37 protein-coding genes and 8 pseudogenes are annotated in these 46,521 nt (G+C 68.5%); 15 read left to right on the top strand and 30 right to left on the bottom strand.

The window, feature by feature from the left end; all coding sequences use genetic code 11:
- Positions 1-323: 323 nt before the first annotated feature.
- Positions 324-1,703 (bottom strand): hypothetical protein, encoded by a 1,380-nt coding sequence (locus IG08_RS0147315; RefSeq protein ID WP_030619072.1) that lies wholly within the window; start codon positions 1,701-1,703, stop codon positions 324-326.
- Positions 1,704-1,911: 208 nt separating this feature from the next.
- Here IG08_RS0147315 and IG08_RS0147310 point away from each other — a divergent pair, with 208 nt between their 5' ends.
- Together IG08_RS0147310 and IG08_RS55135 are read left to right on the top strand one after the other, a co-directional pair.
- Complete coding sequence (locus IG08_RS0147310; protein ID WP_030619069.1) at positions 1,912-2,439, top strand: hypothetical protein; 528 nt, start codon at positions 1,912-1,914, stop codon at positions 2,437-2,439.
- A gap of 77 nt (positions 2,440-2,516) precedes the next feature.
- Positions 2,517-3,875 (top strand): annotated as a pseudogene (locus tag IG08_RS55135) (ISKra4 family transposase); the annotation flags it as partial.
- 26 nt (positions 3,876-3,901) lie between these two features.
- Here the strand turns inward: IG08_RS55135 and IG08_RS0147300 are convergent.
- Positions 3,902-6,229 carry a tyrosine-type recombinase/integrase gene (locus IG08_RS0147300; RefSeq protein WP_052425202.1) on the bottom strand — a complete coding sequence of 776 codons (2,328 nt, stop codon included), beginning with the start codon at positions 6,227-6,229 and terminating at the stop codon, positions 3,902-3,904.
- Positions 6,230-6,414: 185 nt separating this feature from the next.
- Entirely contained in the window at positions 6,415-7,644 is a 1,230-nt protein-coding gene (locus IG08_RS0147295) for a tyrosine-type recombinase/integrase (RefSeq protein WP_030619053.1), read from the bottom strand.
- 78 nt (positions 7,645-7,722) lie between these two features.
- Between IG08_RS0147295 and IG08_RS59615 the strand changes: the two are divergent.
- A pseudogene (locus IG08_RS59615) lies at positions 7,723-7,902 on the top strand (ISKra4 family transposase); the annotation flags it as partial.
- On the opposite strand, the pseudogene IG08_RS58195 reads toward IG08_RS59615, so the two are convergent.
- The 7 genes and pseudogenes from IG08_RS58195 to IG08_RS0147260 all read right to left on the bottom strand — a co-directional run.
- Positions 7,892-8,189, bottom strand: a pseudogene (locus tag IG08_RS58195) (transposase family protein); the annotation flags it as partial. The pseudogenes IG08_RS59615 and IG08_RS58195 overlap by 11 nt on opposite strands.
- Positions 8,190-8,249: 60 nt before the next feature.
- Positions 8,250-9,020 carry an IS5/IS1182 family transposase gene (locus IG08_RS0147285; protein ID WP_030619049.1) on the bottom strand — a complete coding sequence of 257 codons (771 nt, stop codon included), beginning with the start codon at positions 9,018-9,020 and terminating at the stop codon, positions 8,250-8,252.
- Positions 9,021-9,122: 102 nt separating this feature from the next.
- Positions 9,123-9,893: an IS5/IS1182 family transposase gene (locus IG08_RS0147280; protein WP_030619048.1), complete on the bottom strand. Its 771-nt coding sequence runs from the start codon at positions 9,891-9,893 to the stop codon at positions 9,123-9,125.
- Positions 9,894-10,406: 513 nt separating this feature from the next.
- Positions 10,407-10,874, bottom strand: coding sequence for a S41 family peptidase (locus IG08_RS61985; protein WP_234343162.1), 468 nt, complete (start codon positions 10,872-10,874; stop codon positions 10,407-10,409).
- Between the two features lie 247 nt (positions 10,875-11,121).
- Positions 11,122-11,310: pseudogene (locus tag IG08_RS61980) on the bottom strand (S41 family peptidase); the annotation flags it as partial.
- A 602-nt stretch (positions 11,311-11,912) separates the two neighbouring features.
- The gene (locus IG08_RS0147265) at positions 11,913-13,031 is read right to left on the bottom strand and encodes a fatty acid desaturase family protein (RefSeq protein WP_030619043.1); all 1,119 of its coding nucleotides are present in this window, start codon (positions 13,029-13,031) and stop codon (positions 11,913-11,915) included.
- 7 nt (positions 13,032-13,038) lie between these two features.
- Positions 13,039-14,100, bottom strand: a complete 1,062-nt coding sequence (locus IG08_RS0147260) for a ferredoxin reductase (protein WP_030619042.1) — start codon at positions 14,098-14,100, stop codon at positions 13,039-13,041.
- An 87-nt stretch (positions 14,101-14,187) separates the two neighbouring features.
- Here IG08_RS0147260 and IG08_RS0147255 point away from each other — a divergent pair, with 87 nt between their 5' ends.
- The 3 genes from IG08_RS0147255 to IG08_RS0147250 all read left to right on the top strand — a co-directional run bounded on the left by IG08_RS0147255 (position 14,188) and on the right by IG08_RS0147250 (position 16,229).
- Positions 14,188-15,327, top strand: a complete 1,140-nt coding sequence (locus IG08_RS0147255; protein ID WP_030619039.1) for a PucR family transcriptional regulator — start codon at positions 14,188-14,190, stop codon at positions 15,325-15,327.
- A gap of 220 nt (positions 15,328-15,547) precedes the next feature.
- On the top strand, positions 15,548-15,700 hold the full coding sequence (locus IG08_RS60420; protein ID WP_158812374.1) for a hypothetical protein: 153 nt from the start codon (positions 15,548-15,550) through the stop codon (positions 15,698-15,700).
- Positions 15,701-15,890: 190 nt separating this feature from the next.
- Entirely contained in the window at positions 15,891-16,229 is a 339-nt protein-coding gene (locus tag IG08_RS0147250; protein ID WP_030619036.1) for a thioredoxin family protein, read from the top strand.
- Between the two features lie 522 nt (positions 16,230-16,751).
- On the opposite strand, the gene istB is transcribed toward IG08_RS0147250, so the two are convergent.
- Together istB and istA are read right to left on the bottom strand one after the other, a co-directional pair.
- Positions 16,752-17,543, bottom strand: a complete 792-nt coding sequence (gene istB, locus IG08_RS0147245; RefSeq protein WP_030619034.1) for an IS21-like element helper ATPase IstB — start codon at positions 17,541-17,543, stop codon at positions 16,752-16,754.
- Positions 17,543-19,048, bottom strand: a complete 1,506-nt coding sequence (gene istA / locus IG08_RS0147240; RefSeq protein WP_030619031.1) for an IS21 family transposase — start codon at positions 19,046-19,048, stop codon at positions 17,543-17,545. The genes istB and istA overlap by 1 nt, the downstream gene beginning before the upstream one ends.
- 168 nt (positions 19,049-19,216) lie before the next feature.
- Between istA and IG08_RS0147235 the strand changes: the two genes are divergently transcribed.
- Positions 19,217-19,606: a hypothetical protein gene (locus IG08_RS0147235; RefSeq protein ID WP_030619029.1), complete on the top strand. Its 390-nt coding sequence runs from the start codon at positions 19,217-19,219 to the stop codon at positions 19,604-19,606.
- A gap of 196 nt (positions 19,607-19,802) precedes the next feature.
- Here the strand turns inward: IG08_RS0147235 and IG08_RS0147230 are convergent, their stop codons facing one another.
- From IG08_RS0147230 to IG08_RS0147220, 3 genes are read right to left on the bottom strand one after another with little or no spacing between them, the layout of a single operon-like run.
- Positions 19,803-21,731, bottom strand: coding sequence for an ABC transporter ATP-binding protein (locus tag IG08_RS0147230; protein WP_052425201.1), 1,929 nt, complete (start codon positions 21,729-21,731; stop codon positions 19,803-19,805).
- The gene (locus IG08_RS0147225; protein WP_030619023.1) at positions 21,728-23,455 is read right to left on the bottom strand and encodes an ABC transporter ATP-binding protein; all 1,728 of its coding nucleotides are present in this window, start codon (positions 23,453-23,455) and stop codon (positions 21,728-21,730) included. Before IG08_RS0147225 ends, IG08_RS0147230 begins: the two co-directional genes overlap by 4 nt.
- 24 nt (positions 23,456-23,479) lie before the next feature.
- Positions 23,480-24,805 (bottom strand): FAD-binding oxidoreductase, encoded by a 1,326-nt coding sequence (locus IG08_RS0147220; protein ID WP_030619021.1) that lies wholly within the window; start codon positions 24,803-24,805, stop codon positions 23,480-23,482.
- Positions 24,806-24,937: 132 nt separating this feature from the next.
- On the opposite strand from IG08_RS0147220, the gene IG08_RS0147215 reads away from it, so the two are divergent.
- Entirely contained in the window at positions 24,938-25,903 is a 966-nt protein-coding gene (locus IG08_RS0147215; protein WP_030619017.1) for a helix-turn-helix transcriptional regulator, read from the top strand.
- A gap of 1,043 nt (positions 25,904-26,946) precedes the next feature.
- On the opposite strand, the gene IG08_RS0147210 is transcribed toward IG08_RS0147215, so the two are convergent.
- Entirely contained in the window at positions 26,947-27,780 is an 834-nt protein-coding gene (locus tag IG08_RS0147210; protein WP_030619013.1) for a PIG-L family deacetylase, read from the bottom strand.
- Positions 27,781-28,415: 635 nt separating this feature from the next.
- Between IG08_RS0147210 and IG08_RS0147205 the strand changes: the two genes are divergently transcribed.
- From IG08_RS0147205 to IG08_RS61970, 6 genes are all read left to right on the top strand, one after another.
- The gene (locus IG08_RS0147205) at positions 28,416-30,659 is read left to right on the top strand and encodes an MMPL family transporter (RefSeq protein WP_030619010.1); all 2,244 of its coding nucleotides are present in this window, start codon (positions 28,416-28,418) and stop codon (positions 30,657-30,659) included.
- Positions 30,660-30,666: 7 nt separating this feature from the next.
- Positions 30,667-31,998: a sensor histidine kinase gene (locus IG08_RS0147200; RefSeq protein WP_030619008.1), complete on the top strand. Its 1,332-nt coding sequence runs from the start codon at positions 30,667-30,669 to the stop codon at positions 31,996-31,998.
- The gene (locus tag IG08_RS0147195) at positions 31,995-32,687 is read left to right on the top strand and encodes a response regulator transcription factor (RefSeq protein WP_030619006.1); all 693 of its coding nucleotides are present in this window, start codon (positions 31,995-31,997) and stop codon (positions 32,685-32,687) included. Before IG08_RS0147200 ends, IG08_RS0147195 begins: the two co-directional genes overlap by 4 nt.
- A gap of 479 nt (positions 32,688-33,166) precedes the next feature.
- On the top strand, positions 33,167-34,078 hold the full coding sequence (locus tag IG08_RS0147190; protein WP_030619004.1) for a 2-dehydropantoate 2-reductase: 912 nt from the start codon (positions 33,167-33,169) through the stop codon (positions 34,076-34,078).
- Complete coding sequence (locus IG08_RS61975) at positions 34,075-34,821, top strand: aminotransferase class I/II-fold pyridoxal phosphate-dependent enzyme (protein WP_234343161.1); 747 nt, start codon at positions 34,075-34,077, stop codon at positions 34,819-34,821. Before IG08_RS0147190 ends, IG08_RS61975 begins: the two co-directional genes overlap by 4 nt.
- Positions 34,818-35,276, top strand: a complete 459-nt coding sequence (locus IG08_RS61970) for an aminotransferase class I/II-fold pyridoxal phosphate-dependent enzyme (RefSeq protein ID WP_234343160.1) — start codon at positions 34,818-34,820, stop codon at positions 35,274-35,276. Before IG08_RS61975 ends, IG08_RS61970 begins: the two co-directional genes overlap by 4 nt.
- 9 nt (positions 35,277-35,285) lie before the next feature.
- Here IG08_RS61970 and IG08_RS0147180 read toward each other — a convergent pair.
- The 10 genes and pseudogenes from IG08_RS0147180 to IG08_RS62650 form a co-directional block, all read right to left on the bottom strand.
- Positions 35,286-35,720, bottom strand: a pseudogene (locus IG08_RS0147180) (LmrA/YxaF family transcription factor); the annotation flags it as partial.
- 5 nt (positions 35,721-35,725) lie between these two features.
- Positions 35,726-36,271 (bottom strand): annotated as a pseudogene (locus IG08_RS61965) (IS200/IS605 family accessory protein TnpB-related protein); the annotation flags it as partial.
- The gene (locus IG08_RS0147175) at positions 36,264-36,821 is read right to left on the bottom strand and encodes an IS607 family transposase (RefSeq protein WP_030619074.1); all 558 of its coding nucleotides are present in this window, start codon (positions 36,819-36,821) and stop codon (positions 36,264-36,266) included. The gene IG08_RS0147175 and the pseudogene IG08_RS61965, both read right to left, overlap by 8 nt.
- Entirely contained in the window at positions 36,719-37,252 is a 534-nt protein-coding gene (locus IG08_RS0147170) for a JmjC domain-containing protein (RefSeq protein ID WP_052425200.1), read from the bottom strand. Before IG08_RS0147170 ends, IG08_RS0147175 begins: the two co-directional genes overlap by 103 nt.
- Before the next feature lie 97 nt (positions 37,253-37,349).
- Positions 37,350-37,595 (bottom strand): annotated as a pseudogene (locus IG08_RS0147165) (SDR family oxidoreductase); the annotation flags it as partial.
- Positions 37,596-37,828: 233 nt separating this feature from the next.
- Positions 37,829-39,430: a serine/threonine-protein kinase gene (locus IG08_RS61960; protein WP_234343159.1), complete on the bottom strand. Its 1,602-nt coding sequence runs from the start codon at positions 39,428-39,430 to the stop codon at positions 37,829-37,831.
- Positions 39,431-39,722: 292 nt separating this feature from the next.
- Entirely contained in the window at positions 39,723-41,303 is a 1,581-nt protein-coding gene (locus tag IG08_RS56185; protein WP_052425199.1) for a serine/threonine-protein kinase, read from the bottom strand.
- A gap of 43 nt (positions 41,304-41,346) precedes the next feature.
- Positions 41,347-41,553: a helix-turn-helix domain-containing protein gene (locus IG08_RS61955; RefSeq protein WP_234343158.1), complete on the bottom strand. Its 207-nt coding sequence runs from the start codon at positions 41,551-41,553 to the stop codon at positions 41,347-41,349.
- A gap of 92 nt (positions 41,554-41,645) precedes the next feature.
- Positions 41,646-41,723 (bottom strand): annotated as a pseudogene (locus IG08_RS63250) (hypothetical protein); the annotation flags it as partial.
- On the bottom strand, positions 41,695-42,522 hold the full coding sequence (locus IG08_RS62650) for a DNA-binding domain-containing protein (RefSeq protein ID WP_052425198.1): 828 nt from the start codon (positions 42,520-42,522) through the stop codon (positions 41,695-41,697). The gene IG08_RS62650 and the pseudogene IG08_RS63250, both read right to left, overlap by 29 nt.
- A 236-nt stretch (positions 42,523-42,758) precedes the next feature.
- Here IG08_RS62650 and IG08_RS60415 point away from each other — a divergent pair, with 236 nt between their 5' ends.
- Complete coding sequence (locus tag IG08_RS60415) at positions 42,759-42,908, top strand: hypothetical protein (protein WP_158812373.1); 150 nt, start codon at positions 42,759-42,761, stop codon at positions 42,906-42,908.
- Here IG08_RS60415 and IG08_RS0147140 read toward each other — a convergent pair.
- From IG08_RS0147140 to IG08_RS0147125, 4 genes are all read right to left on the bottom strand, one after another.
- On the bottom strand, positions 42,889-43,680 hold the full coding sequence (locus IG08_RS0147140) for an ABC transporter permease (protein ID WP_030618985.1): 792 nt from the start codon (positions 43,678-43,680) through the stop codon (positions 42,889-42,891). The two genes, IG08_RS60415 and IG08_RS0147140, sit on opposite strands and share 20 nt — an antisense overlap.
- Positions 43,677-44,678, bottom strand: coding sequence for an ATP-binding cassette domain-containing protein (locus IG08_RS0147135; protein ID WP_420823323.1), 1,002 nt, complete (start codon positions 44,676-44,678; stop codon positions 43,677-43,679). Before IG08_RS0147135 ends, IG08_RS0147140 begins: the two co-directional genes overlap by 4 nt.
- A gap of 80 nt (positions 44,679-44,758) precedes the next feature.
- Positions 44,759-45,601 (bottom strand): DUF4097 family beta strand repeat-containing protein, encoded by an 843-nt coding sequence (locus IG08_RS0147130; protein WP_030618979.1) that lies wholly within the window; start codon positions 45,599-45,601, stop codon positions 44,759-44,761.
- A gap of 82 nt (positions 45,602-45,683) precedes the next feature.
- Entirely contained in the window at positions 45,684-46,202 is a 519-nt protein-coding gene (locus IG08_RS0147125; RefSeq protein ID WP_030618977.1) for a toxin-antitoxin system HicB family antitoxin, read from the bottom strand.
- Positions 46,203-46,521 lie beyond the last annotated feature (319 nt).

Genomic DNA, 46,521 nt, shown 5'->3' with positions numbered 1-46,521 from the left:
CCACCCTGCACACCCGCTTGGGCATCATCCAAGGTCTCGTGCACCTGGGCCGCGAATCATGGTGAGCCGCTGCTGACCCACAACTCTTGACAATTACTCGTGCCTCAGTGCCCGGTTCACGAAGTAGATGACGGACAGCTGTCCGCCGGACGCGATCCGCACGTCCTCGCTGGCGTCCCCTACACGGCCCCTTGCCGAGGGACTACGCGTGAACTCGAGCCACGACCGGAGGACACCATGAGCGCGCTACCGCGCGCTGCCAGCCCATGCAAAGGCTGCGCTGCACCCACGCCACCCAAGCAATCGCCCCCCTACGCGCGGTTCTAACGCTCGCGCGCGGACGGAGGCAATGCCATGTCCATCAGGCGGTCGATAGCGCTTTTGCCAAGATCGCTGTCCAGGTGGAAGGACATGCGCAGCAGATCGCCGACCTGGCCAGGGCGGAGGCTGAGACGCGCGCGTGCCTGAAGGCAGATCTCGCCGAGGATGCTCGCGGTGGCGTCGGGGTGGCGCTGGAAGTACCAGACGAGCATTTTCACCGTGCTGGTGGGAAGGTCCGAGAGGGAGATCTCTCCCTTCGCCTCGTTGGTGCGTTCAACGTCTTCGGCGAGGTGGCCGAGAACGGCATCGATCAGCACCTGGCGAAGAGGGAAGTGGGGAATCAGACCGTAGTCGTTCCCGTACATGAGGCTGGTTGCGGCGGTCCACGCGAGGTCGTCGGCTGCTTGCCGGGCGTCGTTGCCCCTCATGTAGGGCTTGCGGCGCCGGCCGTGGGGTTCAGTGAGATCTTCGAAGAAGCGGCCGCGCAGCTGGTTGTGGTCGGCCACCAGGCCGGCTGGCTGGGTAGTGTCGTACGAGGTGGTCGCCGACAGCAGGGCTTTGGGGCCGTTCTTCTGGTGGTAGTTCTCAGCCCAGTCCCGGGCGACAGGCACTGACCACCGCATCGTTTCGACTGCCCCGTCCTGCGGTTCGGGGAGCTCTTTGGCCCCGCCGTAGCGGAGGTCGGGCATGTCGTCTGAGGGCACTGCCGCGATCTTCGCCAGCCCTGCCAGGTCGACCAGGTCGTCTGTTTCCAGCTCGGGCGCGTGGAGGTCGACGACGCAGGCTTCCAGAGGCCTGGCCCCGGGCTGAGAGGCGCGAAGCTCTGCCCACAGGGCCAAGTGGTCTCGCCAGTTGGCTATCGGTGCTTCGGGCGCGGAGAAGCTGGCAATCTTCGAGATGCTGGCCTGCTGGGAGTCGCAGGGGGCCCTCAGCACGTCGGCTGCTGTGATGGTCACCTGGTTGGCGACAGGCCGGCTGTCGTAGCGCTCGTAAGCCGCATCCCACACCTGCCCGGGGCGGTGCCAGCGATCCCCTTCCCACCAGTATCCGCCGTGGCGAAACAGGATCCCGGACTCGTACATCCACACATGGTGCAGGCTGCCCAGGTCGCCGTCGTGAATCAGCAGGACGGTGCGGCCGTGGACCGGGTGGTGGTACACCGCCCACGCGAAGGCCGGGTTCTTGGGCTCGGTGGTGAACGCCACCCATCCCCCGTCACGTTTCCGGTCGGTCCTGCCCCACAGCCCTTCGCCTTGGTTCCGGCCGGTTCGCTCGATCGCGTCGGGGTTGTCCAGAGGCAGGCGGCCGTCGTTGACGAACGGAAGTCCCGGGATGGGGTGATCGGTGCGGGTGCCGTTGGCCACCGGACGAATGCGGTACACGATGGTCCCCCTCATCGCTGGTCATCTGATCGAGGGAACGCTAGCCCGCACACGAGTGGAATATGCATCCAAAATCAGCCCACGTGACAGTGGGCTTGATCTGCTTTGGGTGCGGGTCCTTTCGAGGGACAGGTGAGCTGGGAAGACGCTGATTGACGTGTGGCGGTGCCGTCGTGCTTCTACCGTGGCGAGGTGGAGGTGGGGCGCCATGGTGTCGTTGCCGGAAGAGCTCCAGGCGCGGGAGGCCGCGGCTCGACAGCGGGTGGAAGAACTCCAGGCCGAGGCTGCGGAGTTGGCCGTCCGGCTGGAGAAGGCCCGGGCGGATCTGTCGCGGTTGGAGATCACGCGGGAGACCGTCATGCAGGTGCTGGCGGAGTTGTCGGCCGCGGAGGAAGCGCCGGAGGTGGAGGCGCGCGATGTGCCGGAACCCGAGGAAACGCCGACGCCTCACGGCATTGGGGTGATGGCGGTCCCGCCGTGGCGGGAGGGCCTGGTCGCTGAGGTGCTGCCGGACGTGTACCGGGACATCGTGGAGATCGTCGCTGACGCTCCAGGTCCCTTGCAGGCCAAGCAGATCGTGCCGCGGATCGGGCTGGAGGCCACCACGGCGAAGATCGAGGGGACCCGGGGGAAGCTGAAGCGTCTGGTGGAGCGGGGCTGGCTGGACGAGGACGCGCCGGGACGGTTCACCCTGGCCCGCCATGACGGGAACGCCGACCGGGTCAACTCCCGGTGACCAAGGGGCTCTTCTCCGTAGATTCGAAGGTGCCAACCAAACGAATCGCAACACGAAGAGCCGAAGAAGAGCCCCAGATGGAACCCTATGACGCCTTATCCGAGCCTGAAGGGTATGCCGCCTCCCGTGATGCCTTCGAACGCCTTGTCTCGACGTTGGCCGGCGCCCCGGCGCACAGCATGGCCCATGACGAGCTGGAGGGGCTGCTCGAACAGCAAGGGCGCGAGTTGCTGCGGCAGTTGATGCAGGATCACCTCGACATGCGGGCGAGGGCGGAAGAAGCCGCGGCCCGCGTCAGCGCGGGACGGCCGGTGGTGCGCGGGCCGGAAGGACAGCCGCGGACCTGGCGGGAGATCAACCATCCCCGCTGGCTGACCTGCATGTTCGGGCCGGTGCGGGTGACCAGGATCGCCTATCGCGGCCGGGGCGTGTCCAACGTGCACCCGGCGGACGAAGAGTTGTCGCTGCCGGCCGGCCGGCACTCCCGCGGCCTGGCCCGGCTCGCGGTCCTGGAAGCCGTGAAAGGCTCGTTCGACCAGGCCCAGGAAGCGATCGAGCGTCGGTGCGGAAGAGTGCTGGGCAAGCGCCGCCTCAAGGAGCTGGTGGTCGCTGCCGCCGTCGACGTCGCCGCCTACTACACGGTGAAGATCCCCACTCCGTGCATGCGCGAGATGCCGCTGGTCCTCCAGGTCGACGGCAAGGGCGTGGTGATGCGTCCCGAAGCCCTGCGCGAGGCCACCCGCCGGGCCGCGGCCAAGACCGCGGCGGCCGGACGGCGCGGGCGGCTGGCTCCGGGGGAGAAACCCAACCGCAAGCGCATGGCGACGGTGGCCTGCGTCTTCGACACCGCGCCCGCCCCGCGCCGGCCGCACGACATCGTGCATCCGCCCGGCGGACGCAGCGAGAGCAGGCCGCCGAGGCCGGGCCCGAAAGCGGAGCGCAAATGGTGCACCGCCTCGGTGATCCGTTCCCCGGAGCAGGTCGTCGCCGACGCCTTCGACCAGGCCGAGGCCCGCGACCCGCAGCATCTGCGGGACTGGATCGTGCTCGTCGACGGCGCCCGCCACCAACTCGACCTGATCCAGGACGAAGCCTCCCGCCGCGACATCCGCCTGCACGTCCTGCTCGACTTCGTGCACGTTGCCGAGTACTGCTGGACGGCCGCGCACGCCTTCCACCCTCCCGGCAGCCGCGAGGCCGAGACCTGGGCCGCGGACAAACTCACCGCGATCCTCGCCGGACACGCCGACCGCGCCGCCACCGAGATGACCGCCCAGGCCGCAGACGAACAGCTTCCCACCACCCGCTGCGAGGCCGTCACCACCTGCCACCGCTACCTCGTCGGCCACCTAGACCAGCTCCACTACGACACCGCCCTCGCGGCCGGCTGGCCGATCGCCACCGGCGCTGTCGAAGGAGCCTGCCGCCACCTGATCGTTATCTGAACCATCGCGAATCCGCTTCAGGCATCGGGATCGGGATGCGGCCCGGTGCTCGGGGTGATGGTGTGCGGGGCGACGTCGTGGAAGCGGGGCATGCCGAGATCTGTGGTCCGGCGTACTGATTCCTCGAGCTGGGCAATCTTGTTGTTGGCGGCGGAGAGGCTGACATTGAGGCCGTCGACCTCGCCGAGCCAGCCGTGCTCGCGGGCTTCGTCGATCCGGGCGAGGAGGTTGTCGCGGATCTCGAGGAGTCGGGGTAGCTGGGCAGGTTCGGTCCGCAGAAGTGGGCAGCGGATGCAGGGATGTTCGTGGATGCAGCCGGTTCCGTAGGCGCGTCCGCAGGTGCCCAAGGAGACTTTCCGGTGCTCGAAGTGGCCCAGGAACTCCTCCCACTCCTCGTCGGTGGGCGAGCGGTATTCGGTGGAGGGCCGCAGGTCACGGCGGCGGGCGAGGTAGGCGCGGTGGCCCGTGATGGCCTCTTCAGGGTAGACGGCCTTGTAGCCCATGGTGGTGTTGATGTTCGCGTGCCCCATGATCAGTTGGCAGATGTGCGGTGGCATCCCGTTCATGATCGCTTCGGTGGCGAAGATCCGGCGGAAGTCGTGGGGCTTGAAGTCCAGCAGCGCGCCCGAGGCATCCGTCAGCCCCATGCCGTTGGCCGCGTCGGTGATCCAGCGGCGTATCGTCCCCGCGCTGATGGGGCGGGCATCGGCGCCGTGGCGGTGCTGGAAGAGGACGGGCATGGCCGGGGTGAACTCGTGCTCGTGGACGTCGTAGGGGACGACGAGGGGGACGGCGCCGGCCGCGTCGCGGACGCGGTGGATGATCGCGGCCAGGACGTCGGCGAGCTCGGGTGAGATCACCAGAAGCCGTTCCAGGTCGTTCTTGGACGGGGCGATGTGCAGCAGCGGTACGAGTTCGCCGGTGGAGGGCAGCCGGTATTGGACCAGGCTGTGGTGGGACAGTTCGGTGAGTTCCTCGATGCGGATCCCGGTGGCGTGCAGGACTTCCACCGCGGCCCAGGTCCAGAACGCGGTGCCGTCCTCGCGGGTGAGGTCGCGTCGTGTGCTGGTGACAGGGTCCTCGGCCCAGATGCGGGAACTTCCGGTGGCGATCCGGGTGCGTCGCAGTGAGGTGGCGCCATGGCTGAACGTCTCGCCTGGCGGTGTCCGGTCCGCCGTCTTCAACAGGGCGGCGGCGTGGACGCGGGCGTTGTCGACGTGGCGTCGTAGGGCGGGTAGGTGGGGCAGGCGCTCGCGGGTGCGCTGGTCCATCCGCGACTTGCGGCGGGCGGCGTCCTTTGTGGCGCCGATGTCGGTGCGGCGGACCGGGCAGGGGACCGCCCAGGCCGCCCATCGTTCGGGTTCCTCGCTGGCCCAGTGGGACAGGTCGAGGTAGAGCGCGCGGACCGTGGTCAGCAGGGTGGCGGCGTCGGCGCGGGCCTCGCTCGTCTCCACCTGGTGGCCGTCGGCGGTGCGGGCGATGACGGTTTTCACGGCGGTGCGGCTCTTCCAGGCGGTGGCAATGTCCGGTGGCAGCCGCAGGGAGTCGATCCCGGGATGGTGGTTTTCCAGGTCCTTCCAGAACAATTTCGCCAGGTGGTAGGCGAGTTGCTTGAGGGAGGCGTAGTCGAGGCGGGGCCGGTGCTCGGCGAGGTAGGCGACCAGCAGGTCGCGCACGGGCCGGCAGGCCAGGGCGTACTGGTCGACGAGTTCCTCGACGCTGAGCTGGTGGCCGAAGCGCCGGTCGAGCATGCGCAGAGTGGTCGGTGCGTCGGGCGGGAAGTGTCCGAGCGCGTGCAGGAGTTGGTAGAAGCCCCACCCCGGATGGCCGGCGCCCTCGGCCTTGCGCCGGTCGCGCAGTTCGATCAGTTCCAGGCAGTCCCCGACCGTGATGTCGGCGAGGGTGCCGCCCTTGGCCGCAAGAATCACGGAGACCTGCTCGATGGCGTGGCGGCGCTGGTCGAAGCTCAGCCCGGTTGTGGTGGCCTGCTCGGCGAGCGTGGCGAAGCCGTGCGGGTCACGCAGGCGAGGAATCTCCCGGCCCAGGGGGAAGCGGATCGGGCTGGTCACGAGCCAGGACATCGGCGGACGCAGGACGTCGGCGTAGAGGAGCTGGCCGAGACCGGAGGTGACCGCCGCCACCAGCCCGTCGTGCCCGATCGTGCCGGTGCGGCCGGCGTCCCGTGCCCAACTCGCCACCGTCAGACGCCAGTCGGAGCGTGGGTCGTCGGCGATCTCGCTGGCATTCCAGCGTTCCTGCCAGGTCTGTCCGGGCTGTTGCTCCAGCCAGTCCAGGAACAGGACCGCCGCGCGGCGGCGGCGCCGCTGGTTGGACGCGGTGCCCACGGTCAGCGGCGGGGCGGCCAGCCGGGTCAGTACCGCCGTGCGGCTCCAGGACGTGGCTGGCCAGGACGTCGGTGCCGGTCGCGGCGGAAAGCGGCGTCGCAGTTCCTGTGAATCCCGGCCCCGGAGCGATCGCTCCTGCGGTGCGGCTGTGTCCGTTGTTCCGGTCGGCGCTGGTGCCCGGCTCGTCACGCGGGTCCCCGGCCGAACAGGACGTCAAGTGACTCGCTCCGGTAGCCGGGGACCGTCGGCACCGGCGGTTCGGCGGCGCGGTCGGCCGTCCTGCGGTGGTGGGCCAGCACCGAGGCGATCACGTCCTCCGGCACCGGCGAGAGATAGAGCTGCGTGGTGGTCAACTGGGCGTGTCCCAGGACCCACTGGACATCGGTCAAAGGCATTCCCGGGTCCCGCGCCATCCGGTAGGCCGCGGTATGCCGCAGGTCATGCAGGCTCCAGTTCGCCCCGATCATGGCGTTGACCCGCTGGAACATCCGATACGCCGCCGGATAGGACAGCGGACGGAACGGACGCCGCAGCGTCCACCACAACGGACCGTCGGCGTCCGGCTCGATGAGCCCCTCCATCTGTACCTGGTAGAGGCGCAACCACACCAACGCGTCCGGAGACGCGGGAAGCGACTGCAGGGCCCGGCTGCCCTTGCGCACCACCGTCGCCAGCTGTCGGCCCACGTCCACTTCCCCGCACCGCACGCCCAGCAACTCCGAGGCTCGGGCCCCCGTGGATACCCACAGCGCCACCAGCGCCCGGTCTCGGTGCGAGGGCAGCCGCGAGAACAGCTCGTCGAACCGGTCGTCCGGGATCCGCCGGGGAACCCGTTGAGAGATCTTCGGGCGGTAGAGGCCGCTGCGGTCGAACCGCACCGGCGCCGTCGGAGCGCGGTGAGCCCCCACTCGTTCCCCGTCTCTTCCTCTGACCAGCGGGAACGGATTGACCAGCGGGCCGGTCCCCATCTCCAGATGGAAGGCGTAGAAGCCGCGGAGGACGGTCTCGCTGTGCGCCCGTGTCCGCGGCGCGTACTGACGGCCGGGACCGCTCTTGCCGGTCACCGGGTTCACGCGTCCCTGCGGGACGGCGCCGTCGCCCTTCTGCTTCTCGGCCACCTGCAGCCACCGGCAGAAGTCTCTAGCCTCCACGCGGGTGGCCTGTCCCCATGGCACCTCGACCGCCCACAGGAATCGGAACCACCGCAGCAACGCCAGCGCGTACAAACGCTGCGTCGTCGCCGGCCGCCCGATCGCCTGCAGGTCCTTCAAGTACTCCGCGACCGGACCGACCGCCGCCCCGGAAGCATCCAGCATCCGGTACGGCTCCCACGGATCGGTGGTCTCCACCACCGCACCGACCGGCGGCACCACCAACCCCGCGAACTCACCAGAACCTTCACGAGCCTCAGCCATGCGCCCAGACGGTAGCCACAAGAACACGGCCTCATGCCGTGAACTGCGAAGACAGACGGGATAGTTCAGTCAACAGTCAGCGACCGCCTCGACATCACCGGCGCCCGCTGGGGACTCGACGGCGCCGAAGCCGTCCTCCAACTCCGCGCACTGATCACGAACGGCGACTTCGACAACTACTGGACCTTCCACACGGCCCGCGAACATCAACGCCTCTACCCCAGCCTCGACCAGCAGAACTACAGCCTCACTGCTTGATCCCGACCGCCACTTCAGAGGATCCGCACCCTTTGGCGATTGACGTCATACGCTTTGGACTGCACCGGCATCTGCGGAAGATGCGCCAAGACTTGAGGCGTGCGACGCCGCGCTCGACCGGTGCTTGCCGCAGCCAGGGCCTGGTTGACGGTCTTCTCGGTGAGGGTGAGTTCCTGCAGGGGCTTGCGCTTGATGCCGGTCCTCACCCAGGGGCCGCCGCCCTGATAGGCGAGATCCGCCAGGATGGGAACGCCCTGGCGCTCGCAGATGCGGATGATCCGGCGTCCTAAAGCGTGTTGCAGAAGGCCGTGATCAGGCAGCCTGAGCTGGCCTGTTGGGGTGCCTGGTCACGCGGCGAGGGCGAGGTTGTGCATGCGGGCGACGGCCTGGACTGCGTGGTGGAGACCGTCGCCGTGCTGCCGGCAGTCGCGGAGGATCTTGTAGTTCTTTAGCCGGCCGATCACATGCTCGACGCGGGCGCGGACCTTGCGGTGGGCGGCATTGTCTTCTTCCTCGCCCTTCAGCAGCGCCCGTCCGGGGCGTTTGCGATGCGGGACGACGAGCCCGGTATTGATGTAGGCGCCGTCACCGAGCACCGTGACACCCTGGCACTGCTCGGCCAGGCCCGAGTCCCGCCACGCCTGCGCATCAGCCGTCGTACCCGGCACCGGGCGGGCCGCGGCCACTACCAGGCGCGTGTCCGCGTCCACGATGACCTGCACGTTCGCCGAGAACCGGTAGTTACGCGAGGACGTGCCCACCGTGCGGTCGCGGACCGGGATGAGCGTGCCATCCACGATCCACAACCGCTCGATGGCATCCTGCGGCGCCCTGACCGGCTCGAGCGCAAGCAGCGGACCAAGGCGCTGGATTACCCGGCACACGGTGGCCGGCGAGACCCCGAACAGTGGCGCCAGCTGCCGCATCGTGAGGTTCGTCCGGTAGTAGACCGCTACCAGCAGCACCCGCTCGGCCAGCGGCAGCCGCCACGGCCGCCCCCAACCGCAGCCGTCACCGCCGCGTTCCCGCACCGCCTTCAGCAGCCGCCCGAACTGCTCGATCCGCAGCCCGGTGAACGCTTCCACCCACACCCGCTCAGCCCTCAACACCCCAGCCATACAACGGAGATGCCCTGATCACGGCCTTCTGCAACACGCTTTAAAGCGTGTTGCACAAGCCCGTGTTCGGGCAGGTCGGAGCCCGTGAGCGGGGTTGTCTACTCATGAGGCGAGGGCGAGGTTGTGCATGTGGGCGACGGCCTGGACTGCGTGATGGAGGCCGTCGCCGCGCTGGCGGCAGTCGCGGAGGATCTTGTAGTTCTTCATGCGGCCGATGACGTGTTCCACGCGAGCACGGACCTTGCGGTGGGCGGCGTTGTCGTCCTCTTCGCCTGGGAGCAGAGCCCGTCCGGGGCGTTTGCGGTGCGGTACCGCCATCCCGCAGTTGAGATAGGCACCGTCGCCCAGTACGGTCACACCCTCGCAGTGCCGGCTCAGCCCGGATGTGCGCCAGGCGTGGGCGTCCGCGGTGGTGCCCGGCACCGGGCGCGCCGCCGCGATCACCAGCCTGGTGTCGGCGTCCACGATGACCTGCACATTCGCAGAGAATCGGTAGTTTCGGCTGGAGGCCGCCACACTCCGGTCCCGGAGCGGGATCAGTGTGCCGTCCACGATCCACAACCGGTCCGCTGCATCGGCCGGGCGGGCGACGGGATCGAGCGCAAGCAGGGGGCCTAGCCGTTGGATGACCCGGCACACTGTGGAGGAGGAGACGCCGAACAGCGGGCCGAGCTGCCGCATCGTGAGGTTCGTGCGGTAGTACACCGCGACCATCAGCACCCGCTCGGCCAGCGGCAGCGACCACGGCCGGCCCCGCAAGGTGCCGTTGCCGCCCCGCTCCCGCACCACCTTGAGCAGACGCGCAAACTGCGTCACCTGCAGCCCGGTGAACGTCTCCACCCACACCCGCTCAGCCCTTAACACCCCAGCCATACAAGGGAGATGCCCAGCTCAGAGCCTTGTGCAACACGCTTTAGCGGCAGCCCACCACGTGCCGGACTCGCCGCAGCGAGGTTGTCCTCGGCTCGACACTTCGAAGATCAGCCGGTGGCCGTTCAACTATGCGGGCACCATCCCGATGCCGGAGCAAACCCCCGGATCAGGTCGAACCCGTACACCACTTCTCTGGACGCAACCCGTGTCCGCTGGTCGGCTTGCGGGGATTCTCGACGTTGGCGGCTTCGGACCGGCTGACCCTTCACCATGAGCCGGACGGGTCAACGATCCTTGGAACGTATCCTGGCGGACAACTCGCTCGCGTGACGTGAAGCAGCTGCTGGTCCCGGGTGAGGAAATCTTGATGGGGCCGTGCACAACCACTGTCTCTTTCGCAGTACTTCATCCCGCGGTTGTGTCCTGGGCCCGGGCGTTCCCCGCTCTGAGCAACAAGTGGTGTCAGCTCCCACGTAGAAAACCAGCCGCACTACGAGGCCGTTGACAACTGGGTCAGCCTGTCAGTCGGGCGAGGGCCAGTGCGTGCGCGTGGGCGAGGGAGTCAGCAGCAGCGCAAGGGATGTCCGGCTGCACACCGGTGCCTTCCCAGTTCGTGCTGGAGACGGGGTTGATGGCGCGGCCGACGGGGACGGTGGCTTCCAGGTGCGGGTGCACCGTCCAGCCCTGGCACGGGTGTGCGCCGCCGCGGGTGGGCTCGCCGACGACTGTGGCGCGGCCGAGCTGTTGGAGGTCGTACGCCAGCTCTTCAGCGGCAGAGAAGGTGCTGTCGCTGGACAGCACATACAACGGCTTGCTGCCGCCGAAGCGCGCGCCGGGAACGTGCGGCAGGCTCCAGGACTGCTCGCTGCGCTCGCCGTCGCGCCAGTACATGGTGTTGAGGTGGGTGCGCTCGTCGAGTAGGTAGCTGCCGACGAAGGCGACCGTGTCCGGGTCGCCGCCCCGGTTGGCGCGAAGGTCCACGATCAGCGCCTGGGCGCGAGGCCAGGGTGAGCGCGGCGCCCAGCGGTTCGGCGGCCCACTCCAGCGGAAACAGCATCGGTGCCAGCTCCACCACGGCGACCCCTCCGTCGAGCAACTGCACCCGGGGCGCACCGCCCAGCGAGGTGTCGAAGTCCCGGCGCATGGCATCCCGGGTGGCCGCCCCCTGCTTCGGTGAGACCGGGTCGGCGTGGTGCTTCAGTCTCAGGTGTCGGTCGCCGTTGACGGACTGCAGGTCCGCGGTGACCAGCCGGGCGAGTTCCTCGGCGTCGTCGACGTCGTAGGCGCCCTCGGTGAGGCGTCGTTGCAGCAGGCCGGCGAGCTGCTCGGCTATCTCGGGGAAGACGTAGTGCTCGCTCAGGAGCCGGGCTGTCTCGTCGATGACAGGGGCCAGCGCAAGCTTCGTCGGAGTCGTCATGGCAGGGAGTAGAGCACTGCCCTTGAGCAAGCGTCAAAGAGTTTAGACACCTTCGGTATGCGCGATCAGCCTTCCTACCTGCCGCCTCCTGAGGACGTCCTGGAGATCGGTGCGCCTGAGCAGTTCGCGGCGCTCTCCCACCCGTTGCGTCAGCGGTTGCTCTTCGCCCTGGGCCACCGGCCTGCCACCACCAGCCGGCTTGCGGCGCAACTCGACGAAGAAAGGCCCAACCCCGTCCATAACTTCGGCTCACCCGCCCACCCCGGCAGCAGCGCAGGGTCGGACACAGGGGCGGCGAGCATCGGTTCCGGCGGTGTCCGCGTCACAGCCCATGCCTTCCGCCCGGCCCGCCCGTCGGTAAGCCGAGTGCGCGTACGCACCCGACTACCGGCCCGACCATGGCAGGTCAGCGCACTACAACACCTCGCCGGGGGCTGTGTGTTGAGCTCCTGGCGCACGTCCAGGCAGCGCAGCCGGACACCGGGCTGCCCGGATCTCGTGTCGTACGGTCTGATGGCTCGGCCGCCCACCGTCCGCAACGGATCTCACCGAACCCGGCGGTGCCGCCGGTACGGCCGAGAGATCTGAACCAATACCAGGAATCAGGCGGCGACGAGCTCCTGCTCGCGGTCCGGCGTTTTGACCTTGGGCTTCTTGTTCGGCAGCGAGAGTCGGAAGACCTTGTGCCACGCGGAGAACACCTGCTTGGGCAGCGGCCCGGTGACGTACTCCAGCTCGTACTTTTCGAACAGGGCGCGCACCTTCACCGCGACCTCGGCGTACCGGTTGCTCGGTAGGTCCGGGAACAGATGGTGCTCGATCTGGTGCGACAGGTTGCCGGTCATGAAGTGCATGGCCTTGCTGCCGCTGATGTTCGCCGAGCCCATCATCTGGCGCAGGTACCACTGGCCGCGCGTCTCGCCCTTGATCGAGCGGCGCTCGAAGACCTGTACGCCCTCGGGGAAGTGCCCGCACATGATGACCGAGTGGGTCCAGATGTTGCGGACCAGGTTCGCGGTGAACGTGGCGGCGAGCGTGGTGAGGAACGAGGGGCCCGACAGCAGCGGGTGGATCACGTAGTCCTTGAGCACCTGCTTGCGGATCTTGCGGCCCACGGCCTTGGCCCGCGCGCGGAACTCCGGGTTCTTGCGGCGGCGCTTGTGCAGGTTCTTGGCGAGCTCCAGGTCGTAGGCTGCGATGCCGTACTCGAAGAAGCAGGCGTTGATGAAGTTCCACAGCGGCTGGCCGAGGTGGAACGGGTGCCACCTCTGGTCCTCGTCGACGCGCATGATGCCGTAGCCGAGGTCGTTGTCCTTGCCGATCACGTTGGTGTACGTGTGGTGCAGCTCGTTGTGCGAGTGCTTCCACTGCTCGGACGGCGAGGCGTGATCCCACTCCCAGGTGGTGGAGTGGATCTTCGGGTCCCGCATCCAGTCCCACTGGCCGTGCAGGACGTTGTGGCCGATCTCCATGTTGTCCATGATCTTCGCCACGGACAGACCGGCGGTGCCGAGCAGCCACGCGGGCGGGAAGATCGAGAACAGCAGCACGCCCCTGCTGACCAGCTCGAGCTTGCGCTGCACCGAGATGACCTTACGGATGTAGGCGGCGTCCTTCTCGCCGCGGCCGGCGATCACCTCGTCGCGGATCGCGTCCAGCTCGCGGCCCAGCTCCTCGATCTGCTCCGCGGTCAGGTGGGCGGTGGGGTCGATGGCGGTCAAGGTGCTCCTACCGTTCGATGTCGCAGGGGCCCGCCGCGGCGGACACGCAGGTCTGGATGAGGACGCCCGGCTCGGCCTCGGTAATCTCGCCGGTGCGCAGGTCGCGGACGGCGCCCGCCTTGAGCGGCGTGATGCAGCCGAAGCAGATGCCCATGCGGCACCCGGAGGGCATGAGCACGCCGGCCTCCTCGCCGACGTCCAGCAACGGCGTGGCGCCGTCCGCGTCGACGGTCTTGCCGGTGGCGCTGAACGTGACCTCGCCGCCGTTACCGTCTCCGGCGACGGCGATGCTGGGGCGGAAGCGTTCGGTGTGCAGGCGCTCTTGTACGCCGTGCTCGCTCCAGTGCTCTTCGGCGGCGTCGAGCAGGCCCGCGGGCCCGCAGGCCCAGGTCTCGCGCTCGGCCCAGTCGGGCACGAGTTCGTCGAGACGGGCGATGTCGAGCTTGCCGTCCGTGTCGGTGTGCACCTCGGTGAGCCGCAGCTTCTCGTCCGCGACCAGGTCGTGCAGTTCGTTGCGGAAGATCACGTCTTGCGGCTGTGGCGCGCAGTGGACCATGACGACGTCGTCGAACTCAATGTCGCGCAGCATGCCCATCACGGGCGTGATGCCACTGCCGGCCGTCAGATAGAGCACCTTGGCGGGCTTGGCCTGCGGCAGCACGAAGTCACCGGTCGCTTGGTCGAGCTGGATCAGCGTGCCCGGTTTCGCCCTGCGGACCAGGTGGTTGCTGACCTTGCCGTCCGGGATCGCCTTCACGGTGATCGTGACGCGGCCGTCCTGGCGGTTTGTCGGCGAGGTGAGGGAGTAGGCACGCCACAGGCGCACCCCGTCGACGTCGACCCCGATCCGCACGTACTGACCGGCTGTGTGGCCGCGCCAGCCCCGTCCCGGCCTGATCACGACGGTCGCGGCGTCACCCGTCTCGGGGTGCACGGCCTCGATGCGCCCACGCAGGTCAGCGCCCGCACGCAGCGGGCTGACCAGGTCGAGGTAGTCCGACGGCAGCAGCGGCGTCGTGACCATCTCCAGCAGTTTCCACGCCCTGCTGCGGAGGGCTGTACTCGTCATGACTCCAGCTTGCTGTGCCTGAAGGCGTAAAGTCCTGACCGAAGGACGTAAATCTGGTCGGCTGAATTGTTCGCAGGGAATAGAAACGTGAGCCATGCAATCCGGAGGGCCAGCGAACTGGCCCTGGATGAGACGACGGTCACCGCACTTCGGGCCGCGCTGAAGACCACCGCCGACGAGGTCGTCCAGGCGATCATCGACGAGGTTCCTCCCTACGCCAACGCCCTTTCGGGCCACATGGGCGCCACCATCCGCCGAGCCGTCCGCACCGCCCTGGGGCACTACCTGGACCTCGCGAGCGGGAACGCCACAGGCGGCGACGCCGGTGACGCGGCCTACGAGCTGGGCCGCGGCGAGGTGCGCGACGGCCGTTCGATGGACGCCCTGCTCAGCGCCTACCGCGTCGGCGCCCGCGTGGCCTGGCGATGCCTGGCAGCGGGTGCCGTACCCGCAGGCCTGCCCGCCGCCGAGGTCGCCAAGTTCGCCGAGCTGACCTTCGCCTACATCGACGAGCTCTCCGCCGCGAGCGCCGCGGGCCACGCCGACGAACTGGCCGCCCGGGGCAGGGACCACGAGCGCCACCTGGAACTCCTGGCCCGCGACCTCCTCGCCGGCGCGAGCCCGGACATGCTGCTGGCCTCTGCTCAACGGGCCGGGTGGCAGCCTCCGGTTTCACTGACCGCGGTCCTGCTGCCCGCCGCCCAGGCCCGGCCTGCCTACCGCGCGCTCGACCCGAGCACCCTCGTCCTGGACGATCTGCCGGACGCCACCGGTGTGCTGCTCGTCCCCGACGCCGACCGATCACATCTCTTGCGGCAGCTGACCGACCGCACCGCCGTGGTCGGCCCGGCCCGGCCATGGACTCGTGCGTCCGCCTCGTACGCACGAGCCGTACGCGCCCGCTCCCTCTCCTCTGATATCCGCGATACCGAGGACCACCTGCCCGAGCTGGTGCTGAGCGCCGACGCGGACGCGTTCGCAGACCTGCGTGCCCGAGCCCTCGCACCGTTGCGGACCTTGCCTGTCGCGACCGCACGGCGGCTGGAGGACACGTTGCGGGAGTGGCTGCTGCACCAGGGCAGACGGGACGAGGTGGCGGCGGCGTTGTTCGTCCATCCCCAGACAGTCCGGTACCGGATGTCGCAGCTGCGGGAGCTGTTTCCGGATCTCGCATCGCCACACCGGGTCCTCGAACTGACGCTGGCGGTCGGTCTTCGGGCCGGCTGACGCGTACGCCGGCCGTCCACGACCGCGTCCGCGAGCGGTCCAGGAATCGTGCCTCGTTCTCGGTGCCATCAGCTGGCTCGTGCGGCCCGGGGAAGAGCGGTATGAGCCAGCTGAGACCGGGGGTTGATGTGAAGACCGGACAAGGCCTCCAGAAGCCCGTCGGGGGTGCTGTCTCTGAGAAGCGCGGTGGCGGATACGGCTCGACTGGATCCGGTGGACGATGCGCACCAGCCCGCTCGTCGACGCGCCCATCGAGCATCTGGTCGGCGATCTGGGCCGCTATGCCCTGGAAAACGGCTTTCATATCGTCGTGGAGGGCGCTGTCCTGGCACGAGCTGAACCACGGGCGCGCGGCGGGGTTGCAGCTGGGTGACCGGCGGGGCGGCCAGGCCGGGTCACCACGGGCGGGGGGCCGGGCCGCTCGCGCCGGGGACCACCGTGGTTCTGCGACGGCCCCGTGCCTCCCTTCCACCAGGTCAGCCGGACGACCGACCGGGCCGGCCTGGCACACCGCGCGAGGGATGATGGGGATGGAATGACGGAACGTGAGGTCAGGAGCTTCCATGGCGCAGCGGGTTCACCGGCCCCGTGAGGACGCGGAGTTCAATTTCATCCTCGGGATGAGCAAAGTTCCGGTCCTCGCGTACTTCACCGGGACATGGCCCAAGGCAATCGAGCCCTGCCGGGTGATGGACCTCGTCGTGGGTGGCATCGCCGACGACTACACGGGCCGCCTGACGGCCGTCCGCACCGACATCACGCGCTGTCCGGCCGCAACCGAGCGATACGGGATCACCGGAGCCCCGTCCTACGTCCTGCTGAAGGAGGGAGAGGCGGTGGCACACGGCACGGGGCCTATGACCATCGCCGAGGTACGGAAGTTCCTGGACGGCCACCTCTGAGCAGCCGCTGCGGCACGTGGCCGCGACGCCCGTCACGTCCCGTCTATGGGAGCTGCGCCGCCTGAGACACCTTGGGGCTGAGACACCCCCACAGGTCACATAACGCCATCCAGGGCCACACCGTGCGGCAACCGCATGTTCTCTGGGGTTCTGGGCTGTGGCGTTGGCGAGTGGTTCACGTTGGTGCAGCTCAGCGCCATTGATCGGGAGTCTAGCCACTGCGACAGGTGTGGTGCTGTCGCCTGAAGGGGCTGTTGGGTGGCCATCTCGTTGACGAGGCTGCCGGGGAGCCCGGGTGGCATTGCGGGGCCGTGCGCCGGGTACTGTCGCCGGGCGGTCCGCATCATGGCGAGGGTGTCCACGTCGTTCGCCACAAGACGATCTTGGACGCCCTCATTCTCGTCTCCGCAGTGTCAACGGCCATTTGTAATCCCCGGTGGCGGCCAGATGTCCCTTGCGCTCATGGCCGACTCGGCGTCCCCGGTGGCGGTCAGATATCTCCCCGCCGTTCTGAGGACTCGTTCACCTCAGAGGCATCACGCCCTTCCCGGTGGTGGCTTCGGTGAGCCGGAACGATTCACCCTGCGTGACCACGACGTGGGCATGGTGCAGGAGGCGGTCGACGGTCGCGGTGGCCAGGGTCTTCGGCATGATCTCGTCGAATCCGGACGGGTGGAGGTTCGAACTCACGGCCAGTGCCCGCCGTTCGTAGGCGGCGTCGACCAGGCGGTAGAAGCCCTCGGCGGCGTCCGGTGAGACGGGCAGGAGCCCGATGTCGTCCACGATGATCAGGTCGGTGCGGATCAGTCGCATCATCGCCCGGGCGAGGGAGTCGTCGGCGCGATGGCGGCGGACGAGGGCGCCGAGGTCTTCGATGGTGAACCAGGCGACGGTCAGGCCGGCTTCGACCGCGGTCTGCCCGAGTGCCTCTGTGAAGTGCGACTTTCCCGTGCCGCTTGGGCCGCAGATGCAGAGGTTCTCCCGGCGGCCGACCCACTCCAGTGTCTTCAGCGAGTCCTGGACCTGGCGGGTTATGGACGACTTGGTCTCGTCCCAGTCGCCGAACGTCTTGCCCGCGGGGAACCCGGCCCGCTTGCGGCGGGTCCGCAGGTTCGCGGCGTCCCGTCCGGCGGCCTCCTCGGCCAGCAGGACCCTCACGACCTCGGCGGGATCCCAGCGTTGGGCCTTGGCGGTGGGGATCAGATCGCTCAACGCCCGCCGCAGGTGCGGGAGTTTGAGCCGCTTGGTCAGCTCGATGGCCTCGGCCAGCGGATCGCCGTGGGCGCCGGAGATGGTGCGGATCGGGGTGGCCATCAGTGCTCGTCCTTGTCGTTCGTGATGCCGAAGCTGGACCAGGCGGCGGTGCCCGGCTGAAGACTGTGCTGTTCGGTTGCCCGGCTGGGCTCGATGGACTCGAGTCCGGCCTGATAGGTGAGGATGGAGATCAGGTCGTTCTCCGCGAACCGCCCGGCGATCGCCGCGGCCCCCAGCGCCCGGTCGACCTCGGCGATGGAGTGGAGCTTGGCCAGGGCGACGGCCTCGGCCATCTTCGGCTTGAGGCGTCGGGCTCCCGCGGATGCGGCCTCGATCAGCCAGGAGGCGGCGCCGGGGCCGAGCGCGAGGAACGCGGCCTCCTCCGCTGTGGTGGCCCGCGGGGTGCGGTCGGCTTCCTTGTTCTCGCGGGGCGGGTAGTGCTCGGCCTTGATCGACGGATGGCCCGGGGCCGAGCGGTCGTGCCGGGCGACCTCGGCGGGACTGTCCTCGCGGACGGCGGTGACGATCAGTTCGTCGCCGTGGAAGCGGGCCCAGACCCGGGTGTCGACCAGGTGGTGCGGGACCGAATAGCGCACGCCCTCGACGGAGATGGTGGACTCCCAGTTCACCCGCCTCGTGGTGCCGAAGGCGACGGTGAAGGGTTCCTTGGGCAGCGGGTGGAGCCGCTGTTGCTCTTCAAACAGGGCCTCGGCGGGCTTGCGGCGGCTGGCGCGGTGGACCCTGTCGTTGACCGAGTCGCAGAACTCCCGGCAGGCCGCCTCCAGTTGGCCCATCGTCTTGTACTGCGGCAGCAGGTTCGCGTTGGTGGGCACCAGGTCCGCCTTCGCGATACGGACGGTCGCCTCCGAGCCGCCCTTCGTCTCGGGATCGGCGGGCAGACAGGTTCGGATCGTCATGCCGTAGTGCCGTCCGACCTCCACGATCTCGGGGTTGCGGACCGCGATGTTCGCGATGTGCTGGGTCGTGACGGTCTTCTCGTTGTCGGTCAGCGCATAGGTCGGGACCCCGCCGATCCGCCGCAAAGTGGCATCCAGGCAGGCCACGATGGTCGGCAGTGTCTTGTCGAACACCGGGATGACGACCCTAAACCGCGACCAGGCCAGCCATGCGCACCACAACGATGTACGTCTTCCGCCGATGCGTGGCCCCTCGCCCCAGTCCCACTGCAGCCAGAGCGCCGGCTCGGTGATCCAGGGCCGATAGACCCGGTGGTGCCCCGACCGCATCCGGGATTTCACCTCGGCGACCGCCCGGCGGGTGGTGCGGTCCCCGCCCGTGAAGCCCATCGCAGTGATCCGCTGGTGGACGATGTCCGCGCGTATCCGCCCCTTCGAGGCGGCCACCAACTCCTCGATCTTGTCCATGAATTCGTCGATCGGACGGGCCCGGTGCTGACGCTCGGCGGGACGCTCACCCGCCTCCCGCAGCTGGACATACCGCTTCACCGTGTGGTGGTCGACGCCGGCCAGCTCGGCCGCGGCGCGGTAACTCCCCGTGAGGTCGTATGCCTCCAGGATTTCCATGATCTCCCTGCTGTTCTTCACACCGGCCAGCTTCGCTGGCCGGTGTCGGTCCAGGTCCGGGGAGGTATCCGGCCGCCAGTGGGGAAGCTCGCGGCCATAAAGTGCTAGATAAAAGACCGCCTACGGGGAGTATCCACAGGCCGCCGTCACTCCGCAGGCCCCCTTGGACCACCCCACCAGGAGGACCCAGTGTCATACCCGCAACCGCTCACCCCCGGGGAGAAACTCGCCGACGCGAAGAAGCAGCTGAGCCTCCCGCGTATCGTCGTGATCTGCGGCTCCACCCGTTTCATGACCGAGATGACCGAGGCCGATCTGCGGGAGACCAAAGCCGGAAAGATTGTCGTCAAGCCGGGTTGCGACATGAAGTCGCCGCACAAACTTTGGTCTGATCCTGTCGAGGCCGAGGCGCTGAAGGTTCGACTCGACGATCTGCACCGGGCGAAGATCCGGCTCGCTGATGAGGTGCTCGTAGTCGGCGACTACATCGGGGACAGCACCCGAGCCGAAGTCGCCTACGCCCGGTCGCTGGGCAAGCCCGTGCGGTTCACGCACCCCGAAGTCGCCCCCGACGCCTGACCGCCCACCCCCACCGAAGCCAGGGCTCACCTCCGCGACCTCGCCACCAACCTTGCCCACCACTATGCGCCGTCACCAACGTCCTGACCCGCAACAGCTAATTGGGAGACGCGACGCGATCGCTTTGTCTCCTCCGAAATTGACAAGGCGCGCCCGGTGCGGCGTCATCGGCAGGTCGAGTCTCACTTCGAACTCCTCATCGCGACGAATGCTGGTCGGGGTCCAGAGCTGGCAAGGTGCTCGGCTCGTGAAACTGGTACTGACTGAGCCGGTGATACTCACCGCCGGCTCGCAGTAGCTGCGTGTGCGTTCCCTTCTCCACGATCCGACCGTCCTGCAGTACGACGATGACGTCGGCGTCGCGGATGGTGGAGAGCCGATGGGCGATCACCAGGCATGTGCGGCCATGCCGCAGCCGCGAGGTCGCCCGTTGCAGGAGGAGCTCGGTGCGGGCATCAACCGCACTGGTGGCCTCATCGAGGATCAGCACAGCTGGGTCAGCGATGAACGCGCGCGCGATGCAAATCAGCTGTCGCTCGCCCTCGCTCAGGCGCCCGTCCGCACTGTCGACCACCGTGTCGTAGCCGTGTGGAAGAGCGTTGACGATGTGGCTGACACCACAGGCCTGAGCGGCCTGCTCGACCTGCTCACGTGTGGCATCCGGCCGCCCGTAGGCGATGTTGTCGCGAATGGTTCCGCCGAACAGCCATGGCTCTTGAGGAACGAGCCCGATCTCGGAGCGCAACGCGTCCCGTGACACTGAGGTGATGTCCGTGCCGTCGACGAGGATGTGTCCACTGCCGACGTCGTAGAACCGCATCAGCAGGTTCATCAGGGTCGTCTTCCCGGCGCCCGACGCGCCGACGATCGCCGCGGTCCGCCCCGGCTCGACGACCAGGTCGAGGTCCTTGATGGTCGGCTCGCGGTCGTAGCCGAACGATACGTGCTCGAACGTGATCCGGCGCGGCCGAACGACCGGCAGCCGTCCCTGGCTACCAGGGTCCTCCTCCGGCTCGTCGAGCAGGGCAAACACGCGGGTAGCCGACGCGATACCCGACTGGATTAGGTTGGACATCGAGGCGAGCGATCCGAGTGGCTGTGAGTACTGCCTCGAGTACTGGACGAACGCAACGACTTCGCCCAGGGTCAGCTGCCCGCTGATCACCCTGAGGGCACCGACGACGCAGAGCAGGACGTAACTCAGGTTTCCGATGAACAGCACCAGCGGGGCGATGAGGCCGGACACGAACTGCGCGAGATGGCTCGTCTTCTTCACCTCGGCGTTCCTGTTCGCGAACGTCTCGCGGAACGCGCCTCCGCGGTCAAACACGGTGACGAGTTCGTGGCCGGAGTAGGACTCCTCGATATGCGCGTTGAGTTCTCCGGTCAGTCGCCACTGGTCGCCGAATACCCGTTGGCTTCGCTTCGCCACCGCGGTCCCGACGGCGAGGGTCAGCGGTATCGAGATCAACGCAAGCAGTGTCAGCAGTGGTGAGATGCTCAGCATCATGGCAAGTACGCCGACGACCATGAGCAGGGCGAAGAGCAACTGGGTCAGCGTCTGGCCAAGCGAGGTCGCGATGTTATCGATGTCGTTGGTCATCCGTGACAGCAGCTCACCGCGCGAAGAGCCGTTGAGGTAGCGGACCGGCAGCCGATTGAGCTTCTCCTCGACGTCGTAACGCAGAGTCTTCATGACGTGAGCGATCGCATTGTGCTGGATATTCTGCTGGGCGAATCCCGCCAGGGCACCGAGGCTATACAGACCTGCGGCTATCAGCAGTAGGTGTCCTACATAACCGAAGTCGATGCCGGACCCGGGCGTAACGTTCAGCCTGTCGATAATTTCCGCGAAGCTGTTTCGGCCGCTATCGCGGAGCGCCTGCACAGCGGCCTCTTTGGTCTGTCCTGTTGGCAAACCAGAGCCCAGGGTGCCGGCCAGAACTGCATCGATTGCACTGCCCCAGATCCGCGGGCCGACCAGGAAGGCCAGTACGCCGAACACAGCCAGAGCAAGCGCACCGATCACCGACCCCCGCTCTTGCCGGAACGTGCCTGCCAGTCGGCGCGACGTTGCGGCGAAGCTCGCGCCGTCTTCAAGCTGACCACGCTCCCGGCGGCTCATGACAATGCCCCGATCGCTTCCTGCGAAGCCACCAGCTCCTGGTACGTCTGACAGCTTTCCATCAGTGATCGATGTGTCCCGTCGCCGACGACGCTGCCCTCGTGGAGCACCACGATCCGTTCGGCACTGCGGATACCGGCAGTCCGCTGCGACACCAGCAGGACTGTCGCGTCGGCCGTGACTGTGCGCAGCGCTGCCAGTAGCCGTGCGGATGTTTCGGAATCGAGCGCCGAGACCGGATCGTCAAGAAGGAGGACGCGCGGGGCGGCAACGAGTGCGCGGGCAATGCACAGCCGTTGCCGCTGGCCGCCGGAGACGTTCGTTCCACCCTGGGCGATCGGTGACTCGAGTCCGTCGTCCATCGCGGAGACGAACTCGCGAGCCTGCGCGACCTCCAGCGCCTCCCAGAGCTCGGCGTCAGTGGCGTCCGGCCTGGCCAGCCGCAGATTGCTTGCGACCGTACCTCTGAAAAGCAGCGAACGCTGCGGAACGATCGCGAGCTGACTGCGCAGCACAGTGGGATCGATGGTGCGCAGATCAACGCCGTCCAGCCGGACGGATCCGGATGTCGCGTCCTGAAGTCTCGCGACGATCGACAGCAGGGTCGTCTTGCCGGCACCCATCGATCCGACGATCGCCACCGTGCCGCCGGGCTCGACCCGTAGGTCGATGCCGGACAGGACGTCAGCATCGGCGCCTGGGTACCGCAGCGCAACGCCGCGCAGCTCCAACTCACCGCGGATCGGGAACGAGCTGGCGGGTACGCCCGATGGCCGGAGCACAGGGGTGGAGTTGAGCACCGCCTGAATACGTTCCGCCGCGACCATCACCCTTGGCAACATCATCACCCCCGAGGCGGCCATCATGGCTGCCCCCAGGATCAGGCCCAGGTAAGTGACGTAGGCGGTCAGACCGCCGATCAGCAGATGTCCCGACTCGACCCGGTGGCCACCGAACCACACCACGGCCACGATCGACAGATCAGTGATCAGCATGACGGCCGGAACGAACGTCCCGTTCAGCCGCCCCATTGACCGGGTTGCCACCGTCAGCTCGTTGTTCACCTGCCCGAACCGCTCGGCCTCGAAGCGCTCGCGGGTGAACGCGCGAATCACCGTGAGACCCATCAACTGCTCGCGCATGACCCGGTTGATCGCATCCAGGCGGTCTTGCATCCGGCGCGACACCCGTGTCATCCAGCGAAGGATCACCGCCAACGCCGCACCCAGTACGACAACTGCCACGACGATCAGGAAGGACAGGCGAGCATCCGCACGCAACGCCATATAGGCCCCGCCCAGCATCGTGATCGGTGCGGCGACCACCACTGTGCCGAAGGTGAGCAGGAGCGCCTGTATCTGCTGCACGTCGTCGGTGCTGCGAGTGATCAGCGTCGGCGTGCCGAAGTCCTGATGTTCCCGGCTGGAGAACGTAGCGATCTTGTCGTAGACGTCTGACCGCAGGTCGTGCGCAGCGTTTGTGGCTGCGCGCGTTCCGGCATAGGACGAGATCACCGCTGCCAGCAGCTGGACGATACTGACGACCACCATCCACCCGCCGGCCGTCCAGATGTGCCCGACGTCCGTGCGCAGTAGGCCGTTGTCGATCAGATCCGCATTGATCGTCGGCAGATACAAGGTGGCGGTGACGCTGACCAACTGGAAGACGATCACACCAGCGAACCACCTTCGATGCTCGGCAAGCTGAGCACGGACCAGACGCATCGGTCAACCTTTCGTAGGAGGTGCTCAGGCGATGACGAAGCTGGGGTGCAACAGTCCGGCGGGGTCGTACTTACGGGCAAGCTGCAGCAATCGGTCACGACGCTCGGCGTCGAACGGTTCTGCGGCGGTGCGTTGGTCGGGTCGTCCGAAAGTGAAGTTCGGCGAGCTGCCTACGGCGGTCCCGGACCAGCCGGCCAACAGTTCATCCTGCAGCGCCCGCGCACTTGCCGCGTTCGACTTGGTTGTCGGGGCTACCACACCTACAACACACAGCAGGTACATCGCCTCGCGGTGGCTGACTGCGTTCGGCACCCTCGGCGGAGTGGACAGCGCGCCACCGAGATGACGAACCGAAATGATGGAGCGAACCGACCGGCCTGGCGCCGACGCGGCGATGGCGTCGCGGAGGCGTTCCTCGTCGATCGCCCGCAGCAAGACGTTGTCGCCGACATACGCATGCGGCTGATCCGGTTCGCTGAAGACGGTGTCGGACCGCCGGTACGGGATCTCCTGCAAACCGTCGTACGCAGGTTTCAACGCCCGCAACGGGGCCACCAACTCGTCTGCCTCCGCAGCCGAACCCAGGTAGGCGATCTGGACATGGGCCATGTGCCGCTCAGAAACCTCAAGCGTGGTCATCGCGGAGGTCATCTCCGAGGGCATTGTCGCCGTCCAGTGCAACCAGGTTGAGACCACGTCCGGCGTCTCGCCCAGGTCGAACATCAGACCGCCCCCGACCAGCCTGGCGACCGGCATCAAAGCCATCTCCAGCGCGGTCACGATGCCGAAGCTCCCGCCACCGCCGCGGAGCGCCCAGAACAGGTCCGGCTCCTCGTGTTCCGAAACCGTCAGTAGGGAGCCGTCGACGGTGACCAGTTCCAAGCGCGTGACATGGTCCGCGGCGAAGCCGTAGCGACGAGCCATCAGCCCGATGCCGCCGCCGAGCGTGTAGGAGACAGCGCCGACACCGGGCATGCTCCCGGACAGCGGTGCGAGATCGTAGCGTGCGGCGGCCTCGATCACGTCGCGCCACCGCGCTCCAGCGCCCACCCATGCGGTGCCGGCACCGGGGTCGACATCGACGCTGTCCATCCTTCGCGTCGACACCAATACACCTTCACCGGCGAGCGGGTTGGCGAGTCCATGTCCTGTGGCCTGGACCGCGATCGGCATACATGACTCCGCGGCGTGCCGGACGGCCGCCACGACGTCGCCGGCGGCCCGTGCCGCCACCACGTGGGCCGGCTGATGTTGCTGCCGCAACTGGAAGCCGGCACGGTGCTCGTCGTACTCGGCAGACCCTGGGTGGTACGCCACCGGTGATTCGGCGTCGGTCGTGTTGGCACTCATCGCGGGCGTCTTTCTGGATCGGGGGGTGCGTGCGCGCGCCTACTCGGCGAACAGGCAGGTCGTAGGTACGCAGCCGCCAGCCTGACCGGGATATGCGCCGCATCGTGTCGCAATTTTTGAAAAGATCGGTGTGTGACCCCGGATCGCTTCTTCGCCCTGATGCTGCTCCTCGAATCGAGGGAGGCCGTGACCACACAGGAACTTGCCTCAGTGCTCGGGGTGTCCCTTCGAACCATCACCCGAGACCTGAACTGGCTCCGCGACGCCGGTCTGCCGGTGACCGCACAACGGGGCCGCCTCGGAGGCGTGACCATGCTGCCCGGGTCCGGGCTCGACCTCACGCGACTCACACCGGACGAGCGTGATCATCTGTCGCTCACCGGGCTGGATGAGAAGCAACGTGCGGAGCTCGACGCATCGGTCGAAAGCCGGCGCGCGCTCTCCAAGATCGTCGCTACACAGCCGCGTCGAGTTCATGAGCTCCTGCCGCTCACCGACGTAGTGCACGTGGACAGCCGTCCCTGGCATCAGGCACGAGCTTCCGGTACGACTCCGGCTTCGCTGATCGGCGCAGTGCGGCGAGGTCGCCGGCTACGGATCGAGTACGACAGCCCACGCGAGTCATGCCCACGCGACCTGGTCGTGGATCCCTACGGGCTACTCGCCAAGGCCGGCATCTGGTACCTCGTCGCCGACTGTGCCCAAGTGCCACGGATGTACCGACTCGAACGGATCACGACATGGAAAGAAGTCGACCAACCACGACGGATCCGCGAGAACCAGACCCTGGCCACCGTCGCTGCAGCGCTCATTGATCAGTGGGAACACAACCACGCGATAGAGGTCAGCGCCACCATCGACCAGACCCAGATCGAGCGAGCGCAACGGATCTTTGGCCAACGACTCGTCCCGGACGACCATGAAGAATCCGCCACCGGCCACAAGGTAACGATCCGCTTCCTGCATCTGGAGGACGTGCGAGCACTACTGCCGTTCGGGAACGCCATCACTGTGCACGGCCCCACCGAAGCCAGGGCTCACCTCCGCGACCTCGCCACCAATCTTGCCCACCACTATGCGCCGTCACCAACGTCCTGACCTGCAACATCTAGGTCTCAAGGCGGCGTGGAAAGCGTGGAAGAACCACCGCGACGGTGAAGACGCGGACGAGGAATTGGCGAAGGAGGGCGGCCCCAGCTCGTTGGAGGTCGCCGTGGTCACCTTCGCCAAGGCGGTGACGACATCGGTGTCTACGTCTCTGCGTTCGCCACCGCCGGCGTCGGCGGGATGAGCGTGTATGCGGTGGTCTTTCTGACCCTGGCTGCGGTGTGGTGCTTCGCGGGAAGGTTCTTCGCCACCCGTCCGGTCGTCGCCAAGGCTCTCAGCCGCTGGGGCCACATGCTGCTGCCGGGTGCTGATCTCGATCGGTCTGCTCATCCTGATCGAGGGCGGGGCCTTCGGGGTGTAGGCGGGCCCGTTCCCTCCGGCGTGTGGTTCAGCGCCCGGGTCAGTTCACGGTTGGCGGCGCGTGCAGCGTCCAGTTCCTCGGTTCGTTCGTCCACCTGTCCTTGCACATCGGCGAGTTGTTGTTCCTAGTTCGGAGATGCGGCGCTGAAGCTGGTCGAGGTCGGCCGGGGCACCGAGGCCGGATTCGGTCCAGACCGTCGTGCCCAGCTCCTCGGACAGCCGCTTTTCCAACTGCCGGACGCGTGCCGTCAGCCGGGTGTTGCGTTCCAGGCCGTTGGCGAGGTCGGTTTGGAGCGAGGCGCTGAAGTGCCGCCCGTATCACGGGTGTTCGGGACCGGCCGGTGCCAGCCGCTGACCCACCTCACGCCGGACCGCCGTGTTGAGCGGAGTGGTGCGCGCGACCAACCGCAGGCCTCCTCCCGCGTCGTAGCGGCCCAGCAAGAGAGTGAGCGGAGCCTTCAGGGAGCCGGTGACCCCGCATCACCGCCTCCGCCGTGATGCGGGAGCACTGGCGAAGTGTCGGTATTCGAAAGTTGCTGTATGCCCCAGCTGACGGCGCGGCTTTGGTGAACCTTGGGCGGCGTTGTCACCCGAGTGTGTGACCCGCTCGATCATGCCGTGCGGCCGATGCGCTTTCCCGGCCGGTCAGTCGGACGGGCGGGCGGGCGGGCGGATCAGCGCAGTCCGGCGAAGAGATCGCTCTCGGGTACAGCCGCGCCGGTGGCGTCCTGGACACGTACGAAGGTCTCCATGCCCATCAACTCGCCGAACCTCTCCTTGCCCATCTTGAGGAAGAAGATGTTCTCGCCCTGACTGGCGTGCGCGGCCAACGCGTCGAACTTCTGACCGCTGAACGCGGTGGTGTCCACCCACGTGGTGATCTCATTGTCGGGGAGGCCGATCTCGGCCATCGCGGCGGCCTCGGCAGGATCCGGCTCCGGCATGTCCTCTCCGAACTCGCGCATGATCTCGCCGAACCGCTGCATCATCGAGCGGGGCATCGTGGTCCAGTACACCTTCGGTGTCAGCGCGGTCATCTCCAGCGCCGCCATCGTGATGCGGTGGGCCTGGATGTGGTCGGGGTGGCCGTAGAAGCCGTTCTCGTCGTAGGTGACGACCACATCAGGCCGGTAGTGCCGCATGAGCTCCGCGAGTCGGGCCGCGCCTTCCTGCACGGGGGTCTGCCAGAAGGATCCGGGGGCGTCGTTGCTCGGCCAGCCCGTCATCCCGGAGTCGGCATAGTCCAGCATCTCCAGATCGCTGACCTTCAGGACGTCACAACTCGCCTCGAGTTCTTGACGGCGCATCAAGGCGACCGCCGCCGGATCGTGTCCGGGATCGCCCGGTTTGACACCCCCCGGTCCGTCACCGCAACCGCCGTCGGTACACGTCACGAGAACCGTGCGGATGCCTTCCGCCGCGTACCGCGCGAGGACCCCTCCGGTTCCGGTGGCCTCGTCGTCGGGATGGGCGTGTACTGCCATGAGCGTCAAGGGCCGGTCAGTCATGAAACAGTCCTCCTGCAGAAATACGTCTTGGTCCAAGTAGCGCGGCGGGCGTACCGCGCTCCCGGGGCCCGGATCCTGGCGGGGCGGACACCCTTGTGGTCTCCGTGTTCCCCGCCCGTGCGGCGCCGGTCCCCCGGTCGATGCAACCCTGCCGGCCGACCCGGCTGTTCCCGGCGCGGCCGCTCGGCCTTCCAGGCCTCGGCGTTTCAACCCGAACGCGCCAACCAACCCCATCCTGGCCCCGACGGCTACGTCGACTGCGACGGCACACTCCTGTGCATCCGCGCGGCACGAAAGACACGGGAGCACTGTCGATCCGGTGCACAGCAGGCATGCGATGACCGGCCCGGCCCCCAGCACGGCCGTATATAGGAACGATCGTCCGCCGAGGGTGTGACAGTCCGGCTGTAGCCCAGGTCGCTGAGCTCCGGATCAAGTCCCGTGATCAAGTCCCGTTGAGGCCCAAGTCGGCCTGTAGTGCGTAGGCACCAGGACACGTGAGTGGCTGGTCCGGGTGCACCAGGGGAAGACGGCGGCTGGGGACGATGCCCGGCGGGGCGCCGGAGGGAAGTGTTGGAGGCGCGTGAATCTCGCGCATTCCCCTTGCCTAGAGCGGTGTCTGGAGTGATCAACAGGTGGCGACATTTCTTTACCGGATCGGACGGTGGGCCTTCCGGCGGCGCCGGCTCGTGGGCGGTCTGTGGCTGGGCGTCCTGGTGCTGGCCGTCGCCGCGGCCGCCGTGGCGCCGGCCGGGGAGGAAGAGGACCTCTCCATGCCCGGCACCGAGTCGCAGAAGGCGTTCGACCTGCTGGACGAGCGCTTCCCGCAGAGCAACTCCCAGGGTGCCGAGGCCCGCCTGGTGTTCCAGGCCCCGGACGGGCAGCGGGTGACGGCCAGGGAGAACAAGGCGGCCGTCGAGGAGACGCTCGGCTCGCTGGACGGGGGCGATCAGGTCGCGTCGACCACCGACCCCTATGAGACCGGCGCTGTCAGCGAGGACGGCACCATCGCCTACTCCACGATCACCTACACCGCGGACGCCGTCGACCTGAGCGCGTCGACGAAGAGCGCCCTCGAGGACGCCGCGAGCCAGGCCCGGGACGCGGGGCTGACCGTGGAGATCGGCGGCTCGGCCCTGGATTCGGAGGAGGAACTGGGCGGTACGACGGAGATCATCGGCGTGGCGGTGGCGGCGGTGGTGCTGGTCCTCGCCCTCGGGTCGCTGGTCGCGGCCGGATTGTCGCTGCTGACCGCCTTCTTGGGCGTGGCCATCGCCTTCGGCCTGGTCTCCGCGCTGGCCGTTCCGCTGGGTCTGACGTCCACCGTCGCCATCCTGGCGCTGATGCTGGGGCTGGCGGTCGGCATCGACTACGCACTCTTCATCACCTCCCGCTTCCGCGACGAGCGCGCCCAGGGCAGCGAGCCGGAGGAGGCCGCAGGCCGGGCGGTGGGCACGGCCGGGTCCGCTGTCGTCTTCGCCGGCGCGACCGTCTTCATCGCCCTGGTCGGGCTGGGGGTCGTCGGAATCCCCGAACTCACCAAGATGGGCATGGGCGGCGCGGGCGCCGTGGCCCTTGCCGTACTCGTCGCACTGACCCTGGTCCCCGCGCTGTTCGGCTTCTTCGGCCGGCGCATACTGCCCCGCGCTGTCCGCAAGGCCACCCGGCCGGGAAGCGAGCGCCCGCACCAGGTGCCCACCGCGGCCGGCCGGCCCGGGCTCGCCACCCGCTGGGCGCGGTTCGTGCTGCGCCGGCCGGTGGCCGTGCTGTTGTTCGCCGGACTCGGTCTCGGCGCCGTCGCCGTGCCGGCACTGAGCCTCGAACTCGGGCTGCCCGGAGACGAGTCCAAGTCGGTGGAGACCACCCAGCGCCGTGCCTACGACCTGCTGTCAGAAGGCTTCGGCCCCGGCTTCAACGGCCCGTTGACCGTGGTCGTGGACACGTCGGAGTCCGCGGACACCCGGGCCACCACGGACCTGGTCGTCAAGGCCGTACGGTCCGTGGACGGGGTCGCGTCGGTCGGTGATCCGGTTCTCAGCCGGGCCAAGGACACGGCCGTCCTCACCGCCGTCCCGCAGACCGCGCCGAACAGCGGCGAAACCAAGGACCTGGTGCACGCGATCCGGAGCGCGGTCTCCGGCGTCGAGGCCGACACGGGCGCCGGCATCCTGGTGACCGGCACCACCGCGCTGAACATCGACATTTCCGAAGCCATGTCCGACGCCCTCATCCCCTATCTGACCGTGGTCATCGGCCTGGCGGTGCTCCTGCTGATGGTGGTGTTCCGCTCGGTCCTGGTCCCGGTCAAGGCCGCGCTCGGCTTCCTGCTGTCGGTGGCTGCCGCCTTCGGCGTCCTCGTCGCCGTCTTCCAGTGGGGCTGGGCGGCAGACCTGATCGGCATCGAGCAGACCGGACCGGTCATGTCGCTGATGCCGATTCTCATCATCGGCATCGTGTTCGGCCTCGCCATGGATTACGAGGTCTTCCTCCTCACCCGGATGCGGGAGGCCTACGTCCATGGCGCGTCCCCCGGCGAGGCAATCGTCAGCGGGTTCCGGCACAGCGGACGTGTGGTAGCCGCTGCGGCGATCATCATGATCAGCGTGTTCGCCGGATTCATCGGGATAAGCAGCCCGACCATCCAGACGATGGGCGTCGGCCTGGCCGCCGCAGTCGCCTTCGACGCCTTCGTGGTCCGGATGGCGATCGCACCCGCGGTCCTGGCACTGCTCGGCCACCGGGCCTGGTGGCTGCCCCGTATCCTGAACCGCGTGCTGCCGAATGTGGATATCGAGGGGGAAGCACTGAGCAGGCATGTCCCCGCCGCCGCAACCGAGTTGGATGCAGCGGTGCGGCGGCTCCCCGTCGGCCGGGACTGAGCCGACCATGACGAACACGCGGGGCGGTGGCCCGCGGCCACGCGGCGCGTGGTGGCGGGAGGGAGCGATCACGGCGACGGCGTTCGCGCTCTGTCTGCTCGGCGGCGTGGTGCAGGACGACGGCAGCACGCTGTCACCGCCGTCTGCCGTCGCCTACTTCATCGCCGTGGTGTCCTGTGCCGTGCTGCCGGTCCGTCACCGGGCGCCCCTGGCCGCCATGGCGGTCACCACCGCGAGTGGCGTACTGGCGCCGTTCCTCGGCCTCCTGCTGAGCCCGCTCATCGTGGCTCCCGCCGTGATCACCGCCTACTCCTACTCGCTCGCCGCGCGCACCGAACGGCACGCGGTGCGCGCGGTGGCGCTCATCTCCGTGGCGCTGCTGGTCGCCTCGGCCCCCTTGTTCGGGGCCCTCTCCTGGAAGGACGCGAGCAGGGTGGGAGCGGTGGCGGCCTTCCCGCTGGTGGCCGGCGTACTCGGGCACTCGGTGCAGAACCGACGGGCCTACCTCGCGGCCGTCGAGGAGCGGGCCCGGCGGGCAGAGGAGAGCCGGGACAGCGAGGCGCGCCGGAGAGTGGCCGAGGAACGGGTGCGCATCGCCCGGGAACTGCACGACCTCGTGGCCCATCAGATCACCCTGGCCAACGCGCAGGCCACGGTCGCCGCCCACCTCTTCGACACCCGCCCGGAGCAGACCCGCACGAGCCTCAAGGAACTCGTCGAGACCACCGGCCACGCGCTCGACGAACTCCGGGCCACTGTCGGTCTGTTGCGTCAGTCCGGGGACGCGGCCGCGCCCGCCGAACCGGCGCCCGGACTGTCCCGGCTTCCCACGCTCCTCGAGTCCTTCCGCCGCGCGGGTCTGGAGGTGTCGGTGCACCAGGAGGGCACGGCCAGACCGCTGCCGCCGGGAGTGGACCTCACCGCCTACCGCATCATCCAGGAGGCCCTGACCAACGTGACCAAGCACGCCGGTACCGCTACCGCCCGGGTGCGCCTCGCCTGGAACCGCGATCGCCTGACCATCACCGTCGCCGACGACGGAGGGGGCACCCGTACGACGCCGACCGAACCCACGGGACCGAGTGCGCCCACGGCGTTGGACCGTCCGCCCGGTTACGGCCTGATCGGGATGCGTGAACGTGCCACCGCGGTCGGCGGAGACCTCTCAGCCGGCAGGCGCCCGGAGGGCGGCTTCCTCGTCTCCGCCCAGCTGCCCCTCCCGCCCGCGAAGGACACGACGCGGAAGCCTGACGGAGCGACAACCAGCGAGGGGCGAACGGCCGACGGAACGACAGGCGACGGACGAACGGGCGGCGGAGAGGCCGGGGATGCGCCGTGACGCTCCGGGTACTGCTCGCCGACGATCAGGCCTTGCTGCGCGGTGCCTTCCGAATACTTCTCGACAGCGCCGACGACATCACCGTGGTCGGTGAGGCCGCCGACGGCCGGGAGGCGGTGAGACTCACCCGGGAGTTACGCCCGGACGTGGTGATCATGGACATCCGTATGCCCGAGGTGGACGGTCTCACCGCCACGTCGGAGATCTGCGCGGACCCGGAACTGCGTGCCAGTCGCATCCTGATCCTCACCACGTACGAGACCGACGAGTACGTCGCTCAGGCGCTGCGCGCGGGGGCCGGCGGCTTCATCGGCAAGGGCATCGGGGCCGAGGACCTGCTGGACGCCGTGCGCACGATCGCCGACGGCGACACTCTCCTCTCCCCCGCCGCGACCCGCTCCTTGGTCGCCCGCTTCCTGGCCACACCGGACGGCGCCCCGCCGCACCACCCCGAACAGCTCGCCGTGCTCACCCCGCGCGAACGCGAGATGGTGGCTCTGGTCGCGACCGGCCTGTCCAACCAGGAGATCGCCGAGCGGATGTTCCTCAGCCCCTTCACCGTCCGCGCCCACGTGCAGCGCGCCATGACGAAGCTGGAGGCCCGCGACCGGGCGCAACTCGTCGTCATCGCCTACCGGACGGGCCTGACCCACGCCGCCCCCGACGGCGGCACCGACCGCCTGTCGTAGTCCCATACCGGGGCCCTTCGGCGGCTCCCTCGTCCGACTCGCTCTCGCCTGCCGGGTCGAGGAGCACCTTGCGGAACTCCGGCCGTGAGTCGTGGTTTCCGGGACAGACGACGGTGGGCGGAAGCGGTCTTGCCACCGCCTCAGTTGCCTGTCGACGGCCTTCACCGCGGCGTCGGTGGACAACAGCCTCTGCCAGGCGCGGACGAGGCGCAGCCGGGCCTCGGGGGTGGGTACATCGTTGAGGACCAGGTCTGTTCCCTCGTCGCTGGAGACGAGGGCGAGGAAGGCCCCCAGAGACACATTCCAGGGCTCAGCGCATAAACTTTGTCGCCATCAGGCTTGCGGCGGGAGAGAGCCGCTGCTGAGTTCCCGACCTGATCCCGGCGATCCCGGCGATCCGGGGCCACCTCCTTGACCGGATGACGAATTCGCGTCTGCTGCCTGCACAAGCGCTCTCTGACCGCTCCCAGGAAGACGACATGACCCCACTCGCAAACAACGGACCTGTAGCGGTCATCGGTGCAGGTGCGATCGGCCTCTCCTTGGCCTCCGCGCTTGCCCGCACGGGCCGGCCGATCACCGTCTGCGGCGGGCGCACGCCCATCGACCACATCGAGATCGCCGAGGACGGACTACCGGAAACGTGGCTTGTCCAACACGTGACCGACCCGGCCGAGCTCGCGGAGCACACCACCGCGATCGTCGCCGTGAAGGCCCACCACACTCCGGAGGTGGCGGACTGGTTGCGCGCACTGGCGCGTCCTGAGGTGACGGTGCTCGTCGCACAGAACGGCGTCGAGCACCGCGAACGCGTCCTCCCCCACGTCGGACCGGCCCAGATCGTTCCGAGCGTCGTGTACCTCAACGTCGAGCGCACGGAACCCGGCCACGCGATCCTCAGGCGGGTGGGCGCTCTCGACGTCGCCGTGCCCGACGGCGCGGCTGGTGCCGCCCTCTCCGCCGAGCTGAACGTCGGCGGGATGCGCACAGCCACCGAGGCCGACTTCACGACCGTCGCGTGGACCAAGTTGCTCTCCAACATCACCGCGAATCCGCTCACCGCCCTCACCGGCCGGCGAGCCGAGGTCATGCGCGATCCCGAGATCGAGCGCATCGCCCGGCGCATCATGGGTGAGGCCGTCGAAGTCGGCCGGGCCGATGGCGCGGCGCTCACCGACGAGCATGTCGACCGCGCGATTCACTGGCTCCAGCACGTCCCCGAGGGCAGTACCACCTCGATGCGGGAAGACCGCCTCGCCGGCCGCCCCCTCGAATACGACGCCCTCACCGGAGCCGTGGTCCGAGCCGCCGAACGGCACGGCATCGACGTTCCTGCCAACCGGTTCGTCCTGGCCCTTCTGTCCGCCATCGAGCCGGAGGTCTCCGCATGAGCGACATCACGAACAACCTACGGATCTCTCAACGCGCCCAGGCCGTCGCCCCGTTCTACGCCATGGAGTTCGGCAAGCAGGCCGCCGCGCTGGAAGTCCAGGGACACCACGTCGTCAAACTCAGCATCGGTGAGCCGGACTTCGGCGCACCCCCGGCCGTCCGGAACGCGATGCGCGAGGCCATGGACGGGCGGCCCCTGCCCTACACCGCGGCCCTCGGACTGCCCGCGCTGCGACAGGCCATCGCGCGGTTCTACGAGGATCAGCACGACGTCGGGGTCGATCCGGCCCGGGTCGTCGTGACCGCAGGCGCCTCGGCCTCCCTCGTTCTGGCCGCCGCCGCGCTCCTCGATCCCGGCGACGAAGTGCTCATCGGTGACCCGTCGTACCCGTGCAACCGGCAGATCGCCGAGAGCTTCGGTGCCCGCGTCACCCTAATTCCCACCACCGCTGAGACCCGATTCCAGTTGGACGCCTCGTCGGTTCGCTCGAACTGGACGGACCGGACACGCGGTGTCATGGTCGCCACCCCGTCGAACCCGACAGGCACCGCGGTTCCGGCTGATGAACTCGCGGCGATCTGCGACTTCGCCCGCGAGCGCGGCGCATGGCGCATCGTCGACGAGATCTACCTCAATCTCAGCGACCACGACGCCCAGGGCCGACCGCCGCGCAGCGTGCTGTCATACGACCCGGACGCCGTGGTCATCAACAGCTTCTCGAAGTACTTCGGCATGGCATGACGGGCTGGCGGCTGGGCTGGTGTGTCGTGCCCGAGGCTCTCGTGCCGGCGATGGAGCGACTGGCGCAGAACTACTTCCTCTGCGCCTCCGCTCCCGCGCAGCACGCGGCTCTGGCCTGCTTCGCCCCGGAGTCCCTGGCCGTCTGCGAGGCCCGCCGCGTCGAGTTCACCGAGCGGCGCGCACTCGTCCTCGACGGCCTGGCACGGATCGGCCTGCCGGTCCCCGTCCCGCCCGACGGCGCCTTCTACGTCTACTTCGACGTCAGCCAGACCGGACTGACCTCGTGGCAGTTCTGCGAACGGGCGCTCCAGGAGGCACACGTCGCCCTCACACCGGGCAGAGACTTCGGCGTGCACACCGCGGAGACGCACGTCCGCCTCTCTTACGCGGCGTCAGCCGACGAGCTTCGCGAGGGGATCGCCCGGCTCGGGAAGTTCGTGGCCACGCTTCAGTAGGGCGGCCCGTCAGGTGTCCCTACTCACCGCCGCGTCGAGGAGGGGGCCGAGTTCCCGGGTAACGGTCGTCAGAGCACGTACGTCCCGCTCGGCCCGGGCCATGAGGATCGCCCCCTCCAGGGAGCTGATCATGAGCGTGGCCAGCGCTCCGGCCCGCTCCTCGGGCACGCCCATGTCCGCCAGAGCCCGGGCCACCGGCCCCGTCCAGGTCGCGAACGCGGCGGCTGCCGCCTCCCGCGTGGACACGGTGGACTCCGCGCAGTCCACCGTGGCGGCGGCGACCGGGCAGCCGCCCGCGAACCCTGTGGCCTCGTACTCGTCCGTCCACTGCCGCACCATCTCGGCGAACAGCCTGCTCGGCGTCGGCTCGGGCAGCACGGCGAGAAAGCGGGCGACGCGGTTGCCCGCGTACCGGCCCGCCCAGCCCACGGCCTCGTTGACGAGCTACGAGTGCCCAGCAGCCGGCGGCCCCCGCGTGTGATCGACAGCTGTCCGGCGTCGCGTTCGGCCGTGACCTGTTCGTACCGCTCTTCGAGGATCGCGAGGCGCCGGGACTTGTGGAACCACTCGCGCGAGGACCGATAGCCGCCGGGCTTGCCCCGGCTGCCCTTCTCCCCGATGGACAGGGACAGCCGGTGCCGGATCATGCGGATACCGGCATCCAGGGATTGCAGGTGCGCGTGCTGCGCACGCCGGGACACGCCCCACTGGTCGTGCGTGCTGGACGTGATCGAACCGGCCCAGCGGGAGGACGACAACACCGTCAGGTCGCGTTTGCGCCCGGCCCACGTGTCTGTGGAGTGCTCCAGACCGTCACGGCACCTGCGGGCCAGATCCCGCGAGGCCAGCATGCCCAGGTGCGCGCCGACCAGGCGCAACACCTTCTCGTCCTTGGCCGTCAGTGCCTTGAGGCGGTCCCGGATGCTGACACCCCGCGGGCCGTCGGCGACGAACGGCCGGGCAATCTGCCGCAGCGGCCTGTACTGGTCAGCCATGCTCTGCAGCCTGAAGCGCCTTGCGGGCACGGTTGTTCGCCGACCGGCGGCCGTACAGGCGGGCACAGAACGAGGTCAGCACCTCCACCATGTCCCGCACCAGGTCGTCCTCGACCTCGCCGTCGTCCAGCACGATCAGGCGGCGCCCGGTCGCGGACAGGGCGGCCTCGACCAGCTCGACATTCATCCGACCGAGGCGGTCCTTGTGCTCCACCACCACCGCCTGCACGGCCGGATCGGCAAGCAGCCGCTTGGCCTTGGAACGGGCGCCGTTCATGCCGGAAGCGACTTCGGACTCCACCCGCACCACCTGGTGACCGGCGGTGGCAGCCCACCGGGCCAGCCGGGCCATCTGGCGCTCCAGATCGTCCTTCTGATCGTGCGAGGAGACGCGGGCATACAACCCCAGCCCGCCGATTGCCTCAGGCGCGGCGTTGGCCCTCATGTTCACGAGGATCGTGCGCGGGCCGACCCGCTGAGCCGGTACCGGCAGCGTCCCCTCGCGGAACCAGCCTGGGTGCCCTCGCCCGCGGAGGCGCCGTGCCACCAGCCGCGCGGCAGGAAGAGGACGTCGCCTTCGCCGAGGACGGTGTCGGCGTACGGTTCGCCTGTCGGGCGGGGCGGTGTCACGACGTCGTGGAGCATGGCCGCCGCGCGGGTCGGCGGGTGGAAGCGCCAGCGTTTGCGGCCGGAGAGCTGGACGACGAGAACGTCGTGGTCGTCGAAGTGCAGGCCGAAGCCCTCGGTGGCGATCCAGCTCGCGTAGAGGTTGGTGCGCACCACGGTGCGGAAGAGGCGTTCCAGGTCGGCGGCGGTGTGTTCGGTGTCCGGGTGGAGTTCGTCCACCGCGTTCAGCACCATCGTCGCGCCCTCGGCGAGGTGCCGGTGCAGCGCCTCTGGGAGGACGGCGGCGTGTTCGTCGCCGCCGGGGGACGGCGTGGCGGCGCACCACACGTTCAGCTTCAGCTCGGCCGGCAGCACGGATCTCGCAGGCGGACGTCCACCCCAATCCCGCACAGGTGACGGAGAGTTGAGCACGGGTTCGGCCGCACGAGCCGGTACCCCGCGGCTCCGCTGGTCATCGACCGCCGTCGCGGTGCTCCAGGCCGAAGTCGAACGCCACCGTTCCCGGGTCGAGTGCCGTGATCCCGCCGTCCACCGTGAGTACTGCACCGTTGACGAAAGACGCGGCGGGCGAAAGCAACCAGGCAATCGCCTCGGCGACCTCGGACGGATCGCCGGGGCGCCCTGCGGGCACCAGTTTCGTCGCCTCTTCACAAGCCCTTTCGACACCGCTGCCCAGTCCCGATTCCTCGGCGAAGCGGTGTCAGGTTCCGAAGCCGACTGCACGGATGACCGAAGCCCTCTGCACTCCGGCGTGAGTGGTCCTGTCGCTCCAGTCGGCGCGAGTTGATGTGACGCCGTAGGCTCCGCTGGCCAGGACCGTAGTGAGCCCGGGCCAGCTTCGCCTGATCCTTGGCCCCCGGGCTCCTGGCTGGTGGTACCAGCGGTGAGCCACAAGCCTGTCGCCGACGAGCGGGAGCCCCTGGTAGATCCCTAGCGTGGCCGTTGACGTCGCACGGCCAGGGTGGCGGAGAGCGCCGCTGTGACAGCGGCCAAGGGTAGGGCACCCCACAAGGCGTAGCCGATCCCGTCGGAGGAAAGCATGGCTTCCGCGGCTTGCAGAGCCAAGCCGATGCCGCCTGCCGCGATCAGCCAACGTCCGGCTGTGTTCCGCGCGAACAGCAGCAGCACGCCGATGGCGAGCATGGCTGTCTCGACGCCGAACAGCGTCATCCGCACCATCCGTTCGTCGCTCGACATCTCACCGATGTCGACGGCCTGGGCGGTCGCGAAGGGGATGACCTGAACCGTGAGAAGGCATACCAACGCCGTCACAGCAGTCGCGGTTCTGGCGGGGGGCTTCTGGTTATTGGTCGGTGCCGTATCGGGTTGGGGGAGGCCCTGACCCGCCACGGGTGTGTACCCCGCGATGGTTCTCCGCGCACGCGTCTGAACAGATCGGGCACCCTGCGGCGGGGTTTTCTCGGCATCGACCGCCAGGGGCCGTGACGTTGGCGAAGCGACCTTGGGGAGATGATTCAGCAGCGTCGCCTGGTGGGTGACGGTTTCCGCGGTGCGTTTGGCGAGCAGAGCGCGCATTGCGAGCGCGGTTTCCGCGGTGCGTTTGGCGAGCAGAGCGCGCATTGCGAGCGCGATGCGTCTCGGGGCGTCGCCGTAGACATCCCGGAGCGGAGTCGTGGCTGGCATGGTGGGGGATGGGGTGGGCTCGCCTGTTGATGGCGTGGGCTGGGGTGCCTGGTCGAGTTGTCGCAGGGCCTGGGCGACGTCGACAGCGTTCGGGTACCGCTGGTCGGGGTCCTTGTGCAGCAGGCTGAGCACGAGGTCGTCCCAGGTAGATGGGATGCCCGCGGACACGGAGCTGGGCGCGGGCGGTTCCTGGGTGAGGTGGGCTGTGAGGTAGCCCAGGGTGTCGGGGGCCTGGAACGGCAGCTGGCCCGTGATCAGTTCGAAGAGAAGGCAGCCGAGCGCGTACAGGTCGCTGCGCGGTTCCGGGAAACCGCGTGCTTGTTCGGGCGCCATGTACGGGGGTGTGCCCACGATGAAGCCAGTCTGAGTGAGGCGGTCCGAGGTCGCGTAGGGGTCGGCCGCCCGCGCGATGCCGAAGTCGAGGACCTTCACGTTGCCGGAAGGCGTGATGAGGATGTTGGACGGTTTGATGTCCCGGTGCATGATTCCGGCGTCGTGCGCGTCTGCCAGTGCGTCGCAGATATGCGCGCCCCATTGGACAGCGTCTGGCAAGGTGACGGCACCTCCGCGTAGCTTCGCGTCCAGGCCCTCGCCCCGGACCAGCTCCATCACCAGGAACGGGGCCCTGTTGCCCTCTGTGCCGGTCTCGCCAAGGTCGTGGACAGTCACGATGTTGTGGTGTTGCAGGCGGGCGGTGATCCGTGCCTCGCGCAGGAACCTGGCGCGTACCTCGTCGCCGCGGCTTCCGCCACCGGAGAGCAGGGAGATCACCTTGACTGCGACGGGCCGCCCCAGCGTCTCGTCCTGCGCCTCCCATACTTGGCCCATTCCGCCCTCGCCGAGCTGTTTTACCAACCGGTAACGGCCCCCAAGGAGCTGGTCTCGCACTGCTATGCCTCCCCCGTTTCGAACATTCCTGTCCCTCCTGTCGGCGAACCGGCGCGATGGGGATCATGACGTGACCGCGAAGGCGACACGCCCGATACCCTGAAACCCGCCAGACGGCGAGGGTGTTCGCCAAGACGGTCACCCTGATCCGGATCAGCTATCCATCCCCGGCGCGTCCCGGCTGCGGAGCGGGGCCGTCGACTGCCGCGCGCGCAAGGCTTCCGCTCCGTCCGATGACCTCGACCTGTTGCGGGGCAGGAGCCAAGGTCACTGCGCGTCTCCAAGTCCCTCATCATTGGCCGCAGTATCGGGCAAGGGCTTCGGTGAGTGCTGTGCGCTGCTGTTCGGTCATGGGGCCGAGGACGCAGATAGGGAACAGCCCGTCCTCACGCTCTGCGAGTGAGCCGAGCCAGGGGTAGGGCCATCCCGCCGGACGCAAAGCGATCGACGCTTCGGCGCTCCGGTCCCAGATGTGCACACCGGTGTACACATACTCGGCCGAGCACGTGAGCTCTTCAAAGTTGCCGTACCTGGGTTGGATCTCCCCAATGGTGACGCGCTGGACTTGGTCCCAGGTGAACTCGCGCCGCCCCGTGCCGCTGGTGGTCTGTATGTACTGCGGTCCTACGTGCAGCGCCCAGCCAGTTGGGTTTTCGCGCAGGCGCTCACCGTGCAGACGGCCGATCACCGGAACCGCCAAGCTAGCGGCCAGGCCCGCGGCCAACACCCCTACCATGAGAAGGACAGCCCCTGGGGTCATCTCCTCCTCACCGGGCAATTTCTCCAACCGGCGCCCCGCCGCCAGGGAGAGAGTTACGACTGCCACCAGCGCCGAGACTGCTGCCAGGGTCGCCATCGCCTTCCAGCCCCGTCTGCCTGCCCTGCTGGTGTAGGTGGACAGAGGTTCCTCGCCGGTCCAGGACACGTCGAATGGTCCGAGGTGTTCAGGCAGCTGGCGCGTGAGATCTGCCGGCGCGGTGGGCCGGTCAGGGATGGGTGGTTCTGCCGGGCGGTCGAGAACGGTCGACGGCGTGGTGGCGTCCAGGCCCGCCCGGATGTGGCTGAGGCGTTCAAGGACCTGCTGCGCCGACTCGGGCCGTCGTGCGGGGTCTCGTTCCAGGAGTTCGGCGACGAGTTCGGCCAGCGCGGGCGGCATTTCGGGGCGGAGCGAGTCCAGGCGGGGCGCGTCTTCGTCCAGCTTGCGTCGCATGACGGCCATGGCGTGGTGGCCGGTGAAGGGGGGCCGGCCAGTGAGCATCGCGAAGAGCACGCCGCCCAGTGCGTACAGGTCTGAGCGTTCGTCGCCGCGTTCGGTGAGAAATTGCTCGGGCGCGCCGTACTCCGGTGTTCCTGCTGGCGTCAGCTGCGAGGACCCAGCCAGCGTGAAAGCGGTCTGGAGGAACCCGGCGATCCCGAAATCGACGACTTTCACCTGGCGACCGGGTGTGAGCATCACGTTGTGCGGCTTGATGTCGTAATGGACGACACCGGCTTGATGGGCGGCGATCAGCGCCGCGCAGATCCCTTCGGCGATTGCCAGTGCGTGGGAGGGAGTCATCGGTCCGTCACTACGGATGTGCTCAGTGAGCGTTGCGCCCGCGACCTTCTCCATGACCAGGAACAGCAGGTCCTCGTGAACGCCACGGTCGTGCAGGGCGACCACGTTCGGATGGTTGATCTGCGCGGCGGCCACCGCCTCGCGCTCGAACCGTCTGGGCAGGTCCTCATGGGCCGCGCCGTCGAGAACGAGTAGTTTGATCGCCACGTCGCGATGCAGGGTGCGGTCCCGCCCGGCCCATACGTCGCCCATACCGCCCCGGCCGAGCCGCTTGACCAGCTCGTACCGGCCCGCGATCAGCTCCCCGCGCTCCACCGCCCACCCCCGTTGACTCTGGCATGCCCCTGCACCACAACACTCACCCTTGAAGGTAGCGGTGCAGGGAGGTCTTCGGGATGCCGGTCTTGGCGCTGATCTCGCCGTAGCCGAAGCCCTGCCCCTTCAGTAGGCGTGCGTACTCGATTTTGTCGTCGGGGTGGGCCATTGGGCGGCCGATGCGGCGGCCGGCGGCTTCGGCCACGACGCGGGCGTGGGCGGCTCGCTCGGCGGTGAAGGTGCGTTCCATCTCGGCGAACAGGGCGAGCAGGAGCAGGCGATGCGGCCCATGCCCTCGTCGGCCGTCTTGATCGGCAGCGGGTCGGCCAGCGAGCGCACCCCGATGTGCTTGTCGTTCAGGTCGTGAACGAGGTTGAGGACTTCGCGCAGGTTACGGCCGAGCCGGTCGAGAGTGTGCACGACGATGGTGTCCCCGAGCCGGGCCCACGCCCAGCAGCTCCAGCCACGGCCGCTTGTCCATCGCCGTGTGGGCCAGACACAGCCCGACCGAAGCCGCCGACGGCGCCTCCAGCGTCACCACCAGGCCCACCACACACCGGCTTGCCACGTCGATCGCCGCCGTCAAATAGGGACGGCCGATCGGCAGCCGGTGCCGCTCGTCGACCACGATCACATCCACCGGCGTGTGGTCGACCTGAACCTGCTCCAGCAGCCCGGTGACCACCGGCGGCACACCCCCGGCCGACCGGAGAGGACGAACCGCCTCTCTTCCTTCGCGCCCCGAGACCGAAGCCACCGGGTCCAGCCGCTCGATCCGCCGCTGTATCGACCCCCGCGAAGGAGTCCGCAGGCCGCGAGCCCGGCATTGGCGTGTGATCTCCTTGTAGACCGCCGCTACCGAGCGGCGCTGCCGCGTCAAGTACCGGGTGCGTAGCGCTTCCTGGACGATCGTCTCGACCTCACCAGACAGACGCCCGCCGCCGCGGCCTCCGCTGGAACGACCAGGCACCAGGTCCGACACCACTCCCTCACCGGCGCGCCACCTCCCAAGCAGGACATACACCTGACGCCGGGAGACCCGCAGCCGCTCGGCCGCCTCATCCGCCTCGGCCAGCCCCACTGTGTCCTTCGCCGCGAGCGGCCCGATCACCTCGGCCTGCCGCACCGCGGTCTCCCACATCTGGGTCGGCGCGGTCAGCACCCCGCGCTCGGCCACCGGGTCCCCCTGAGCGCGGAGCAGGAGCAGGCTCTCGCCCACACGCCCGCCGACGATCTGCTGGAGATGCTGCCTCTTCAGTACAGCACCGTCCCACTACGGCCGCCTGTCGGCCCCCCGGACCGAGAAGCCCACGGCAGACAGCCCCCTTGTCACCCGCCGCCCATTCGAGTGCCCAGCCCAGCAACGCACCTGGCACTCCATCAGAACGAGCGTCGTTTCAGCGTCAAGATGTCGCCCGTAACGCCCACACCGCACATAGCGCGCATGCACAAGGCATGTCTGCGGCCCGGACCCGGCGGGCCGCGGACGAGGCGGCGTACGCCGAAGTGGTGTCGGAGTACGCCGCCCTGGGGTGGGACAAGCTGCGGCCCGCAGCCCGCAAGCCGCTGACCGGTCCTTCTCCCGTTACTTCGGGTCGCGGTTGAACAACGACTTGGACCAGAAGTAGCCGAGCACGGCCAGTCCCAGGCTCCAGGCCACGGCCAGCCACCCGTTGTGGCCGATCTCGCTGCCGAGCAGCAGTCCGCGCAGGGTCTCGATGGCCGGGGTGAAGGGCTGGTACTCGGCGATCGGCTGGAACCAGCCCGGCATCGCGTCGATGGGGACGAAGGTGCTGGAGATGAGCGGGAGGAAGATCAGCGGCAGCGCGTTGTTGCTGGCGGCCTCCGGGTTCGGGCTGACCATGCCCATCCCGACCGCGATCCAGGTGAGCGCCAGGGCGAACAGCGCGAGCAGTCCGAACGCCGCGATCCATTCCAGGGCGGTGGCGTCCGTGGACCGGAACCCGATGGCCACGGCGACGGCCCCGACGAGGACCACACTGGCGATGCACTGCAGCACGCTGCCGACGACATGCCCTATGAGCACCGACCCGCGGTGGATCGCCAACGTGCGGAAGCGGGCGATGATGCCCTCGGTCATGTCCATGGAGACGGACACCGCGGTGCCGATCGTGGTGCCGCCGATGGTCATCATCAGGATGCCCGGGACGAGATAGGCGATGTAGTCGGACCGGTCCGCCCCGCCACCGCCGATACCGGCGCTCATCACGTCTCCGAAGATGTAGACGAAGAGCAGCAGCATCATGATCGGCGTGAGCAGCAGGTTCAGTGTCATCGACGGGTAGCGCCGGACGTGCAGCAGGTTGCGGCGCAGCATCGTGGACGAGTCGCGTACGGCGAGGGAGAGGGAGCTCATCGGGCGTCCTCCTTGGGCTGGCTGGGGACCATGGTGGTGCTGGTGAGGGCGAAGAACACGTCGTCGAGGTCGGGGGTGTGCACGGTCAGCTCGTCCGCCTCGATGCCGGCCGCGTCCAGCCAATCGAGGATGGAGCGCAGCTCGCGCTGGCTGCCGTCGCTGGGGATCTGCAGCGACAGCGCCTCGTCGTCGCGGGTGACCTCGCGCAGCGCGGTGGCGGCGCTCTGGTACGCGGCCGGGTCGGAGAAGCGGAGTCGCAGGTGTCCGCCGGGGATCATGCGCTTCAGCTCATCGGCGCTCCCTTCGGCGGCGATCTTGCCGTCGGTCAGCACCGCGATGCGGTCGGCGAGTTCGTCTGCCTCCTCCAGGTACTGGGTGGTGAGGAAGACCGTCACCCCGTCGGAGACCAACTCGCGGATGATGCCCCACATGTTGTGGCGGGAGCGCGGGTCGAGCCCGGTGGTCGGCTCATCGAGGAAGATGATCCGCGGGTTGCCGACCAGCGTCATGGCGATGTCCAGGCGGCGCTTCATGCCGCCGGAGTAGGTGGAGACGGGCTTCTTCGCGGCCTCCACCAGGTCGAAACGCTCCAGCAATTCGGCGGTGACCCGCCGCCCATCGCTCTTGGACAGGTGGTGCAGGTCCGCCATGAGGAGCATGTTCTCCTCGCCGGTGATCAGGCCGTCGACGGCGGAGAACTGCCCGGTGACGCCGATCGCGGCACGCACCCCGTCCGGTGACGTGGCAACGTCGTGGCCCGCGACCTGGGCCTGCCCGCCGTCGGCGGCGATGAGGGTGGAAAGGATCTTCACGGCGGTGGTCTTGCCGGCGCCGTTCGGCCCGAGCAGCGCGAACACGGACCCGGCCGGGATGCGCAGATCGATGCCGTCGAGGACGGTCGTGTCGCCGTACGACTTGCGCAGACCGACGGCGGAGATGGCGGCCGGCGACGCTTGACCGTCGCCCTGGCTGGATGTGGGCATGACAGATGAAGGCATGTGGCCCTCCTGTGAGAAGGCTGAAGCTGCGGGGGGAATGGGCGAGTCGAGGGTGGTGCGGGGTTGGGGTACGGAGACGCTCAGGCTTTGGCGCGGAGGATGTCGATGTTGCCCCAGTTGGTCCGTGCGCGGACCTTGACGGTGTCCTCGGTCTGCTCCGGGGCCTCGGACGCGGCGAGCGCGTTGCGTACCTGCCCGCGGTTGGAGCTGACGTCGAGCCAGGCGGCGGCGCCCTCGCGGATGGCGACCTCGATGGAGCCGTTGGACGTCTCCAACTGGACGGTGCCGCGGGCGACTTCGGCGACGCGAAGGAGGCCGTTGGTGGTGGTGCCGGTGACCGACGCCTCGGCGCGCCTGATGTCGATGGCGCCGTTGGCGCCGTTCACCCGCAGCTCGCCAGTCACGGCGCCGACGGTCGTGGCGCCGTGCGAGTTCTTCAGGACGGCAGGGCCGTCGACGAGGCCGATGCGCACGTCGCCGGTGCTGCTGGTGATCTCGGCCATGCCTTCGACCCGGTCGACGATGGTCGAGCCGTGTGACGCCTTCAGTTGCAGCGGGCCGGTGGTGTCGAGGCGGACGTCGCCAGCCGAGGTCTTCACGCGGACCTCGCCGAGCCGGCCCTCGCCGAGCACCCTGGCCCCGGCGCCGGTCACGTCGATGTTCGAGCCCGTGGGCAGTTCCACCGTCACGTCGACGGTGCCGCCGCGCCCGAGCAGATTGGCCTTGGGTGTGGTGACGGTCAGGGTGCCGCTCGCGTAGGTGACCTCGGTCTGGTCGGCCGTCCGGACGTCCAGGTCCTTCTTCGGGTCGCGGGGCCGCACCTCGACGACGGTGTCGAGGCGGTCGTCCGCGGTGAACTGGAGGGAACCGGCGTACACGTAGGCCGTGACCGAGATCGGTTCGGGAGTGTCGAAAGAAGGCATGGCTGTCCCGTCCTCTTGAGTCCTTGGGGCGTCCCCGCTGGTGGGACGTGGTGTGGGTGAAGTGATGCGGGCGGGGGCGCGGCTAGCGCACCCAGCCCGTGAAGCTCTGCCCGACGGTCTGGGTCTTCTCCGTCGTACGCGGTCGGGTTCCGCCGTCGACCGCGGCCGACACGGTGCGCACCAGCCACGCGTTGACCGACAGGCCCTCGCGGGTCGCGGCCTCTTCGGCGCGGGCCTTGAGGTGGGCCGGCAGGCGCAGGTTGACGCGGGCGGTGCCGCCCTCGTCGCCGTCGGCCAGGGCCGGGGTATTGAGCGGTTCGACGGGCGCGGCCGGCTCCGCGGGGGCGCCGCCATAGGTGGGCGGCGGTGTCACCACGAAGTCGGGGTCGAGCCCGCGCAGCCGTACGTCGACCGAGCCGGGGGCGAGTTCGCGGGTGATCTCGTCCATGGCGGCGGAGAGCACGTTGAGCATGGTCAGCCGGGTCGCCGACTCCAGGGGAGCGGTGAGCCTCTCGGCCAGCTCGCGGGCTTCGCCGCCGCCCGCCTCGGCGGCCACCGCGAGTTCGCGGCGGAGGGAATCGACGTAGGGGGTGAGGTCCATAACGCCATCATGGCACCACGATGGCTCCAGATGCAAGCCATGCAGCGACATCGCCGGGTTAGCATCCGACGCAACCACCCTGACCTGCGAAAACACAATGGCACCTACCTGAGCCACAGTGGCGCCCTGCACGCTAGTGCACCTTTGGGCGCATGGAATGGCGCCAGATGGCACCAGGCGACACCGGATGGCACCAAGCCGCACCACTCTCGACATCATGTGATGCCATCCGACGTCGCAGGGGGTGGCCTGCCCCCTCCGCGCGGTCTGCCGCTGGGCAGAGCCCATCCGAGGCGGCATGATTGGCCCCGCCCCGCCC

Origin of the sequence: Streptomyces fulvoviolaceus (genome assembly GCF_000718165.1) — a bacterium.
In the GTDB taxonomy this organism is placed as follows: Bacteria; Actinomycetota; Actinomycetes; order Streptomycetales; family Streptomycetaceae; genus Streptomyces; species Streptomyces fulvoviolaceus.
This window is presented reverse-complemented; position numbering and strand designations above follow the sequence as displayed.

Excerpts from the sequence above, each read along its gene's own strand:
- IG08_RS0147280 (WP_030619048.1), bottom strand. The coding sequence starts at position 9,893 with ATGGCTGGGGTGTTAAGGGCTGAGCGGGTGTGGGTGGAGACGTTCACC.
- IG08_RS61970 (WP_234343160.1), top strand. The coding sequence starts at position 34,818 with ATGACGGGCTGGCGGCTGGGCTGGTGTGTCGTGCCCGAGGCTCTCGTG.
- IG08_RS0147135 (WP_420823323.1), bottom strand. The coding sequence starts at position 44,678 with ATGCCTTCATCTGTCATGCCCACATCCAGCCAGGGCGACGGTCAAGCG.
- istB (WP_030619034.1), bottom strand. The coding sequence starts at position 17,543 with ATGGCCACCCCGATCCGCACCATCTCCGGCGCCCACGGCGATCCGCTG.
- IG08_RS0147230 (WP_052425201.1), bottom strand. The coding sequence starts at position 21,731 with ATGAGCCGCCGGGAGCGTGGTCAGCTTGAAGACGGCGCGAGCTTCGCC.
- IG08_RS0147125 (WP_030618977.1), bottom strand. The coding sequence starts at position 46,202 with ATGGACCTCACCCCCTACGTCGATTCCCTCCGCCGCGAACTCGCGGTG.
- IG08_RS61955 (WP_234343158.1), bottom strand. The coding sequence starts at position 41,553 with ATGGAACGCACCTTCACCGCCGAGCGAGCCGCCCACGCCCGCGTCGTG.
- IG08_RS0147295 (WP_030619053.1), bottom strand. The coding sequence starts at position 7,644 with ATGGCTGAGGCTCGTGAAGGTTCTGGTGAGTTCGCGGGGTTGGTGGTG.
- IG08_RS0147220 (WP_030619021.1), bottom strand. The coding sequence starts at position 24,805 with ATGAGTGCCAACACGACCGACGCCGAATCACCGGTGGCGTACCACCCA.
- IG08_RS0147310 (WP_030619069.1), top strand. The coding sequence starts at position 1,912 with ATGGTGTCGTTGCCGGAAGAGCTCCAGGCGCGGGAGGCCGCGGCTCGA.
- IG08_RS0147130 (WP_030618979.1), bottom strand. The coding sequence starts at position 45,601 with ATGCCTTCTTTCGACACTCCCGAACCGATCTCGGTCACGGCCTACGTG.
- IG08_RS0147250 (WP_030619036.1), top strand. The coding sequence starts at position 15,891 with ATGGCGCAGCGGGTTCACCGGCCCCGTGAGGACGCGGAGTTCAATTTC.
- IG08_RS0147285 (WP_030619049.1), bottom strand. The coding sequence starts at position 9,020 with ATGGCTGGGGTGTTGAGGGCTGAGCGGGTGTGGGTGGAAGCGTTCACC.
- IG08_RS61975 (WP_234343161.1), top strand. The coding sequence starts at position 34,075 with ATGAGCGACATCACGAACAACCTACGGATCTCTCAACGCGCCCAGGCC.
- IG08_RS60420 (WP_158812374.1), top strand. The coding sequence starts at position 15,548 with ATGCGCACCAGCCCGCTCGTCGACGCGCCCATCGAGCATCTGGTCGGC.
- IG08_RS0147140 (WP_030618985.1), bottom strand. The coding sequence starts at position 43,680 with ATGAGCTCCCTCTCCCTCGCCGTACGCGACTCGTCCACGATGCTGCGC.
- IG08_RS0147210 (WP_030619013.1), bottom strand. The coding sequence starts at position 27,780 with ATGACTGACCGGCCCTTGACGCTCATGGCAGTACACGCCCATCCCGAC.
- IG08_RS0147260 (WP_030619042.1), bottom strand. The coding sequence starts at position 14,100 with ATGACGAGTACAGCCCTCCGCAGCAGGGCGTGGAAACTGCTGGAGATG.
- IG08_RS0147200 (WP_030619008.1), top strand. The coding sequence starts at position 30,667 with ATGACGAACACGCGGGGCGGTGGCCCGCGGCCACGCGGCGCGTGGTGG.
- IG08_RS0147190 (WP_030619004.1), top strand. The coding sequence starts at position 33,167 with ATGACCCCACTCGCAAACAACGGACCTGTAGCGGTCATCGGTGCAGGT.
- IG08_RS60415 (WP_158812373.1), top strand. The coding sequence starts at position 42,759 with ATGTCTGCGGCCCGGACCCGGCGGGCCGCGGACGAGGCGGCGTACGCC.
- IG08_RS0147225 (WP_030619023.1), bottom strand. The coding sequence starts at position 23,455 with ATGCGTCTGGTCCGTGCTCAGCTTGCCGAGCATCGAAGGTGGTTCGCT.